Origin of the sequence: Kitasatospora phosalacinea (assembly GCF_030268885.1) — a bacterium.
In the GTDB taxonomy this organism is placed as follows: Bacteria; Actinomycetota; Actinomycetes; order Streptomycetales; family Streptomycetaceae; genus Kitasatospora; species Kitasatospora phosalacinea_C.
This window is the reverse complement of the sequence record NZ_BSSA01000014.1, coordinates 1-55,375: the sequence shown is the minus strand read 5'-3', so window position 1 is coordinate 55,375 and position 55,375 is coordinate 1. Positions and strand designations below refer to the sequence as shown.

General features: G+C 75.7%; 53 protein-coding genes and 1 pseudogene (1 of these 54 cut by a window edge). 28 read left to right on the top strand and 26 right to left on the bottom strand.

The window, feature by feature from the left end; all coding sequences use genetic code 11:
• On the bottom strand, positions 1-858 hold the 5' portion of the coding sequence (locus tag QSK52_RS20790; protein ID WP_285737610.1) for a glycoside hydrolase family 53 protein. Its footprint begins 717 nt before the window's first position; 858 of the gene's 1,575 nt are visible here — the first part of the coding sequence; its start codon is at positions 856-858; its stop codon lies beyond the left edge, outside the window.
• A gap of 202 nt (positions 859-1,060) precedes the next feature.
• Entirely contained in the window at positions 1,061-1,450 is a 390-nt protein-coding gene (locus QSK52_RS20785) for an SCO5389 family protein (protein ID WP_285737609.1), read from the bottom strand.
• A 184-nt stretch (positions 1,451-1,634) separates the two neighbouring features.
• On the opposite strand from QSK52_RS20785, the gene QSK52_RS20780 reads away from it, so the two are divergent.
• Entirely contained in the window at positions 1,635-1,913 is a 279-nt protein-coding gene (locus tag QSK52_RS20780) for a DUF2630 family protein (protein WP_285737608.1), read from the top strand.
• Between the two features lie 65 nt (positions 1,914-1,978).
• On the opposite strand, the gene QSK52_RS20775 is transcribed toward QSK52_RS20780, so the two are convergent.
• A complete protein-coding gene (locus QSK52_RS20775; protein ID WP_285737607.1) occupies positions 1,979-2,449 on the bottom strand; it encodes a MarR family winged helix-turn-helix transcriptional regulator in 471 nt (156 codons plus the stop codon).
• Between the two features lie 113 nt (positions 2,450-2,562).
• Here QSK52_RS20775 and QSK52_RS20770 point away from each other — a divergent pair, with 113 nt between their 5' ends.
• Entirely contained in the window at positions 2,563-2,973 is a 411-nt protein-coding gene (locus QSK52_RS20770) for an organic hydroperoxide resistance protein (protein WP_285737606.1), read from the top strand.
• A gap of 83 nt (positions 2,974-3,056) precedes the next feature.
• Here QSK52_RS20770 and QSK52_RS20765 read toward each other — a convergent pair whose 3' ends face one another.
• Entirely contained in the window at positions 3,057-3,839 is a 783-nt protein-coding gene (locus tag QSK52_RS20765; RefSeq protein WP_285737605.1) for an SGNH/GDSL hydrolase family protein, read from the bottom strand.
• Between the two features lie 150 nt (positions 3,840-3,989).
• Here QSK52_RS20765 and QSK52_RS20760 point away from each other — a divergent pair, with 150 nt between their 5' ends.
• Entirely contained in the window at positions 3,990-4,124 is a 135-nt protein-coding gene (locus QSK52_RS20760; protein WP_285737604.1) for a DUF6126 family protein, read from the top strand.
• A gap of 66 nt (positions 4,125-4,190) precedes the next feature.
• Here the strand turns inward: QSK52_RS20760 and QSK52_RS20755 are convergent, their stop codons facing one another.
• On the bottom strand, positions 4,191-4,514 hold the full coding sequence (locus QSK52_RS20755) for a MazG-like family protein (protein ID WP_285737603.1): 324 nt from the start codon (positions 4,512-4,514) through the stop codon (positions 4,191-4,193).
• 103 nt (positions 4,515-4,617) lie between these two features.
• Positions 4,618-4,980, bottom strand: coding sequence for a UBP-type zinc finger domain-containing protein (locus QSK52_RS20750; RefSeq protein WP_285737602.1), 363 nt, complete (start codon positions 4,978-4,980; stop codon positions 4,618-4,620).
• Positions 4,981-5,268: 288 nt separating this feature from the next.
• Here QSK52_RS20750 and QSK52_RS20745 point away from each other — a divergent pair, with 288 nt between their 5' ends.
• Positions 5,269-5,844 (top strand): TerD family protein, encoded by a 576-nt coding sequence (locus QSK52_RS20745; RefSeq protein ID WP_285737601.1) that lies wholly within the window; start codon positions 5,269-5,271, stop codon positions 5,842-5,844.
• Between the two features lie 192 nt (positions 5,845-6,036).
• On the top strand, positions 6,037-7,020 hold the full coding sequence (locus tag QSK52_RS20740) for an aldo/keto reductase (protein ID WP_285737600.1): 984 nt from the start codon (positions 6,037-6,039) through the stop codon (positions 7,018-7,020).
• 129 nt (positions 7,021-7,149) lie between these two features.
• Here the strand turns inward: QSK52_RS20740 and QSK52_RS20735 are convergent, their stop codons facing one another.
• The 6 genes from QSK52_RS20735 to QSK52_RS20710 form a co-directional block, all read right to left on the bottom strand.
• Entirely contained in the window at positions 7,150-7,380 is a 231-nt protein-coding gene (locus tag QSK52_RS20735; protein ID WP_285737599.1) for a DUF6296 family protein, read from the bottom strand.
• Between the two features lie 130 nt (positions 7,381-7,510).
• Complete coding sequence (locus QSK52_RS20730) at positions 7,511-9,892, bottom strand: hypothetical protein (protein WP_285737598.1); 2,382 nt, start codon at positions 9,890-9,892, stop codon at positions 7,511-7,513.
• 48 nt (positions 9,893-9,940) lie between these two features.
• Positions 9,941-10,840, bottom strand: a complete 900-nt coding sequence (locus QSK52_RS20725) for a hypothetical protein (RefSeq protein ID WP_285737597.1) — start codon at positions 10,838-10,840, stop codon at positions 9,941-9,943.
• A complete protein-coding gene (locus QSK52_RS20720) occupies positions 10,837-11,904 on the bottom strand; it encodes an SPFH domain-containing protein (protein WP_285737596.1) in 1,068 nt (355 codons plus the stop codon). The genes QSK52_RS20725 and QSK52_RS20720 overlap by 4 nt, the downstream gene beginning before the upstream one ends.
• A 130-nt stretch (positions 11,905-12,034) precedes the next feature.
• Positions 12,035-12,943 carry a CehA/McbA family metallohydrolase gene (locus QSK52_RS20715; protein WP_285737595.1) on the bottom strand — a complete coding sequence of 303 codons (909 nt, stop codon included), beginning with the start codon at positions 12,941-12,943 and terminating at the stop codon, positions 12,035-12,037.
• Positions 12,944-13,197: 254 nt separating this feature from the next.
• Positions 13,198-14,067 carry an NAD(P)-dependent oxidoreductase gene (locus QSK52_RS20710; RefSeq protein WP_285737594.1) on the bottom strand — a complete coding sequence of 290 codons (870 nt, stop codon included), beginning with the start codon at positions 14,065-14,067 and terminating at the stop codon, positions 13,198-13,200.
• 220 nt (positions 14,068-14,287) lie between these two features.
• On the opposite strand from QSK52_RS20710, the gene QSK52_RS20705 reads away from it, so the two are divergent.
• Entirely contained in the window at positions 14,288-14,803 is a 516-nt protein-coding gene (locus QSK52_RS20705; RefSeq protein ID WP_285737593.1) for a GNAT family N-acetyltransferase, read from the top strand.
• A 227-nt stretch (positions 14,804-15,030) separates the two neighbouring features.
• The gene (locus QSK52_RS20700) at positions 15,031-16,257 is read left to right on the top strand and encodes a hypothetical protein (RefSeq protein ID WP_285737592.1); all 1,227 of its coding nucleotides are present in this window, start codon (positions 15,031-15,033) and stop codon (positions 16,255-16,257) included.
• A gap of 152 nt (positions 16,258-16,409) precedes the next feature.
• Here QSK52_RS20700 and QSK52_RS20695 read toward each other — a convergent pair whose 3' ends face one another.
• The 3 genes from QSK52_RS20695 to QSK52_RS20685 form a co-directional block, all read right to left on the bottom strand.
• On the bottom strand, positions 16,410-17,330 hold the full coding sequence (locus QSK52_RS20695; protein WP_285737591.1) for an SGNH/GDSL hydrolase family protein: 921 nt from the start codon (positions 17,328-17,330) through the stop codon (positions 16,410-16,412).
• A gap of 87 nt (positions 17,331-17,417) precedes the next feature.
• Positions 17,418-18,653 (bottom strand): glycosyltransferase, encoded by a 1,236-nt coding sequence (locus QSK52_RS20690; RefSeq protein ID WP_285737590.1) that lies wholly within the window; start codon positions 18,651-18,653, stop codon positions 17,418-17,420.
• The gene (locus tag QSK52_RS20685) at positions 18,650-19,942 is read right to left on the bottom strand and encodes a glycosyltransferase family 4 protein (protein WP_285737589.1); all 1,293 of its coding nucleotides are present in this window, start codon (positions 19,940-19,942) and stop codon (positions 18,650-18,652) included. The genes QSK52_RS20690 and QSK52_RS20685 overlap by 4 nt, the downstream gene beginning before the upstream one ends.
• A 164-nt stretch (positions 19,943-20,106) precedes the next feature.
• On the opposite strand from QSK52_RS20685, the gene QSK52_RS20680 reads away from it, so the two are divergent.
• Together QSK52_RS20680 and QSK52_RS20675 are read left to right on the top strand one after the other, a co-directional pair.
• Positions 20,107-21,222, top strand: a complete 1,116-nt coding sequence (locus tag QSK52_RS20680; RefSeq protein WP_285737588.1) for a hypothetical protein — start codon at positions 20,107-20,109, stop codon at positions 21,220-21,222.
• Between the two features lie 135 nt (positions 21,223-21,357).
• Positions 21,358-22,122 (top strand): nucleotidyltransferase domain-containing protein, encoded by a 765-nt coding sequence (locus QSK52_RS20675; protein WP_285737587.1) that lies wholly within the window; start codon positions 21,358-21,360, stop codon positions 22,120-22,122.
• 104 nt (positions 22,123-22,226) lie between these two features.
• Here the strand turns inward: QSK52_RS20675 and QSK52_RS20670 are convergent, their stop codons facing one another.
• Complete coding sequence (locus QSK52_RS20670) at positions 22,227-23,927, bottom strand: SpoIIE family protein phosphatase (protein WP_285737586.1); 1,701 nt, start codon at positions 23,925-23,927, stop codon at positions 22,227-22,229.
• Between the two features lie 353 nt (positions 23,928-24,280).
• Between QSK52_RS20670 and QSK52_RS20665 the strand changes: the two genes are divergently transcribed.
• Both QSK52_RS20665 and QSK52_RS20660 read left to right on the top strand, forming a co-directional pair.
• On the top strand, positions 24,281-25,111 hold the full coding sequence (locus QSK52_RS20665) for a pentapeptide repeat-containing protein (protein ID WP_285737585.1): 831 nt from the start codon (positions 24,281-24,283) through the stop codon (positions 25,109-25,111).
• 134 nt (positions 25,112-25,245) lie between these two features.
• Complete coding sequence (locus tag QSK52_RS20660; RefSeq protein WP_285737584.1) at positions 25,246-25,485, top strand: hypothetical protein; 240 nt, start codon at positions 25,246-25,248, stop codon at positions 25,483-25,485.
• 128 nt (positions 25,486-25,613) lie between these two features.
• Here the strand turns inward: QSK52_RS20660 and QSK52_RS20655 are convergent, their stop codons facing one another.
• The 3 genes from QSK52_RS20655 to QSK52_RS20645 all read right to left on the bottom strand — a co-directional run bounded on the left by QSK52_RS20655 (position 25,614) and on the right by QSK52_RS20645 (position 27,827).
• Positions 25,614-26,189 carry a rhodanese-like domain-containing protein gene (locus tag QSK52_RS20655; protein WP_285737583.1) on the bottom strand — a complete coding sequence of 192 codons (576 nt, stop codon included), beginning with the start codon at positions 26,187-26,189 and terminating at the stop codon, positions 25,614-25,616.
• A gap of 211 nt (positions 26,190-26,400) precedes the next feature.
• Positions 26,401-27,456 (bottom strand): TSUP family transporter, encoded by a 1,056-nt coding sequence (locus tag QSK52_RS39695; RefSeq protein ID WP_285737582.1) that lies wholly within the window; start codon positions 27,454-27,456, stop codon positions 26,401-26,403.
• The gene (locus QSK52_RS20645; RefSeq protein ID WP_285737581.1) at positions 27,453-27,827 is read right to left on the bottom strand and encodes a rhodanese-like domain-containing protein; all 375 of its coding nucleotides are present in this window, start codon (positions 27,825-27,827) and stop codon (positions 27,453-27,455) included. Before QSK52_RS20645 ends, QSK52_RS39695 begins: the two co-directional genes overlap by 4 nt.
• A 230-nt stretch (positions 27,828-28,057) precedes the next feature.
• Here QSK52_RS20645 and QSK52_RS20640 point away from each other — a divergent pair, with 230 nt between their 5' ends.
• Both QSK52_RS20640 and QSK52_RS20635 read left to right on the top strand, forming a co-directional pair.
• Positions 28,058-29,431 carry an MBL fold metallo-hydrolase gene (locus QSK52_RS20640; RefSeq protein WP_285737580.1) on the top strand — a complete coding sequence of 458 codons (1,374 nt, stop codon included), beginning with the start codon at positions 28,058-28,060 and terminating at the stop codon, positions 29,429-29,431.
• A gap of 160 nt (positions 29,432-29,591) precedes the next feature.
• On the top strand, positions 29,592-29,858 hold the full coding sequence (locus tag QSK52_RS20635) for a metal-sensitive transcriptional regulator (RefSeq protein ID WP_033255610.1): 267 nt from the start codon (positions 29,592-29,594) through the stop codon (positions 29,856-29,858).
• A gap of 70 nt (positions 29,859-29,928) precedes the next feature.
• Here the strand turns inward: QSK52_RS20635 and QSK52_RS20630 are convergent, their stop codons facing one another.
• The 3 genes from QSK52_RS20630 to QSK52_RS20620 form a co-directional block, all read right to left on the bottom strand.
• A complete protein-coding gene (locus QSK52_RS20630) occupies positions 29,929-30,195 on the bottom strand; it encodes a metal-sensitive transcriptional regulator (RefSeq protein ID WP_285737579.1) in 267 nt (88 codons plus the stop codon).
• 69 nt (positions 30,196-30,264) lie between these two features.
• Positions 30,265-31,158 carry a lysophospholipid acyltransferase family protein gene (locus QSK52_RS20625; protein WP_285737578.1) on the bottom strand — a complete coding sequence of 298 codons (894 nt, stop codon included), beginning with the start codon at positions 31,156-31,158 and terminating at the stop codon, positions 30,265-30,267.
• The gene (locus tag QSK52_RS20620; RefSeq protein WP_285737577.1) at positions 31,155-32,093 is read right to left on the bottom strand and encodes a GNAT family N-acetyltransferase; all 939 of its coding nucleotides are present in this window, start codon (positions 32,091-32,093) and stop codon (positions 31,155-31,157) included. Before QSK52_RS20620 ends, QSK52_RS20625 begins: the two co-directional genes overlap by 4 nt.
• Before the next feature lie 332 nt (positions 32,094-32,425).
• On the opposite strand from QSK52_RS20620, the gene mptB reads away from it, so the two are divergent.
• The 9 genes from mptB (at position 32,426) to QSK52_RS20575 (ending at position 42,683) form a co-directional block, all read left to right on the top strand.
• Positions 32,426-33,877: a polyprenol phosphomannose-dependent alpha 1,6 mannosyltransferase MptB gene (gene mptB / locus QSK52_RS20615; RefSeq protein ID WP_285737576.1), complete on the top strand. Its 1,452-nt coding sequence runs from the start codon at positions 32,426-32,428 to the stop codon at positions 33,875-33,877.
• Positions 33,871-35,127 (top strand): glycosyltransferase 87 family protein, encoded by a 1,257-nt coding sequence (locus QSK52_RS20610; RefSeq protein ID WP_285737575.1) that lies wholly within the window; start codon positions 33,871-33,873, stop codon positions 35,125-35,127. The genes mptB and QSK52_RS20610 overlap by 7 nt, the downstream gene beginning before the upstream one ends.
• A gap of 56 nt (positions 35,128-35,183) precedes the next feature.
• Positions 35,184-36,428, top strand: coding sequence for a DUF4037 domain-containing protein (locus QSK52_RS20605; RefSeq protein ID WP_285737574.1), 1,245 nt, complete (start codon positions 35,184-35,186; stop codon positions 36,426-36,428).
• 136 nt (positions 36,429-36,564) lie between these two features.
• On the top strand, positions 36,565-37,617 hold the full coding sequence (locus QSK52_RS20600) for an MFS transporter (protein ID WP_435053310.1): 1,053 nt from the start codon (positions 36,565-36,567) through the stop codon (positions 37,615-37,617).
• A complete protein-coding gene (locus QSK52_RS20595) occupies positions 37,614-39,914 on the top strand; it encodes a molybdopterin oxidoreductase family protein (protein WP_285737573.1) in 2,301 nt (766 codons plus the stop codon). The genes QSK52_RS20600 and QSK52_RS20595 overlap by 4 nt, the downstream gene beginning before the upstream one ends.
• Positions 39,915-39,919: 5 nt before the next feature.
• Positions 39,920-40,537: a 4Fe-4S dicluster domain-containing protein gene (locus tag QSK52_RS20590; protein WP_285737572.1), complete on the top strand. Its 618-nt coding sequence runs from the start codon at positions 39,920-39,922 to the stop codon at positions 40,535-40,537.
• Positions 40,534-41,169: a ubiquinol-cytochrome c reductase iron-sulfur subunit gene (locus QSK52_RS20585; protein ID WP_285737571.1), complete on the top strand. Its 636-nt coding sequence runs from the start codon at positions 40,534-40,536 to the stop codon at positions 41,167-41,169. The genes QSK52_RS20590 and QSK52_RS20585 overlap by 4 nt, the downstream gene beginning before the upstream one ends.
• Before the next feature lie 57 nt (positions 41,170-41,226).
• On the top strand, positions 41,227-41,595 hold the full coding sequence (locus QSK52_RS20580) for a hypothetical protein (RefSeq protein WP_285737570.1): 369 nt from the start codon (positions 41,227-41,229) through the stop codon (positions 41,593-41,595).
• A gap of 215 nt (positions 41,596-41,810) precedes the next feature.
• Complete coding sequence (locus QSK52_RS20575) at positions 41,811-42,683, top strand: hypothetical protein (protein WP_285737569.1); 873 nt, start codon at positions 41,811-41,813, stop codon at positions 42,681-42,683.
• 60 nt (positions 42,684-42,743) lie between these two features.
• On the opposite strand, the gene QSK52_RS20570 is transcribed toward QSK52_RS20575, so the two are convergent.
• Complete coding sequence (locus tag QSK52_RS20570) at positions 42,744-44,033, bottom strand: threonine/serine ThrE exporter family protein (protein ID WP_285737568.1); 1,290 nt, start codon at positions 44,031-44,033, stop codon at positions 42,744-42,746.
• 191 nt (positions 44,034-44,224) lie between these two features.
• On the opposite strand from QSK52_RS20570, the gene QSK52_RS20565 reads away from it, so the two are divergent.
• The 3 genes from QSK52_RS20565 to QSK52_RS20555 all read left to right on the top strand — a co-directional run bounded on the left by QSK52_RS20565 (position 44,225) and on the right by QSK52_RS20555 (position 49,390).
• Positions 44,225-44,629, top strand: coding sequence for an SHOCT domain-containing protein (locus QSK52_RS20565; protein ID WP_285737567.1), 405 nt, complete (start codon positions 44,225-44,227; stop codon positions 44,627-44,629).
• A 226-nt stretch (positions 44,630-44,855) separates the two neighbouring features.
• Positions 44,856-46,913, top strand: a complete 2,058-nt coding sequence (locus QSK52_RS20560; protein ID WP_285737566.1) for a SpoIIE family protein phosphatase — start codon at positions 44,856-44,858, stop codon at positions 46,911-46,913.
• Positions 46,910-49,390 (top strand): ATP-binding SpoIIE family protein phosphatase, encoded by a 2,481-nt coding sequence (locus QSK52_RS20555; protein WP_285737565.1) that lies wholly within the window; start codon positions 46,910-46,912, stop codon positions 49,388-49,390. The genes QSK52_RS20560 and QSK52_RS20555 overlap by 4 nt, the downstream gene beginning before the upstream one ends.
• A gap of 59 nt (positions 49,391-49,449) precedes the next feature.
• Here QSK52_RS20555 and QSK52_RS20550 read toward each other — a convergent pair whose 3' ends face one another.
• The gene (locus QSK52_RS20550) at positions 49,450-50,454 is read right to left on the bottom strand and encodes an aldo/keto reductase family protein (RefSeq protein WP_285737564.1); all 1,005 of its coding nucleotides are present in this window, start codon (positions 50,452-50,454) and stop codon (positions 49,450-49,452) included.
• A gap of 181 nt (positions 50,455-50,635) precedes the next feature.
• Here QSK52_RS20550 and QSK52_RS20545 point away from each other — a divergent pair, with 181 nt between their 5' ends.
• Both QSK52_RS20545 and QSK52_RS20540 read left to right on the top strand, forming a co-directional pair.
• Positions 50,636-51,754: an Acg family FMN-binding oxidoreductase gene (locus QSK52_RS20545; protein ID WP_285737563.1), complete on the top strand. Its 1,119-nt coding sequence runs from the start codon at positions 50,636-50,638 to the stop codon at positions 51,752-51,754.
• Between the two features lie 127 nt (positions 51,755-51,881).
• On the top strand, positions 51,882-52,223 hold the full coding sequence (locus tag QSK52_RS20540) for a DUF5713 family protein (RefSeq protein ID WP_285737562.1): 342 nt from the start codon (positions 51,882-51,884) through the stop codon (positions 52,221-52,223).
• Between the two features lie 16 nt (positions 52,224-52,239).
• Here QSK52_RS20540 and QSK52_RS20535 read toward each other — a convergent pair whose 3' ends face one another.
• Entirely contained in the window at positions 52,240-53,082 is an 843-nt protein-coding gene (locus QSK52_RS20535; RefSeq protein ID WP_285737561.1) for a class I SAM-dependent methyltransferase, read from the bottom strand.
• A gap of 86 nt (positions 53,083-53,168) precedes the next feature.
• On the opposite strand from QSK52_RS20535, the gene QSK52_RS20530 reads away from it, so the two are divergent.
• Positions 53,169-55,142, top strand: a complete 1,974-nt coding sequence (locus QSK52_RS20530; protein WP_285737560.1) for a HEAT repeat domain-containing protein — start codon at positions 53,169-53,171, stop codon at positions 55,140-55,142.
• Positions 55,143-55,230: 88 nt separating this feature from the next.
• Here QSK52_RS20530 and QSK52_RS20525 read toward each other — a convergent pair.
• Positions 55,231-55,375: pseudogene (locus QSK52_RS20525) on the bottom strand (electron transfer flavoprotein subunit alpha/FixB family protein); the annotation flags it as partial.

Genomic DNA, 55,375 nt, shown 5'->3' with positions numbered 1-55,375 from the left:
GGCCAGCGAGTAGCCGGACCAGGCGGCGGGCTTGGTCTGCTTGCCGGGGTCGGCCCAGCTGTCGGAGTAGTGGAAGTCGATCAGCAGGCCCATGCCGAGCGCCTTGGCGCGCTTGGCCATCGCCAGGACCTTGTCCTTGTTGTTGTAGCCGTCGGCGGGGTTGACCCAGACCTTGAGGCGCACGTAGTTCGCGCCGCTGGAGTGCAGGATGCTCAGCGCGTCACCGGCGGTGCCGTCCGCCCAGCGGTAGACGCCGCCCCTGTCCTCGCTCTTCTTCAGCGTGGAGACGTCCACGCCGCGGGCGGCCAGGCCGGTGCCGCCGATGGTGAGGGACAGGTCGTCGACGTTGATCCAGTTCCCGGCGTTGGCATCGGAGCTGATGCTGACGGTGCACTGCCCGCCGGTCACGGCGACCGAGGTGACCAGCCGGATCCAGGCGCCGTTGGGGGTCGGCGGCAGGTCGGTGCGCTGCTCGGCGGAGCCGCAGTTGCGCAGGGCCAGGTACGCGGAGTTCTGTCCGCCGCTGGAGCGGACCCAGGCGGTCAGCGTGTAGGTGCCGTTGGCCAGGCCGGACAGGTACTGGTAGGTCTCGACCTTGTAGGCGGCGGCCGCGTAGTGGGTGAGCCGGTACGAGCCGCTGTGGCCCCCGGCCTCGGTGTAGGAGGCGCCGTTCTGCCCGGTGGCCGAGTAGGTGGACCAGCCGGTGGGGGTGGCCGTCCCGGTGCCGTTGGCCTCGAAGCCGGTGTTGGTGAGCGTGGTGGCGGCGCCGGCCGTGCCGGGCAGGCCGGCGACGGCGGTGGCGGCGAGCGGGAGCGCCGCCGCGACGGTGATGAGTGCGCGCTTGATGCCCTGGTGCATCGTCGTCCTTGACGGGGAGTGGGGGCGGGGGGGGTGGAGCGGAGAGCCCTGTGAACGTGCACAGAAGTCTGCTGCGCTGTCCCGCCATAGGAAACCCCAGGCCCTGGCGAAGCTGCAAGCAGTCGGTACCATTTTCTTGTGAACGTTCACATAACGGAAGGGCGGCCGCGGGCCCCGTCCGCGGCCGCCCTCCCGGGCGGGCTCAGCAGTCGCGCAGCTCCGGCGACTGGTTCAGCAACTGGGCCCGCGGGGAGGTGAACTCCCGGTAGGCGGCGGTCTGCTCGGCGTGCGGGTGGAAGACCGCGAGGCGGTGGCAGTTCTGGAAGGCCAGCTTCACCGAGAAGTGCCGCTCCAGCGCGCCGCGGATCGAGTCGCTGGCCAGGGCGCGCAGCAGTTGGGCCCGCTCGGCCTCGCTCGGGGCGACCGTGTTGTCGGCGAACTCGGCTTCGGTGACGGCGAGTTCGGCCGTCAGGTCGTTGACCAGGCGGTAGGCGTAGGGCAGCGAGGTGCGGACGGTGGCGAGGAAGTCGGCGTCGGCGACCTCGTCGCGCTCGGCCAGGGTCAGCAGGGAGGGGGAGACGTCCAGCGACATGGCGGATCGGCCTTCCGGAATTAGTGGTAGTGGAAGTCGTTTTCAACAAGTGATCCTGTCGTCCGCCTGACGCCCTGTCAATTACGCGCCCCCGTTCGGCGCGGCACTCCGTGTCGCCCGGCTCGCGGCCGCCCCCGGCCCTTCCTAGAGTGGGAGGGGCCAGGCGAACCGCGAGGAGGCCCCGATGGACGAGCAGCGCCGCGACGGCGGGACCGGCAGCACCGACCGCCGCATCCTGGAGCGGATCAGCGAGATGGTCGAGGCCGAGCGCGACCTGCGCGCCGCCCTCGTGGAGGGTCGCATCGACCAGTCCACCGAGCACCGCGAACTCAAGGACATCGAGGAGCAGCTCGACCAGTGCTGGGACCTGCTCCGCCAGCGCCGCGCCCGGGTCCGGGCGGGTGAGGACCCGGACGGCGCGAGCGTGCGCAGCGTCGAAGAGGTCGAGCGCTACGAGTCGTAGCCGGGCGTGCCGGGCGTGCCGGACGGGGCGGGCGCGCCGGGCGCGCCGGCGCGTCGCAAGGCGGGTCAGGCCCCGGCGGCGTCCAGGTTGGCCGTGACGCGGGTGAGCAGTTCGCGCAGCGCCCGCAGGTCGTCCAGGGGGAGCCCGGCGGCGGCCAGGATGCGGCGGGGGACGGCCAGGGCACCCTCGCGCAGCTCGCGTCCGGCCGGGGTGGTGGCGACGATCACCGAGCGCTCGTCCTCCGGGCTGCGTTCGCGGGTCACCAGCCCGGCCGCCTCCAGGCGCTTGAGCAGCGGCGAGAGGGTGCCGGAGTCCAGGCGCAGGCGTTCGCCGAGCTGCTTGACCGGCAGGGTCCCGTCCTCCCACAGCACCAGCATCACCAGGTACTGCGGGTAGGTCAGGCCGAGGTCCTTGAGGGCGGTGCGGTAGACGCCGCCGAAGGCGCGGGAGGCGGCGTTCAGCGAGAAGCAGATCTGCTGGTCGAGCAGGAGCAGGTCCGCGTCCTTGCGTGGGGTGTCCTCGCCGTGCCAGGTCATGGCTCCAGGGTAGCAAGTGACCGATTCAGTTGTGCGCAATTGAATTGTGTGCTGTAGTTTTGGGCAGGAAGCAGCGAGAAGCAGCAGAAGCAAGGACGAAGGAGACAGCCGCGATGAACCCGCTCTACACCGCAGTCGCCACCGCGAACGGCCGCGAGGGCCGTGCCGTCAGCTCCGACGGCAGGCTCGACCTCAAGCTCTCCCCGCCGCCCGCGCTCGGCGGCGACGGCGAGGGCACCAACCCCGAGCAGCTGTTCGCGGCCGGGTACGCGGCCTGCTTCGCCAGCGCGCTGGGCGTGGTCTCCCGGCAGCAGAAGGTGGACGTCTCGGACGTGTCGGTGACCGCCGAGGTCACCATCGGTAAGGATGACAGCGGCTTCGGCCTCTCCGTCGTCCTGCGGGTCGAGCTGCCGGAGTCGCTGGCGGGCGAGACCGGTGAGCTGCTGGTCAAGCAGGCCCACCAGGTCTGCCCGTACTCCCGGGCCACTGCCGGGAACGTTCCGGTGGAGCTGGTCGTCGAATAAGGCGAGGCAGGGGTCTCACCGGGGTATGCGGGCCGCGTCCACGTGGGGGTGGAGGCGGCCCGCAGTGCTGTGCCGGAAGGGGTTCAGAGCGGGAGCAGCTCCGGGCGCTTGGCCTCCACGTGGTCGCCGGAGGACTCGCCGCGCAGGCGGCGGCCGACCCAGGGCAGCAGGAAGGTGCGGGCCCACTGCAGGTTCTCCCGGCGCTGGTCGGCCGGGGTGAGGACAGGCGCGGGCGGCCAGGCGGCCTCCGGGTCCGCGTCCACCGGCAGGCCGAGCGCCCGCGCCGCCAGCAGCGCCACCCGCTGGTGGCCCTCCGGTGACAGGTGCAGCCGGTCCTCGGACCAGGCCCGCCGGTCGTGCACCGCCCGCAGCGACCACAGGTCGGCGACCGCGAGGCCGTTGCGGTCGGCGATCGCCCGCAGGTGCGCGTTGTACGTGGCGATCTTGCCGCGCAGGTGGCGCAGCACCGGGACGTTGCGGGTGTCGAAGCCGGTGCAGATCAGGATCGTCCCGGCGCTCTCGCGCAGTTCCAGGACGGCCGACTCGAAGTGCTCGGCGATCAGGTCCGGGTCGCTGCCCGGGCGCAGGATGTCGTTGCCGCCCGCGCACAACGTCACCAGGTCGGGCCGGAGTTGACGGACCTTCGGGACCTGTTCGGCGACGATCTGGTCCAGCAGGCGGCCGCGGACGGCCAGGTTGGCGTACCGGAAGTCGTGCTCCGGCCTGCGGGCGGACAGCATCCCGGCCAGGCGGTCGGCCCAGCCCGCGAACTGCCCGTCGGGGCCGGGGTCGTTGAGGCCCTCGGTGAAGCTGTCACCGAGGGCCGCGTAGGAACTGAGGTCAAGGGTCTCCTGGTAGTCGGCCATGCAGGAGATGGTTCACCTTGTGAAGTGACTTACGCCACCGTAGGTGCCCCGTGGCGCAGCGTGATCTCCGCCACGGGGGCGCGGCCGGTACCCTGCAAGGGATGCGGGCGGTGGGCGCCCCGGTGGGGCAGGCGGACGGTGAGGGCGGTCGTGACCAGTGACGGGGTGCGCGAGGAGAGCTCGCGCCGCAAGCAGATGCTGGTCCGGGCGCTGATCTACATCGCCGGTACGCACCTGTTCGCCGGCTTCGTGATCCTGCTGTTCGCGGTCGGCGGCCGCCGTTGAGTCGTTGAGCCGCGGGGCCGCGGGGCCGCGGGGCCGTTCGGTTGTGCGGGGCGTCGGGTCGCGGCGCTACGGCTGCTCCGGGAGGACGCGCTGCGCGACCTTCGCCAGGTGCGCGTCGAACGCGGCGGGCGGGTCGGGGTGGACGCGGACCAGGGCGACCAGCGCGGTGATCACCACGTCGCACAGCTCGTCCGCGACGTCGTCCCAGGTGTGCGAGAAGCCCTTGCGCGGGTTCTGGCCGAGCGCGCCGATCACCGCCTCGGCGACCTCGCCGGCCTCCTCGCTCAGCTTCAGGCACTGCAACACCCGCTGCATCTCCGGGGGTTGGGTGCTGCCCTCGGCCAGCCAGTCGGCCAGCCGCCGCACCGTCCCCCACTGCCGCTCGTCCACGCCCACCACCGATCGCCGGACCTCCGGCGGTACGGGCGGCCCGGGCCGCCCGCACGCCGCTCGACGACGATCGTAGCGACCGGCCCGGGGTGGTGACGGGGCGTCAGTGCAGGCGCTGCTGCCAGTCGACCGGGACGCGGCCGGCCGGGCCGGGGACGGGCTGGGTGACCGGGTGGGAGGTCGGGCCGGCCAGCGGTGGACCCTCGTAGAACTGCTCGGTCTCGGTGTTCCAGAACCAGTCCTCGCCGGGCTCGAAGCTGGTGAGGAACGGGTGCCCGGCCGACCGGGCGTGCGCGCTGGCGTGCTGGGACGGGGAGGAGTCGCAGCAGCCGATGTGCCCGCAGGCGGCGCACCGGCGCAGGTGGAACCACCAGCCCTGGCCCTCGCCCGCCAGGCACTCCGCGCAGCCGTCGCCGCTCGGCGGGACGGTGGGGTCGATGCCGGGGATCGTCGTGTCGTCGCTCATCGTTGCACCTCCTCGGCCAGGGTATGCCCGGCGCGGCGGGCGCGCGCCGGAAGCGGATCCGGCGCGGCGGGGTGAGGCCGCGTCCGCCGGGGAAGCACCGGGAACCGCTGGGGAACCGCCGGGGGACAGCAGGGCGGGGCGGTGGTGCGGAGGTGGATTCCGTACCGATCTACAGTGCTGTAGATTCGGTGCGGGCCCGGGCCCGACCGAGGAGGCCGGGCGACGGCCGTCGGCGCCGAACCGGCCGAACTGCCGGGCCCGGTACGGGGAAACCACAGGAGGGCACACATGGGAGTCTCGCTCGCCAAGGGCGGAAACGTCTCGCTGACGAAGGAGGCCCCGGGGCTCACCAACGTCATCGTCGGCCTGGGCTGGGACGTCCGGGCCACCACGGGCGCCGACTTCGACTTGGACGCCAGCGCGCTGCTGTGCAGCGAGGCCGGCCGGGTGCTCAGCGACCAGCACTTCGTCTTCTACAACAACCTGCGCAGCCCCGAGGGCTCGGTCGAGCACAGCGGCGACAACCTGACCGGTGGCGGCGACGGCGACGACGAGCAGATCAAGGTCGACCTGACGGCCGTCCCGCCGCAGGTCGCCAAGGTCGTCTTCCCGGTGTCGATCTACGACGCGGAGAACCGGCACCAGAGCTTCGGCCAGGTCCGCAACGCGTTCATCCGGGTCGTCAACGAGGCCGACGGCAGCGAGGTCGCCCGCTACGACCTCTCCGAGGACGCGTCCACCGAGACCGCGATGGTCTTCGGCGAGCTGTACCGCTACGGCAGCGAGTGGAAGTTCCGCGCCATCGGCCAGGGTTACGCCTCCGGCCTGCGCGGCATCGCGCTCGACTACGGCGTCAACGTCTGACCCGTCGCCCCCGCCCGCACGGGGCCGTCCCGTCGTCGCCGCAGGCCGCGACCGGGGCGGCCCCCGCGTGCTCCGGCGCCCCCGCATGCTCCGTCGTCCCCGCGTGCTCCGGCGCCCCCGCACGCTCCGTCGTCCCCCGGTTTGGGGGTGTCGGCGTTCGAGCGGTGCGCCGGGCTGTGGCAGGCTCGGCGCATGGAACAGCGTGTACTTGGCAGGACCGGACGCCCGGTCTCGGTGATCGGTCTCGGAACGTGGCAGCTCGGCGCGGACTGGGGCGTGGTGCTGGAGGACGACGCCCTCGCGGTGCTGGACGCCGCGGCGGACGCCGGGGTGACCTTCTTCGACACCGCCGACGTCTACGGCGACGGCCGCAGCGAACAGCTGATCGGACGTTTCCTCAAGGGGCGTCGTGACGACGCCCTGATGGTCGCCACCAAGCTCGGCCGGCGGCTGCCGCAGCTGCCGGAGAACTACACCCTCGCCAACTTCCGTGAGTGGACCGACCGTTCGCGCCGCAACCTGGGCGTCGAACGGCTCGACCTGGTGCAGCTGCACTGCCCGCCCACCGCCGTCTACTCCGACGACGAGGTGTTCGACGCGCTCGACACCCTGGTCGCCGAGGGCAGCATCGCCGCGTACGGCGTCAGCGTGGAGACCTGCGAGGAGGCGCTGACCGCGATCGCCCGGCCCGGCGTCGCCAGCGTGCAGATCATCCTCAACCCGTTCCGGCTCAAGCCGCTCGACCGGGTGCTGCCCGCCGCCGAGAAGGCGGGCGTCGGCATCATCGCCCGGGTGCCGCTGGCCTCCGGACTGCTCTCCGGCAAGTACACCAAGGAGACCCTGTTCGGGAGCGACGACCACCGGACCTACAACCGGGACGGCTCCGCGTTCGACCAGGGCGAGACCTTCTCCGGCATCGACTTCGAGACCGGCGTGGAGGCCGCCGACGAGTTCGCCCGGCTCGCCCCGCCCGGGGCCAGCTCCGCCCAGACCGCGCTGCGCTGGATCGTCCAGCAGCCCGGCGTCAGCACCGTCATCCCCGGTGCCCGCACGCCCGAGCAGGCCCGGGCGAACGCCGAGACGATGGCGATGTCGCCGCTGCCGGAGCAGACCCTGCAGGCCGTCCGCGACCTGTACGACCGGCGGCTGCGGGCGCAGGTGCACTCGCGCTGGTAGGGCCCGGTGCGGGCGGCGACTCGCGCCGGTTCCGCGGGGCGCCCGGTGGTGGGCGCCCCGCGGGCCGGTCGGGTCTGCCGGGCCGGCCGGGCCGGTCGGGTCTGTCGGGCAGGCGGCAGTGGCCGGGGCTCAGGGCAGCGGTTCGGCGTGCAGCGGGGTGCGGGGGGCCTGGTGGCCGCCGCTGGCCAGCATCCGGACCTCGCCCCGGTCGCTGATCTCGGCCTGCACGATGCCGGACGGGTCCGCGTACACCGGGTGGCCGCCGGGGCCCCGGGCGCCGGTCGCCTCGACCACCACCACGTCCTGCTCGGCGTGGCCGCCGGTCTCGCCGGGGAACGTGAGTGCGAATCGTTGGGTCATGGCCGGGCCTTCCTCCCGTGGGCGTCGTTCCATCGTAGGCAGGCCGGGCGCGGGTGGTCGCGAGCAGGCGGCTCGGGCGGGTGCTCGGGGCAGCCCGGGCTGCCCGGGTCTCCTGTGCCGGGCCCGGTGCTCACGCGGGCGCCAGGCGGGTGTGCAGGGCCCGGGCGGCGGCGCGGAACGCGAGGTCGTCGTGGACCATCCGGTCGTGGGAGCCCGAACGGACGGCCCGGGCGTCGGAGGTGGCGAGGTGGTGCAGCGCGGCCAGCTGCGCCGGGGTGAGCGGCTCGGCGGCCGCCAGGGCGTCCAGGGCCGCCAGGTCGGACGGGGAGCCGTGGGCGGCGAGCGCGGCCAGCACGAGGTCGGCCAACTCGGTGCGGGACACCCCCGCCGGGCGGGCGTCGGTCGGGTGGACGGCGGCCAGGGCACGGGCCGCTTCGGCGCTGTTCCCCGGGTGCGCCAGCAGGCGCAGCAGCAGGGGTGTGGCGGGTGCGGCGGCGGGCCCGAGCCGGGCGGCCAGGGGCAGGGCGCGGAAGGAGCGCCGGGGGCTGTCCGCGTCGTGGGCGAGGGCGGCGGCGAGGTGGGGCAGCAGGACGTCCAGGTGCCGGTCGCCGGACAGTGACCGTACGGCCTCGGCGGCGGCGAGCAGGTCGTGCGGGTGCGGGGCGGGGGCGGTGAGCGGGTCGTCCGGGTCGGGGGCGGGGGCGGTGAGCAGGGCCAGCAGGTGGGGGAGCAGGGGGCGGGCGTGCTCGCCGAGGTCGGGGAGGGCGTGCAGGGCCGCGGACAGCTCGTGCGGGGCGCGGGCGTCGAGGGCGGTGGCGAGCAGGGCGAGCAGCGGGGCGTCGTCGCCGGTCAGGGTGTGCAGGGCGGTGGCGGCGGCGTGGCGGTCGCGCCAGGGCGTGTCGGGGGCCGCGGCCAGCGTGCGCAGGCGCGCGGGCACGTCCGGGTCGCGGTCGGGGTCGGCGACGGCGGCCAGGGCCCCGGCCAGCACGCGGACGTTGACGCGGGCCGGGCGCTCGTCCAGCAGGTGCCGCAGTTCGGGCAGCGCGGGGCGGGCGGCCGGGCCCCAGGCGGTGAGCAGGCCGAGCAGCTCGGTGGTGCGGTTGCCGAGCAGGTCGCGGGCCCACGGGCCGCTGTCCGGCGGCAGGGGCGCGGGGGCGAGCAGCTCGGCCCGGACGGCGGCCAGCAGGCCGGCGTCGACGGGCAGGACGGTGGGCGGGTGCTCGAGGGACCGGGCGTGCACGGTGCGCAGTGACCGCCAGCGGTGGGCCAGCCGTCGGCCCAGCAGTTCGGCGAGCCGGGCCGGGGTGTGCGCCGGGTGGGTGCGGGGCAGGAGCAGCAGGGCCTGCAGCGCGTGGTCGCCGAGCTGGTCCGGCCGATCGGCCAGGCGCAGCAGCACGGGCACGGCCTGCGGGAACGGTTCGCCCCACTGGGCCAGTGCGTCGAGGACCTCGCGGGCGGGAGCGTCCGGGGCGGGGTCGTCGCCGGTGAGGAGCGGGAGCAGGACGGGCAGCAACCGGGCCGGGGCGCTGCGGGAGCGTCGGGCCAGGCAGTCCGCGGCCGCGAGGAGTTCGTGGGCGGCGGCGGGGTCGCTCGCGCGGGCGGCGGTCGTCTCCAGCAGGGTGAGGGCGGCCTCCGCGTCACCGCGCTCGTGCAGGCCGGTGGCGAGGGCGGGCAGGGTCCAGCGGTTCAGCGCGGTGTGCTCGGTGCGCGCTCCGACGGGGGCCAACTCGGCGACAGCAGCGGACAGTTCGGCGTCCCAGGGCAGGCCGTGGGTGACGGTCGCGCGCAGCGCGGCGATCCGGACGGGGCCGGGCAGGGTCGGGGAGAGCGCGAGGCCGCGCAGTTCGGCGCGGGCGGCCGGGTCGAACGCGGCGCGGACGGTCAACAGGTCGGCGCGGAGGGCGGGTTCGCCCTCCTGCTGCCAGCGGCGGCGGAGCGCGGCGCGGACGGCGGCGGTGGTGACGGCGGTGGTAGCGGTGGCGTTCGGTGCGGCGTTCGGTGCAGCGGGCGGGGTGGCAGCAGGGGCGCAGGGGAGCAGCAGGGTGAGCGCGGCCTGCCGGATCTCCGTGGAGGGGTCGCCCAACAGGGGTGTCAGAGAGATGAGTTGGTCGATCACGGCGGCGCGGGCGGCGCCCGGGGAGGGCAGATCGTGCTCGTCGGTGCTCGCCGCGATCGAGGCCAGCAGGTCCACTGCGGCGGCCCGGTTGGCGGCCCGGTCGGTGCCGGCGGCCCGGTCGGTACTGGCGGTGGTGCTGGTGGCGGTGCCGGCCGTGGCCAGTGCGGCGAGGAACGGGACCGCCGCGACCGTCGCCCCGTAGACCGTGCCCTGGTGCACCAGGCTGCTCCACGCCTCCTGCACGGCCTCCGACAGGGCGTCGGGGTCGGCGGCGATGGCGAGGTCGTGCAGCAGGGCGGGGACGTCGGTGGCGGGTCCGTAGGCGTGCCGGAGCTGCGACCAGTCGGTCAGGTGGATCCCGTCGAGGCCGGTCGTCGGGGCGGGGAGGTGGCTCATGAGGTCGGATTGTGGCAGCGGTCGGTGACACGGCGGCGGCCGTGGCGCTCAGACGAGCAGGTGCAGCCGCTGCGCGGCCGGGCCGATCCGGACGGTCTGGCCCCAGGTCAGTTGCAGGGCGTCCGACTCGATGCCGTCGCCGAACGCGACCAGGAGCTCCGACTCGACGGTCAGGGTGAGCTGCTGGTCGGCGTCCAGCAGGCCCTCGACGCGGGAGGTGCCGGTCACCGGGGACGGCCAGGCCTCGCGGACGAACCAGGACAGGTGCGGGGCGGTCGGCGCGGGCAGGTCCAGGCGGCTGGAGCGCTCCAGCCAGGCCGAGCGGCACCACCCGGTGGCGCCGGTGCCGGTGCCGACCAGCACGCCCGAGGACGCCTGCGACTCGGCCGCGCCGCCGGGGGCCGCCAGCCGGTAGCGGGCGGTCTGGTGGCCCGGCTGCCCGAGGTAGATCTCGTTCAGCGCGAGCAGCCGCTGGGTGTCGTCCGCGACCGCCTCCACCATCGTGCGCCGCTCCAAGCGCCGCTCCACGCCCGGCATCACGGCCGCCCGCAGCAGCGGCTCGGCCTGCTCGGCCCGGTGCCGGACCAGGACGCCCGCGTTGCGGCCCGGTTCGGCGTCGATGCCGATCACCGGCTGGCCCGCCAGGTACTTCGCGGCGTTCGCGACCAGGCCGTCCTGGCCGACCACCACGACCACGTCCTCCGGGCCGAACAGGAACCGGTCCAGGTCGGAGCGCTCGACCCGGGCCTGCCGCCAGTCCAGCGGCACCGCGGCCGACACCGCGGCCAGCGCGCCCCGGGCCCGGTGGTGGCGCTGCTCGGCCTCGGCCAGCGAGCGGCCGCGCCGGGAGAGGAAGAACTCGGCCTGGCCGCGGGTGCCGTGCCGGGCGATCAACTCCTCGTACTCGGTGCGCCGGTGGATCAGCACCACGCGCGGGGCCAGGCTCACCGGACCGCTTCCCCGGGAGTGGTGGCGGGAGCGGTGGCGGGGGTGGCCAGGCGGGTGAGCAGGCCGGTGAGGACGTCCGGGGTGAGGGTGATGCTGTCGATCCGCGGCAGGTGCTCGGCCAGCCGGATCAGGGCCAGCGCCTGCAGGACCTCGGGCCCGGCCTGCTGGTGGGCAGCCAGCCAGGCGGCCTCCGCGGCGGCCTTCGCCTCACCCAACGACCGTGCGGCTTCGGCCTGCTGGGCGGCCAGCGTGCCCGCGGCCTCGGCCTCGGCCACCGCCATCCTGGTCCGGCGGGCCGCGTCCGCGTCGGTGCGGACCGCGTCCGCGGCGGCCTTCTGCTCCGCCTCCCGCCGTGCGTTGGTGCCCCGTTGGGCCACCAGCTCCTCCTCGCGGCGCGCCAGTTCGATCTGGCTGGCGAGTTCGTTCTCGGCGATCGTGCGCTCCCGCTCGACCGCGACGGCGCGGCGCTCGTACGTCGCCCGGTCGGCCTCCTGCTGGACCTGTTCGCGGGCCGGGGTGCGCAGCGCCCGCTCCATCTCGGCCTCCGGCCGGACGGCGGTGACGCGCACCGCGAGCACCGACACCCCGATCTCGGTCAGCCGGGGTTCGGCGGCCAGGCCCTCGGTGATCCGCTCGCGGACGGCCGTGACGCCGTTGACCAGGGCGTCGGCGAGCGGGGTGCGGGCGATCAGCTGGAGCGCGTGCTGCTGGGCGGTCTCGGTCAGCAGGGTGCCGAGCTGGGCGAGCGGCTCGGCGCGCCAGCTGCCGGTGTCCGGGTCGATGCCGAAGTCGAGGCGGGCGGCGGCGGTGGTCGGGTCGCTGATCCGGTAGGTGACGGTGGCCTGCACCGCGAGGTCCTGGAAGTCCGCCGTGCGGGCGTGGAACATCATCGCCAACTCGCGGTCGTCCGCCGGGACTTCGGAGATGGCGGCGGTGAGCGGCCGGAACCAGAAGGCCAGTCCGGTGCCCTCGTGGGCGAGCTGCCCGCCGCGCAGGTGGCGGATGTGGCTGGTGGGGGTGGAGCGCAGGTGGCGGAAGCCGAAGCGGCGGGTGATGTCGGCCATGGGGTGCGGTCCTCTCTTTTCGTCGAGATGACGATAAGCGAGGGCGCCCATTGTCGTCAATACGACGAAAAGGGGGTTCGGGTGTGGGCGGGACGGGGCGGGGCGGCCGGGGTTCGGGTGCGGGCGGGGTTCAGCCCAGGTGGATCGGGTTGCTCCAGGCGCGGCGACCCTGCGCGTCCTCCACCGTCACCCGGCACCAGGTGTCGCGGAACGCGGCCAACGGCAGCGTGCAGTACGTGAGTTCGTCGCCGGACCGGTCGGTGGCGACCTGCTTGCCGGGGCGGCCGCCGGTGACCAGCACCTTCCGGGCCGGGGAGCAGCGCACCGTGATCCGGCCGTCGGCGAGCGAGACGTCGAACAACTCGGGCCCGGTGCTGGAGTAGTAGTGGCCCGCCTTGAGCGCCGCGAGCAGCGCCCCGGGGGCGAGCTCCGTCGCGCGCACCTGCACCCAGGCCGCGCAGCCCGGCGGGTCCTGCGGCTGGAAGTGCGCGTCGTCGGCCGCGTACGCGTGCAGGCGACGGCCGCGGTTGAGCAGCGTCTCGGTCAGGTGCCAGCTGTCGCCGCGGTCCTCGTACGCGGACAGCGCGTTGTACGCCTCCACGGCGTGCGCGGCGTCCAGGCACTGCGCGTCGGTCTCGGTGAGCAGCGAGGCCGCCGGGTGCGCCATGCCGACGAACGCGCCCGCCGCGCGGGCCCGGCGGGCCAGCTCCGGGCCGCTCTCGCCCGGGGAGGGCGGGGCGAAGTCGAGCGGCAGGCCGACCGCCAGGATGTGCCACTCGGAGGTGAACTCGGTGCGCGGGGCGTGCAGTTCGGCGCCGATCAGGGTGGTGAACCCGGGTGTGCGCAGCGGCCGGGTGTCGGTGACCGGGTAGCCGTGGGCGGGCCGGAAGTGGTCGGTGACGGCGAGGAAGTCGTATCCGGCGTCCCGGTAGTGCCGAGCCGTCTCCTCCGGCGACAGCGCCCCGTCCGAGCGGTCGGTGTGGGTGTGCAGGTTGCCGCGCCAGAACCGGCCCGGCAGGCCGAAGGGCAGTGCGATCACGGTCGACCTCCTCGGTGCGGACGGTGCTCGGCGCGGATGCACGTGGTGCGGACGGCAGGTGGGGCGGCGCGGCGCGGCGCGCGCCGTGCGGTGCGGGGTTCGGAGGGTGCGGGGCGCGGCGGTGCGGTGCGGGGCGGTGCGGGGCGGTGCGGGGTTTCACCCTAGCGAGGCCCGCGGGCGGGGGCGACGGGAACCGGGCGCCGGGCGGGGCGTTTCGGCTGTCGCCCGGCGGCGCGTGCGGAGATGACCTGTCGTCAGATTCCGGCGCGGGCGCGGGAGGTGGTGGAGATCGCGGCGAGGTCCTGTTCGCCGTGGCCGTGGGCGACCGCCTGGAGGAGCGAGTCGCGCAGCAACGAAGCGAGCGGGAGCGGGACTTCGGCGGCGGCCCCGGCCTCCAGGGCGAGGTTCACGTCCTTCAGGCCCAACGCCAGCCGGAATCCCGCCGGTTCGAAGGACCGCTCGGTGATCATCCTGCCGTAGCCCGCGTACACCGGGCCGGGGAACAGTGAGTCGGTGAGCACCGCCAGCAGCGCCGCCGGGTCGAGCCCGCCGGCCTCGGCGAGCGCGGCCGCCTCGGAGAACGCCTCGATCGCCGACACCAGCAGGAAGTTGGCGCTGATCTTCGCCACGTTCGCGGCCGCCGGGTCCTCCCCGAGCGGCCAGGTGCGGCGGCCCATCGCCTCGAACAGCGGTGCCACTCGGTCGAGTTCGGCCGCCGGACCGGCCGCGAGGATGTTCAGGTTCCCGGCCGCCGCGACGTCCGTCCGGCCCAGCACCGGCGCCGCGACGTACCCGAGGCCGTGCCGGGCGTGCAGCTCGACGGCCCGGCGGGCCAGCGCGGGCGAGACGGTGGCCATGTTGACGTGCGTCACGCCCCGTGCGCCGGACAGCAACTCCTCGTCCAGCAACAGGCTTTCGACCACCCGGTCGTCCGCGAGCATGGACACCACCACCTGCGCCTCGAACGCCCCGGCGAGCGTCCCCGCCGCCGAGGCCCCGTCGGCGACCAGCTCGGCCACCGGCTCCGGCGAGCGGTTCCACACCCGTACCGCGTGCCCGGCCGCCAGCAGCCGCCGGGCCATCGCCCGACCCATTCCTCCCAGACCGACGAAACCGACGTCCATGCGCTGTCCTTCCCGCTACCGGTGGATCTTGGCCGTGCTCCGAGGCCGATGCTACGACTCGGGCCTGCTAACGGTCCGGATTGCCCGGGGCGCGGTGCTGCCACCGGCGGCGCCGGGTCTGCGAGGATGCGGGCACGGTGACGTCACCGGCTCGGTGACGGCGCCGGCCTGGCGACGGTACGGGGAGGGCGGCGGTGCGGGCGTGGTGACGGTGCGGACGGTGCACACGGCGGACCTCGATCCGGCAACCCGGCGGGCGGTCCGGGCGCTGCTGTTCGCGGTGTTCGGCTCGGAGATGACCGAGGAGGACTGGACGCACTGCCTCGGCGGGCTGCACGTACTCGCCTGGGAGGACGGCGAGTTGGTCGGACACGCCGCCGTGGTGCAGCGCCGCCTGATGAACGGCGACCGCATCCTGCGGACCGGCTACCTGGAGGGCGTGGTCGTCCGGCAGGACCGCCAACGGCGCGGCATCGGCGGGAAGTTGATGGACGAGGCGGAGCGCGTCGTCCGGGCCGCCCACCAGCTCGGCGCGCTCGGCGCCAGCGAGGAGGGCGTCCCGTTCTACCTCGCCCGGGGCTGGCGCCCCTGGCCCGGCCCCACCTGGGCCCTCGGCCCGCACGGGCGGCAGCGCACCGCCGAGGAGGACGGCTGGATCTACCTCCTGGGCGGCGAAGGGGAGTTGGACCCGACGGCCGACCTGGTCTGCGACTGGCGCGAGGGCGATCTCTGGTGACGTCGGCCCGGTGACACCGGCTCGGTGACGCCGACCTGGTGACACCGGCCCTGGCCCGGACCGCGAGTGCCCACGCGGTCGCCCCCGAGCGTAGGGTCGCGCAGCTTCGGCTCCCCGCCGGGCGGGAGCCCGGCCGGGTTCGGCACCCCCGTCGTGGAACGGCCGACACACCAATTGGTGACTCAAGGTAATCAGTCTTGGACCGAACGCAACAATATCGTGTACGCATGAAAAGACCGCGCTTCACCGTGCGCGCAGCCTGCGCCGTTGCCCTCAGTTCCGGCCTCGTCCTGGCCGTCCCCGCCGCCTGTGCGGCCCAGACCTTTCCGTCGACGGTGAGAGCCGCCGACGAGACGCTGAACCTCGCGTTCACCGGTAGCCCCCGATCCGTCGCGGTGCCCGACGCCGTGTGCCAGGTGGACGTGACCGCCTTCGGTGGCGCCGGTGGACAGGCGGTCTACGGGTCGCCCGGCGGCCTGGGCGGCGAAGTCCGCGCGACGCTGGACGTCCACAGCGGCCAGGTGCTGACCGTGAACGTGGCCGGTGCCGGAAGCGGTGGCAGCCTCACCGACGGCAGTGCGCCGCACGGGGGATACGGCGGTGGCGGCCAGGGCGGCGCGTACAACAACGACCCGAGGCCCGGCAACGGCGCCACCGCGGCCGGCGGGGGCGGGGCGACGACCGTCGCCCTCGACGGCACCACGGTCATCGTCGCGGGCGGAGGCGGCGGCGGAGCCGGGAGCTTCGCCGACAACGGCGCCGGCCGCGGCGGCGACGGCGGTCGCAACGGCGAGCCCGGCCGGACGCCCACCAGTCCGGGCGCCGGCCACGGCGGCGCGGCGGGCGGCGACGGCGGCAGCGGCGGAGCCGGTGGAACCCCGACGTCGCCCGACGACCAGCCGGGCGTGGCCGGTGGCGCCGCGAACGGCATGACCGGCGGGAACGGCGCGCTCAACGTCGGTGATCCTCACATGGGCACCGGCGGAGGCGGGGGTGGCGGCGCCCACGGCGGCGGCGCGGGCGGATCGTCCACCGGCAACGCGGTCGAGGGCGGTGGCGGCGGGGGCGGCTCCAGCCTCGGCCCCGCCGGAGCCCAGTTCACCGCGGGGGCGCGCAGCGGCGACGGCGAGGTCCGGCTCCAGTGGCTGCCCTGCGCTCCCAGCGCCACCCCGACTCCCAGTGCCACCCCGACTCCCAGTGCCACCCCGACCACCGGCTCCACCCCGACCACCGGCTCCAGCCCGACTCCCAGCACCGCATCGAGTCCCACCGCTCCTCGGTCGAGCCCCGCGGGCGAAGGTCCTGCCGCCCCGGCGCCGACGAGCACCCCGACAGGTCCCGCCCTCGCGGACACCGGAACCCCGGCGACCGGCCCACTGGTCGCCGTCGCCGTGGTGACCACCGCCACCGGCGCCGCGCTGTTCCACCTCGGCCGAGCCCGCCGCAGGCACTGAGGCTTCCGGGAACCGCCCTTGCCGCGGACGGGGTCCACCGGTGCGATCTGCGGTGGCAGGCCGCTCGCGGGGGCGGGCTCCGTGCCGCCGCGTCCGACTCGTCGCCGTCGGCCCACTTCCGTCGCCGACCGGTGCGCTCGGCCCGACCGGGATCACGGTGCACGGTCGGCGCACCGACCGCTGCTGAGCCCGCCCGTCGGTACGGGTGTGGGCGCGGGCGCGGGCGCGGGCGCGGGTGGCCGGGGGGACGGTTCGGCGGTCAGACGGGTGACGATCGCGTCGGTGGCCACGGCCTCGGCCCGGTCGAGGTGGCGGGCCGAGCCGCGCAGCAGGTGGCGGGCCTCCAGGGCGGCCAGGGCGAGCAGTCCGGGCAGGAGGTCGGTCGAACGGGCCGCCACCCAGCGGGTGCCCCGGGTGGCCATCCACCACAGGTCCGCCCCGCGGCCGGGCGGCTTCGTGGTCAGCCGGGCGGGTGGTGCCCCGACCCGGTGCCCGGTTCCGGCGAGCAGGGCGTGGAACTCCCGGGCGATCAGCTGGTGGCCCGCGGCGCTCGGATGCAGGCGGTCCACGCTCAGCAGTTCCCGGTGCTCCGTCCAGGGCAGTTCCGCCAGGTGCAGGTGCACCGCCCCGTGGTGCGCCGACAGTGCGTGCACCACCGCGTTGACGCCCCTCATCCGCCGGGCCAGCGGCCGGGCCAGCGGCGCGGGCAGCCCCAGCAGCAGCCCCGGGTCGGGTAGGCAGGCGGTCAGCGGGACGGTTCCGACCGAGGTCAACGAGGAGAGCGCGGAGGCGAGTTGGCGTGCCGTCGACTCCAGGTCGAAGGAGGCCCGCAGGGTGTCGTTGCCGCCGACCAGCACCGCCGCGAACTGCGGGCGCAGGGCGAGCGCGGTGGGCAGTTGGGAGACCAGCAGGTCGCGGCTGAGCGCGCCGCTGCGGGCGAGGTTGCGGAACTCCACGGGCCCCGGCGAGAGCGCGGGGGCGAGCAGCGCCGCCCAGCCCCGCCACCCCCCTGGCGCCGGATCGCCGACGCCCTCGGTGAGGGAGTCGCCGAGCGCAGCGAATCGAACCGTCATCGCGTCCCTCCGGTGGGGCTGGAAAGGTGGCCGAACGGGATTGCGGGAGAGAGAGGTTGGGAGGTGCCGGCGGGGACGGGGGAGGGGTCATCCGGCCGGGGGTGCGGTCGGCGAGGGACGGCCGGTGGTGGCGGGTGCGGGTGCGGGTGCCGGTACGGGTGCGGTCGCGGGTGTGGGCGGTGCCCGGTGGGCGGCGAGGAAAGCGGCCGTCGCGGCGTCCCAGCCGAACTCCTCCGCCCTGGCCCGGGCGGCGGCCCGCCGCTCCGCCTCCGGCCTTTCCAGCAACTCCCGTACCGCGAGCGCGAATCCGGCACCGCTGTCGGCCGCCGCGATCCCGGCCCCGCCGACCACCTGCGGTAGCGCGGAGGACCGGCTGACCGCGACGGGGGTGCCGCAGGCCAGCGTCTCCAGCGCGGCCAGGCCGAAGGTCTCCACCGGGCCCGGGGCGATCACCGCGTCCGCCGTGGCCAGCAGGGCCGCCACCTCGGAACGACCCGCCAGGTGTCCCAGGAACCGCACCGGTAGCCGGAGTTGGGCGGCGAGCCGTTCGAGCCGACCGCGCAGCGGTCCGGCCCCCGCGACCGCCAGCACGGCCGGAACCCGGTGACGGCGGCGCAGCTCGGCCAGTGCCTCCAGCGCCCGTTCGGGCCGCTTCTCCCCGGACAGTCGGGAGCACATCGCCAGCAGCACCTGCTGCGGATCGGCCAACTGCGCCCGCAGTGCAGGGTCGTGGCACTCCGGACGCATCGTCTCCAGGTCCACCCCCAGCGGCGCCCGCTCGACGTTGCGGGCACCGATCCGCTCGAACTCCTCGGCCGCCCAGGCCGTCGTGCACAGCACCGTGTCGTAGTCCTGCGCAGTACGGGAGTTGAGCCGGTCCGCGAGCCGCTGCGCAGTTCCGGAGGGCACGCCCCAGGTGCCCAGCACCCCGGTCGCGCTCTCGTGCGAGACCATCATCGACCGCACCCCGTGCGCCTTCGCCCACGCGCCCGTCCAGCGCAGTGTGGTGCGGTCCGACACCTCGAGCCGGTCCGGTGCCAACGCGTCGAGCAGCGAGGCGAGTCGACGCCTGTCGCGGAGCACCCGGTAGCCCCCGCTGCCCGGGACGCGCGGACCGGGCAGGGTGATCACCCGCCCCTGCTCGGTCCACTCGTCGCTGCCCGCCGACCCCGGTACCACCAGCACCGGCCGGTGGCCCGCCGCCAGGTACCCCGCGCCGAGGTGCCGCAGCGCCGTCCGCAGGCCGCCCGAGACCGGGGTGACGAAGTTCGCCACCCGGACGATGCACAACCCGCCCTCCGCGCGGGCCGTTTCGCGGTTCACGCAGGCTGCTCCTCGACCGGGGCCGGGGCCGGGGCGGCGACGGGCGCTTCGGCCCGGCGGGGTGCCGGGACGCCGCTGAGGGGGACGCTGCCGAGAGGGGCGGCGTCGGTGGGGGCGGGGGACGGTTCTCCCGCTCGGGAGCGGTGGCGCTGCCGGTGCTCGGTGAGCACCTCCTCGTAGTGCCGGATCAGCTGGTCGCCCACCGCCTCCCAGCTCCGGTCGGTGACGTCGGCCCGGCCCGCCGCGCCGTACCGGGCCCGCAGTTCGGGCGCGCGGGCGAGGTCGGCGACGGCCCGGGCGACGGCGCCCGCGTCCCGCGGGGCGACCAGCAGCCCGGTGCGGTGGTGGCCGACCAGGTCGAGCGGCCCGCCGACCGCCGGGGCGACCACCGGCACGCCGCTGGCCATCGCCTCCTGGATCGTCTGGCAGAAGGTCTCCAGCGGACCGGTGTGCACGAACAGGTCCAACGAGGCGAAGCAGCGGGCGAGTTCGGCCCCCGTACGGCGCCCGAGGAACACCGCGCCTGGCATCGCGGCCTTCAGCGCGGGCGCGCTCGGACCGTCCCCGATCACCACCACCCGTACGCCCGGCAGCCGGGACGCCTCCGCGAGCAGGTCCACCCGCTTCTCCGGGGCGAGCCGTCCGACGTACCCCACCAGCACCTCGCCGCCCGGGGCCAGCGCGCGGTGCAGTGCCTCGTCGCGGTGGTCGGGGTGGAAGCGCACCGAGTCGACGCCGCGCGCCCAGATCCGGACCTGTCGCACCCCGTGCGCCGTCAGGTCCTGTGCGGCCGGGGTCGACGGGGCGAGCGTGCGGGCGGCGGCACGGTGCACGGAGCGGATCCGCGCCCAGGCGACCGCCGAACCGACCCCCCGTCCCATCCGGTACGCCTGCGCGTAGCCCGCCAGGTCGGTCTGGTAGACCGCCACGGTCGGCAGGTCCAGGCGCTCGGTGAGCCGGGCGGCCCGCGCGCCGAGGACGAACGGACTGGCCAGGTGCACCACGTCCGGCCGGTGGGCCGTCAGCGCGGCGGCCAGCTTGCGACTGGGCAGGGCGATGCGCACCTGCGGGTAGCGGGGCAACGCGACGGAGGGGACGCGCACCACCGGCAGCGGTTCCCGGTCCGGGCCGAAGGACTGCGGCGGGCAGTGCGCGCCCCGCGCCGGGGCGGGGGTGATCACCAGGGGCTGGTGACCCCGCCGGACGAGGTGCTCGGCAGCCCTCAGCACGCTGTGGGCCACGCCGTTGACCTCGGGCGGGAAGGACTCGGTGACGATGGCGACTCGCATGCCAACGTTGTGGCCAAGCCAGGCATGCGGTCAGACAAAGGGATCTTTCGCGCAGACGAACGTCTGCCGCCATTTCCGCACTGGTGTGTGAATGCGGGGGTCGGGTGCTCCCGGGCGGACCCCGGTAGGTGTTTTCCACCGTTTTGTCCGAGTAGTCTGGCGGGATGGAGCACGCGGGAGGGGAAGCGGCGCAGCCCGCCGACGGGCCGGTGGCGAACGGGCCCGCGGGCGGGCCACCGGCGAACGGGCCCGCAGCCGCCAACGGTCCGGACGCGGGGGGTGACGGGGCCGTCGGCGGCGGGGCGGCCGGCGAACTGTGGCGGGCCGTCCGGCACGACGCCGTGCGGCTGCCCGAGCACCTGGCCGAACTGGCCGTGCACCAGGAGTCGAAGCCCGCCGAGAAGGCGGTGGCCGGACTGGCCGGGACGGGCACGCTCGCCGAGCAGCGCGCCGCCGTCATCACCCACGGCATCCGGCTGACCCTGGTCGAGGGCTGCGTGGTCGGCGGACCGCTGATCCTCCTCGTTCCGGTGGCGTTCTGCGCGGGCATGCTCGCCCAGGCCCGGATGGTCCTCGAACTCGCCCTCCTCGCCGGGGCGGAGGGCGACCGGGCCGAACGCAGCGCCGAACTCCTCGTCCTGCAGGGCGTGTACGCCACCGTCCCGGAGGCCCGCGCCGCGCTGGCCGCCACCGCCGCGGAGGACGCCGTCCCCAAGGCCGGCCCGCCGCCCCGCCCGTCCTGGGCCTCCCGGCTGGACATGGTCCGGCGGATGGCCTACCTGCTCGGCCTCGTCGCCATCGGCGAGGCGCCCCGCGGTCGGGTCCGCCGGATCGCGGGGTGGGTCGGCACGGCCCTCCTGGTGCTCTTCGGGCTCGCCTTCCCCGTGGTGTGGATCCCCGTCATGGGGCGCGCCAACGTCCGCGCCACCACCGCCCTCGCCCGGCGCGCCACCGCCTTCTACTGGCCCGACGAGGCGGACGGCCCCGGCGCCGCCCCGCACGGCGAGGAGAGGTACGCGCGCACCGCCACCATCGCGGTCCTCGGCCAGACCCTGCTCGCCCTGCTGCTCCCGGTCGCGGCCTTCCTGTTCGTGCTCTTCCTCGGAGTGGACCTGGCCGGTGGACGCCTCGCCACGGCCCTCCTGGTCGCCCTCGCCGCCGGAGCGGCCTACGCCGCCGACCGCGCCCGCCGCGCCCGCGGCTCCCGCGGCCCGAACAGCGCCCGCCGCGGCAGCGGATCGGACGGGCGCGGCGGTGGGACCGGCGGAACGTCGGACTGACGATTCGTCAGGTCGGCTCCCGAATTCCCGCGGGCGTCCGTGCAGGTTCCCGCGGACGTCCGTGCGGATTCGTGCGCACCCGTGCAGGGCCGCGCACGCCCGTGGCGCCGCCCGCTCCTGTGGGAGGCTGTGCGCATGCGAGAGGTGTTGATCGACCAGGCCGGGCGGTTCGCCGCCGAGCGCTACCCCGACGCGTCGGCCGTGGTGCTGGCCGGTTCGGTGGCGGCGGGACGGGCCCGGGCGGGCAGCGACCTCGACCTGGCCGTCCTGCTCCCCGACGGCCGGGAGACCCACCGCGAGACGCTGCGCCACGAGGGGCGGGTGGTCGAGGTGTTCGCGCACACCAGGGCCGGGCTCGCCGAACTGCGCGTCTTCGACGCCGCTTCCCGCCGCGGGGTGGTGCAGCAGCTGTACGCCACCGGGCTGGTCCTGCTGGACCGCGACGGCCACGCCGCCCGGATCGTCGCGGACTGCCGGGACGAACTGCTGACCGGCCCGCCCCCGCTCGGGGCCGAGCAGCGCGAGAACCTGCGGTACGCACTGACCGACCTGCTGGACGACCTCGGCGACGCCCCGGACCGTCTGGAGGCGCTCGCCATCGGTGCCGAGGTCCTCCGCACCGCCGCCGACCTGCTCAGCGACCACCACCGGGCCTGGACCGGGACCGGCAAGTGGTTCCCGCGCCGCCTGCTCGCCGCCGACCCCGACCTCGGCGGACGCCTCCTGGAGGCCCACCGCGCACTGTGCGAGTCCGGCGACCCGACCGCCCTCGGGGCGGCGGCCACCGCCGTGCTCGACCTGGCCGGCGGCCCGCTCTCGGCGGGCTACCACCGCGGCTGGCCCCCGGCAGCCCGGGGCGCGACGCCCGGCAGCAGGCAGGAGCTCTCCTCGGCGCCCTGAACACGCCCGCCCTGAACACGCCCGCCCTGTGCCCTGAGCGCCCTGTGCCCTGAACGCGCGCCCGCCCGCGTGCCGCGCCCGCCCGAGCGCCGCGCGCGGTCGGCTCAGGACGGCCGGTGGCGGACCCGGGCGGCGAGCAGGGCGATGTCGTCCTCGGCGTCCTCCGGCGCGAGCGCGGCGAGGGTGGCGTCCAGCAGGGAGTCGAGCGGCCCGTCCGAGGGGAGCCGGAGCGCGGACAGCCGGGCCAGCGAGGCGTCGATGTCCTCGCCGCGCCGCTCCACCAGGCCGTCGGTGTACAGCAGCAGGGCGTGGTCGGCGCGCAGCTCCGTGGTGGTCTGCTCGTAGCCGCCGACGCCGGTGCCCAGGGGCGGCCCGGTCGGCACGTCGACCAGCTCGGTGGTGCGCGAGGTGAGCAGCGCGGGCGGCAGGTGGCCCGCGCTCGCGAGGGTCCAGCGGGCCCGGGCGGGGTCGGCGAGGGCCAGTACGCAGGTCGCGGGGCGGGCGTTCTCCTGCTCGGCGATCAGGGCGTCGAGCTGGCGCAGGATGCGGTGCGGCGGCAGGTCCATGGCGGCGACGTAGCGCAGCGTGGAGCGGTAGTTGCTCATGTCGACGGCGGCCTCGACGCCGTGCCCCATCACGTCGCCCATCGCGAGCAGGGTCCGGCCGAACGGCAGCCGCACCGTCTCGTACCAGTCGCCGCCGACCACGGAGGTGATGCCGGACGGCAGGTAGCGGGAGGCGAGTTCGAGGTTGGGGTGCGGGCTGCCGGGTTCGGCGAGCAGGGCCCGCTGGAGTTCCAGGGCGGTGTTCTGCGAGCGGGCGTAGCGCCGGGCGTGGTCGAGGGTGAGCGCGGCGCGCCCGGCGATCGCGGCGAGCAGTTCGGTGTCCTCGTCGGTGAAGCCGAGCGAACTGCCGTGCGCCCGCGCCAGGGTGAGCACCCCGATGGGCCGTCCGCGGGCGGCCAGCGGCACGGCGAGCAGGCAGTCGACGCCCGCGGCCCGGCACGCGGCCAGGGCGGTCGGGTCGGGCACCAGCGCCGCCAGCTCCTCGGCGGAGAGCAGGTTGGCGGCCACCGGACGGCCCTCGACGAGCGCCCGGGCGGCCACCGAGCCGGGGTGGTGCCGCACGGCCGGTCCGCCGCCGCTCGGCGCGGGCGGCAGCAGCTCGGGCAGGTCCTTCCCGCAGGCCGTGGCGGCGCGCCGCAGCCGGGGGAGCGGACGGTCGCCGCCTGCCGCGGCAGCAGCGGCGGCGGTGACGCCGGTGTCGGGCGTGTCGAGCGGCAGGACGTCGACGAGGGCGAGGTCGGCGGAGCGGGGGACGACGAACGCGGCGAGTTCCGCGCAGGTGGTGTCCGGGTCGAGGGTGGTGCCGATCCGCTCCGAACCGGCCTCCAGCAGGGCGAACCGGGCCCGGACGCGTTCGAGTTCGGCCCGGTGCGCGTCGGCACCGCCCGGCAGCACGGCCAGCAGGCCGACCGGCGCGCCCTGCACCTCCAGCCTGCGGAAGTCGGCGGGCCGCCCGGCGAACGTCCCGGAACGCGGTCGCCCGTCGGCCAGCACGCGCGGGAGGGCGCGGTCCGCGTCCGCGACGGGGCGCCCCAGTACGGCCGTCGGCGACACGCCCGTGACCTGCTGGAACGGCGGGTTCAGGTAGCGCCAGCGCAACTCGCCGTCGAGCACCGCCACCGCGACGGGCAACTGGCCGAGCAGGGCGCCGACCAGTGCCGCACGCTCCACCCGCAGGGCCGCGGCGGCCGCGCTGAGCAGCGGATCCGTCGAGTCGTCGCCCGCCGATTCGGGCCGCACCCGTGACTCCTCCCTCGCCACGTCCCCCCGTGGAGCCCCGGGCGGGCGCGGCGCGTCGCCGCACCGTACCGCCCGGTGTTTCGCCTCCCAGATGATCCGCATCCGGGGACCGAACCATACTCGTCGGATGCGCCGAAGCCGAACCGGACACGGTGCGCACACGGTGCGCAGTGCGGCGCACGCGGATTCCCCGCCGACCCGTGCCTTTCTGCCCCGGAAGGTCCGCTTCCGGGCGCGACGCGACGCGGGCGCACCGGCCGACCGCCGCCGCCGGGCCGGGTGCGGGTTCGAGTACGGTCGGTCCGCCGGGGAGAATGGGACCACCACCACCCCGCCACCGGAGGCTCCGCACCGTGACCGACCAGCAGCACCCCGCCCCGACCGGCCGTCGACTCGACCTGCTCGCCGACTGCTCCGCCTGCTTCGGGCTGTGCTGCGTCGCCCTGCCCTTCGCCAAGTCCAGCGACTTCGCGGCGAACAAGAACGCGGGCACGCCCTGCCGCAACCTGCAGGCCGACCACCGCTGCGGGATCCACCCCGTCCTGCGCGAGCGCGGCTACCAGGGCTGCACGGTCTTCGACTGCTTCGGGGCCGGGCAGAAGGTCTCCCGGCACACCTTCGGCGGACGCAGTTGGCGGGAGGACCGGGAGACCGCCGGGCAGATGTTCGAGGTGTTCCCGGTGATGCGCCAACTCCACGATTTGCTGCGGTACTTGGCCGAGGCGATGGAGCTGCCGAAGGCCCGGCCGGTGCACGCCGAACTCCGTCGGGCGTTCGACGGGATCGAGGAGCTCACCCTCCGGGACGCCGCCGCGCTGATCGCCGCGGACGTCCCCGCGATCCGGGCCGGTGCCAACGAACTCCTGCTCCGGGCCAGCGAACTGACCCGGAACGCGCTGCCGGGCAAGAAGCGCAACCACCGGGGCGCCGACCTGATCGGGGCCCGCCTGCGCGGCGCGGACCTGCGCGGTGCCAACCTGCGGGGCGCCTACCTGATCGCGGCCGACCTGTCCGGCGCGGACCTGCGGGAGGCCGATGTGATCGGTGCGGACCTGCGCGACGCCGATCTGCGGGGCGCCGACCTGACCGGTGCGCTGTTCCTCACGCAGTCCCAACTCAACGCCGCCAAGGGCGATTCCGCCACCCGTCTCGGCGCCGACCTGGCCCGCCCCGCGCACTGGTGAGACCCGCCGCGGGGCGCGGGAGGGGGCGCGCGGGGGCGCACGCAGACCCGTGAATCGGGATTAATTGCCTGCGGTCAGGGCGGAACCGGGCGTATGGTCATGAACTCCCCGACGCGAGAGGAGGATCATCCGCGATGGGAATGTTCAAGGACGCACCACCCAGCGAACACCCGGACTTCACCCAACTGCGGTTCATGGCCGCGGGCACGCCCTCGTGGTGGAAGCGCAACCGCCACAAGGCGCTCGGCGTGGCGGGCCTGCTGGCCGGCTTCTGGCTGGCCAACCACTACGGCACCGCGGCCCCCGCCGCTTCCTGCACCCCGACCGCCACCACGACCACGCCCGCCCCGCAGGGGGCAGCCGTCGCCCGCTGAACCGCCCCGCTGAACCGCCCCACGGCGGCGCCGAGTCGGCCCCCTCCCCGACCGGCGCGCGAAGGCCCCCGGTTCCCCACCCCGACGAGGGGAGGGGAGCCGGGGGCCGAACTGCCTTTCCGCTCGCGTCACTTGCCGCCGTCGCGCAGCGCGGTGAGCGTCGCCTCGAACGCGGCGCCGGAGTTGCGCGGACGGTTGTACGGGAGCTTGCCCAGCAGCGAGCCCATCGTGCAGGTGTTGCTGACCGCCGAGAACAGCAGGCCGCCGCCCACCGCGGCCGACACCCAGCGCAGACCGGGAACGGCCACGTCGGCGACCACGCCCGCGAGCACCAGCGAACCCGCCACCAGCCGGACCTGTCGGTCCATCGCCCAGCGGACCTTCTGGCCCGGCACCCGGTTCAGCGCCCCGCCGTTGGCGGCCCAGGCGGAGGTGCCGCCGTCGACGAGCAGCGCCTGCACGCCGGCCGAGGACAACTGCTCGCAGGCGTTCAGGGCACGGGCGCCGGAGGCGCAGACGACGGCCAGCTCGCCGCGCTCGGCAGCGGCCCGCAGTACGGGCAGGGCCTGCGCCAGCTGGTCGAGCGGCACGTTGTGGGCGCCCGGTATGTGACCCCCGGCGAACTCGCCGGGGGAGCGGACGTCGATGACGGTCAGCTCGTGCAGGCGGGGCTGGAGCTGCTCGACGGTCAGGGGCGTGGTCATGGAGCGGGTCGAACCTTTCGGGAGGGGGAGGCCCCGGCGCGTGCGGGCGGGCCGGGCGGGAAAGCGGAGGAAACGGGACAAATGCGGGGGAATCTCCAAGGATGCCCGAGCGACACCGGTGACCGGAAGGCCGGTGAGCGGTGCTCGGGCGGCCCGGGACGGGTGCGGCGGCAGGTGCGCCGCGGCCGGGGCGGCGAGGACGTCGGGGGCGTCAGAGCACGGCGTCCACCAGCATCAGGGCGGCGACCGCCAGCAGGGCCCCGGCGAACAGCCGTTGCAGCGTGCGGCCGGACAGCTTGGCCGCGAGTCGCTTGCCGTCCCAGGCGCCGAGGACTGCCGCGGCGGCGAACGGGCCGACCGTCGACCACGGGATCTCGGCGGCCGCACCCAGCCGGGGCAGCAGCGCGGCCAGCGAGTTCAAGGTGATCACCAGCAGGCTGGTGCCGATCGCCTCGGCCATCGGGAACGCCAGGAAGGACACCAGGGCGGGCACCGCGAGGAACCCGCCGCCGACGCCCAGCAACCCGGTCGCCGCACCCAGCCCGGCCCCCGCCAGCGCGGCCCGCCGCGCCGGAGCGGACGCCCGGGGTGCGGGCCCGGCGGTGGTCGGGCGCGACTCCGGAACGGGGTTCGTCCCTGCAGGGATCATCTCGGTCGCGAGGGCGACCGCGGCCCCCGCGCCGCCGGACGTCCGAGCGGCCCCGAACACGGGCGCGGCTCCGAACACGGGCGCGGCTCCACGCACGGGTGCGGCCCCGGGCGCGGAGGCGGCCCCGGCCGCGGGCGCCGGGCCCGTGGCCGCTGCCGAACCGGGGGCGGCGGACGGCACCGGGCGCGCCGCGCCACCGCTGCCGCCGGCGGCGTCGCCACCGGCAACGCCGCCGCCGGTGCCCTCGTCCGCCGTGCGCCGTCCGCCCGCGAGCATCCGCCAGGCGGCCAGTCCGGCCAGCAGGGCGAACGCGGCGGTCAGGGCGGGGCCGGGCAGGTGGCGGGAGAGCGCGCCGCCGAGCGCGGCGAGCGGCAGCCCGGCCGCGCCGAACAGCAGCCCCTCGCGCCAGCGGACGCGTCCGGCCCGCGCGTGGGCGACCAGGCCGGTGAGCGAGGTCAGGGCGACGATCAGCAGGCTGGCGGTGGTCGCGGTGCCGGGTGTCAGCCCGATCAGGTAGATCAGCGCGGGGACGGCCAGCATGCTGCCGCCGCCGCCGAGCCCGCCCAGGGCCAGGCCGACCACCGCGCCGGCGGCCAGCGCCAGCAGGACGGTGCTCATATCGCGCCGCCGCAGCGACACGCGTCCCGGTGCACGGGTAGTCCGGCCCGCAGCCAGGCGCGCATCCCGCCCACCACGTTCACCGTCGGCACCCCGTGCGCGTTCAGCAGTTCGGTGGCGGTCTGCGAGCGGTTGCCGGAGCGGCACACCGCCAGCACCAGCCGCCCGCCGCCCGCGGCCCGCGCGGCGTCGAGGCCCGCGGCGCCGCCGAGGTCGCCGAGCGGGACGAGGACCGCGCCGGGTGCGTGCAGTTCGGCGTGCTCCTCGGGTTCGCGGACGTCGAGCAGCAGCGCCTCCCCGGCGGCGGCCAGGCGGTGCGCCTCGGCGGGGTCGATCTGCGCGGGCGCGGGCGGCTGGGGGGTCCAGGCCACGGTGTCCTCCTGGGGGGTGGGCGGGCGGTACGGGGGTTCCGGCGGGCCCCGGGGCGGCGGACCGTCCTCGGGAAGATACCGGCGGGGGTATATCGTTGGGTCCGAGCATATACCCCCACCGGTATCGGAACGGCAGGCCCTTGGCCGAGAACTGCCTGCAAGAATACCTACCGGGGTATCCGGGCCCGTGTGGGGTCGCACCTCCAGCCGATGCAGAGAAGGGGACTCCCGTGTTCTTCGCCCAGTACTACCTCGACTGCCTCTCCCAGGCCTCGTACCTGATCGCGGACGAGACCACCGGCCGCGCCGTGGTGGTCGACCCGCGCCGGGACGTGGACGAGTACCTCGCGGAGGCCGGGGCCCGCGGCTTCACGGTCGTGGGCGTCATCAACACCCACTTCCACGCCGACTTCCTCTCCGGCCACCTCGAACTCGCCGACCGCACCGGAGCCTGGATCGGCTACGGCCACCGCGCCGAGACCGAGTACCCGATCCGCAAGCTCACCGACGGCGAGCGGATCAGCCTCGGCGAGGTCGTCCTGGAGGTCGTGGAGACGCCCGGCCACACCCCCGAGTCGATCAGCGTCCTGGTCCGCGAGCACGCCGAGGACACCGTCCCGTACGGGGTGCTCACCGGCGACGCGCTGTTCGTCGGCGACGTCGGCCGCCCCGACCTGCTGGCCTCCGCGGGCGTCACCGCCGACCAGCTCGGCCGGATGCTGTACGACAGCGTCCAGCGCAAGCTGATGGCGCTGCCGGACGAGGTCCGGGTCTTCCCCGCGCACGGTGCGGGCTCCGCCTGCGGCAAGAACCTGTCCACCGAGCGGCAGTCCACCATCGGGCAGCAGCGCGCCACCAACTACGCCTGCGCGCCGATGTCCGAGGACGAGTTCGTGGCCATCGTCACCGCCGGACAGCCCACCGCCCCCGGCTACTTCGGCTACGACGCCGACCTCAACCGCCGCGACCGCGACCTGTTCGACGCCGCCGCGCTCGCCGTCCCGCTGGACGCCGCGTCCTTCCTCGCCCGCCGCGCCGAGGACGGCGTGGTGGTGGTCGACGCCCGCGACCCGCTGGAGTTCGCCGCCGGACACCTCGCCGGGGCCGTCAACGTCCCCGCCGACGGCCGCTTCGCCGAGCAGTCCGGCACCGTCCTCGACCCGGCCTGGCCGCTGCTGGTGATCGCCCCCGAGGGCCGCGAGCAGGAGACCGTCACCCGGCTCGCCCGGATCGGCTTCGACCGCGTCGCCGGATACCTCGCCGACCCCGAGGCGGCCTTCCGCGCCGTCCCCGGGCAGATGCGCCAGGCCCCCCGCCGCACCGTCGCCGACCTGCGCACCGAACTCGCCGGAGCCGAACCGCCGTTGGTGATCGACGTCCGCGGCGAGGGCGAGCGCGCGGGCGGGCACATCCCCGGCTCCGTCCACCTCCCGCTCGCCGAACTCCCGCACCGCCTCGCCGAGGTGCCGCGCGACCGCCAGGTCGTCGTGCACTGCGCGGGCGGCCACCGCTCCTCCATCGCGGCCAGCCTGCTGCGCCACCACGGCCACCCGCACACCTCCGACCTGCTCGGCGGCTACGGTGCCTGGGAGGCCGCGGCCTGAGCCGCCCGGGGGAACGCACGGACGTCCGGTGGGCGGGGGAATGCGCCGCCCACCGGACGGGTTGATACGGGCGGGGGTATGAGGGCCGGGTCACGGGACGCGGCACGGCCCCTGCGAGCGGGCTGCGACCGGCGCCCGCCGAGGACGAGGAGGAGACCCGATGCAGGTGGGCGACGAGGCCGTCGGCGCGGTGCTGAACCGGCTGCGCCGGGCACAGGGCCAGCTGGCCGGGGTGATCGCGATGATCGAGGCCGGGCGCGACTGCAAGGACGTGGTGACCCAGCTCGCGGCCGTCTCCAGGGCCCTCGACCGGGCCGGCTTCAAGATCGTGGCCAGCGGCATGCGCCAGTGCCTGGCCGAGTCGGAGGAGGGCGCGGCCCCGATGAGCGAGGCCGAGTTGGAGAAGCTCTTCCTGGCCCTTGCCTGAGCGAGCCGGGTGAACGGAAGGCTGCTCGGGTGCACCGCGTTCCGGCGCGGTGCCCGGAGGGCGGCAGCGGTCAGGCCAGGGTGAGGAACATCTTCTCGAGCTCCGCCTCGGTCATCGGGGCGGCACCCTCCTCGGCCTCCGCCAGGCACTGGCGCATGCCACTGGCGAGGATCTTGAACCCGGCCCGGTCCAGCGCACGCGAGACGGCGGCGAGCTGGGTCACCACGTCCTTGCAGTCGCGCCCGGCCTCGATCATCGCGATCACCCCGGCCAGCTGGCCCTGTGCCCGGCGCAGCCGGTTCAGCACCGCGCCGACGGCCTCCTCGTCCACCTGCACCGAGCACCTCCTCGCCCTCTTCTGACTCTGGACCCGCCCGATCATACGGGAGGCGCCCGACCCGCCCGCCTACCCGCCGACCCCCACCGGCCTCGGGGGTTCCGGCCACCGGACCGGGCGCTCGACGGCGGGCCCGCAGGCCGCGCAACCGGGGCCGTCGTACGGGTCGCGCAGCTGGTCGACCACCCGCTGGGCGGCCGCCGCGAGCCGACGGCGGTCCGGGAACAGCGCGGGCGGCAACTGCGGCAGGAACTCGACCTCCGCGCACAGGCCCCGCACCGACACCACCCGCCACACCGACGCCAGCAGCCCGTCCTCGCCGACGAACGCGGGCGCGGTGCTGGGACGGCCGTCCGCGGTGCGGTAGCGCAGCACCAGCGGCTGCACGGGGACGTCCGCCCGCACCGCCGCCTCGAACAGCGCCGGGCGGAACCGCCCGCCACCGCGCCCGCACCAGGTGCTGCCCTCGGGGAAGACCACCACCCGCCCGCCGCGGCGCAGCACCGCCGCGATCTCCGCGACCGTGCCGGGCAGCGACCGCAGCCGCTCCCGGTCGATGAAGAGGGTGCCGCCCCAGGAGGTCAGCGGCCCCAGCACCGGCCAGCGGCCGACCTCGGTCTTGGCCAGCATCCGGCCCGGGCGGACGGCACCGACCAGCAGGACGTCGAGCCACGAGATGTGGTTGGACACCAGCAGCGAACCACCGGACCGCCGGCCCGGCACGGCGACCGCCCGCACCCGCACGCCCAGCACGGCCAGCAGCAGCCGCGACCACCAGCGCACCAGCCGTTCCGCGGGCAGCCACGCCAGCGCCCGCACCACCGGCACCGCCGCCAGCCCGACGGCCAGCACCAGCAGGCAGCCCGCCAGCCGCAGCACCCGCAGCGGCAGGCCCGTCCGCGGCCCGGCGACCGTCACGCACCCGCCGGGCGTGCACGGCGCGGTCGGCAGCCAGGCGCTCATGCCGCCGTCGCCGTTCCGCGCGGGGACGGCACGACCGGCGGCGCGGCCGACGGCACGACCGGCGGCGCGGCAGCCGTGACGGCCGCGTCCCGCCCCTCGGTGCTGCCGATGACCGCCGAGACCGGCAGGTCCGCCGCGGCCGCCAGGAAGTGCCGCAGGTAGCGCGGGTCGGTGCGCTCCAGCGACAGCAGCACGTACAGGTCCGCCACGTTGAAGTCCGGGTCGTACGCGGGCTCGCCGCACACCCACGCCCCCAGCCGCAGGTAGCCGCGCAGCAGCGCCGGGACGGGCGTGCGGCCCGCGCGGGACACGCCCTGCGCCGACCACGGGCGCAGCGGGGTGACCCGGTACTGCGGCGGGGCCAGGTGCTTGGCGGAGACGGCGTCCCACACCCCGGCGGCGGTCGCGCCGCCGTCGGCCAGCGGCACCGAGCAGCAGCCGGCCAGCCAGGCGTTGCCGGTGGCGGTCATGTAGCGGGCGATGCCGCCCCACATCAGGTTGATCACGGCGCCGTTGCCGCGGTGCTCGGCCGCGATGCAGGACCGCCCGACCTCCACCATGCCGTCCCGCAGCCCGCCCAGCCGGGCCAGGTCGAACTCGGTGTCGGAGTACAACCGGCCCGCCCGGCGCGCCTGTTCGGGCCGCAGTAGCCGGTACGTGCCCACCACCTCGCCGGAGGGCTGCTCGCGCACCAGCAGGTGGTCGCAGAACTCGTCGAACGGGTCGGTGTCCAGGCCGGGCACCGACGAGTCCAGCACCGCGCCCATCTCCTGCGCGAACACCTGGTGGCGCAGCCGCTGGGCGGCCCGCACCTCCTCCGCGGTCCGGGCGAACGCCAGCTGGTACGTGGGCTGTCGGGGCTCGGTCCGCCGGTTCGACGACGGTCGGGAGGGCTGGGCGGGGAGCTGTCCGGGACGGGCGGGGGCGGTGGTCATGGCGGGACTCTCCGGGATCTCGGGGCGCGGTAGGGTGGCGACGGACGGCACGGGACGACACGCAACGACACGGGCGCTCGCACCCGGACCGCCGGTCGGGCGGCGCCGGGCACGGGCGGCACCCGTATGTCTCCCCGACCCGACTGGCCCTGAGGTGGCCGTCCGTGGGAGACCAGATGTGCACCTGCTGAATGCCGGGTTCGGCCCCGCGGGACGGGTCGCCCCCGGCACCCGCCGCGGCCTGCGCACGGCGTGCTCCGGACGTCCCCCGGCCACCCGGCGGACGCCGACTCTTCCCCCGGGGGCCACCCCCCTCTGCCAGCGTTCCCGACATGCCGAACACGGGCGCGAACGCCCACCCGGGCCGCTACCGGTGGCTCGGGCTGCTGGGCTCGCTCGCCCTCGCCGCGGGCGGACTCACCTCCGGCGCCCTGCCCGCCGCCGCCACCGGCCCCGCGCTGCGCGCCTCCGGCGGCGCGGGCACCGTCCTGGTCTTCGCGGGCCTGACCGTCCTCACCGCCGCCTGGCTGCTCCTGGGCACCACCGGCCGCCGCGCCGGAGGACAACTCCGGCCCACCACCCGCTGGTTGACCGCCACCCTGGCCTGGTGGGCCGCCCCGCTGCTGCTCCTGCCCCCGCTGTTCAGCCGCGACGCCTACAGCTACCTCGCCCAAGGAGCCATGCAGGCAAGCGGGTTCGACGTCTACGCGGACGGGCCCGCCGTGCTCGGCGGTCCGGTCGCCCAGCAGGTGCCCCAGGTCTGGCAGCACGCCCCCGCCCCGTACGGACCCGCCTTCCTGCTGCTGGCCCGGGCCGCCGCGCCGCTCGCCGACCACCCCTACGCCGGGACGCTGCTGCTGCGGCTGACCGCCGTCGCCGCCGTCGCCGCGCTCGCCGCCCTGCTCCCCGCCCTCGCCCGCCGCTTCGGCACCGACCCGGCCGCCGCCCTGCACCTGGGCGCGCTCAACCCGCTGGTCCTGCTGCACCTGGTCGCGGGGGCGCACAACGACGCCGTCCCGCTGGCCCTGATGCTCGCCGGTCTGCTCGCCGCCACCCACCGCCGCCCGCTCGCCGCCGCCACCCTGATCACCCTCGCCGCCCTGGCCAAGGCCCCCGCCGCACTGGCCCTGCCCGCCGCCTGGTGGCTCGCCGCCACCGCGCCGGAGGCGGACGGACCGGGCCGTCGGCGCGGACGGTTCGGCGGCCGGTGGCGTCCGCTGCGGTCGGCCGCGGCCACGGTGCTCGCTGCCGCCGTGACCACGGTCGCCGTCACCGCCGCGTCCGGTACCGGATACGGCTGGGTCTCCGCGCTCACCAGCCCGGCCACCAAAGGCAGTTGGTCGCCGACCAGCAGTCTCGGCCGCCTGCTCGCCGACCTGGCCGGCGTCGCGCCGGAGGGGCCGGTGGCGGTGGCCCGGCTGCTGGGGCTGGCCGCCGCGGCGGTCACGGTCTGCCTGCTCGCGGCCCGGGTCGTCCGCGGGACGGGCGAACCGGCGACGGCCCTGGCGCTCGCCTTCGCCGCACTGGTCGCCCTCGGCCCGGCCCTCCGTCCCTGGTACGCGCTGTGGTGCGCTGTCCCGGCGGCGTTCGCCGTACGCACCGCGAACGCCCGAAGGACAGTCGAACTCGCCTGCGCAGCGCTCGCGTTCACCGTCATGCCGGACGGATTCGCCCCCGATTCCGCCGAGTTGGTGCTCGCCGCCGAAGGACTGGCCGCCGGAGCCGCCATCACGCTCCTGACGGAGCGTCAGGTCACCTTCCAGGAAAGGCAACCGGCATGCTGACCCGCGGCACCACCACCGCCAGGATCACGGTCCTCGCCGTTTGCGTCCTCGCCACCACCCTGGTCCTGGCCGTCATCCCCGGCCACCGCGGCTGGTTCGACGCCGGCGTGTACTACGGCGCCGTCCACCACTGGGCGGACACCGGGCAGCTCTACGACTACGTCCGCCCCGGCACCGGCTACGGGTTCACCTACCCGCCGTTCGCCGCCGTCTGCATGCTGCCGATGCGCCTGCTCGGCTGGCACCCGGCGATCGCCGTCGGCGTGGCGCTGTCCGCCGCCGCCACCGCCCTGCTGCTGCACTGGACCGTCGACCCGATCGCCCGCCGCCGCGGCTGGTGCCGCTGGTACGCGTTCGGCCTGGCGGCCTGCCTGTGCGGCCTGACCAACCCCGTCCGCGACACCTTCAGCTTCGGCCAGGTCAACCTGCTGCTGGTCGCCCTGGTCTTCGCCGACCGGCAACTGGCCGACCGGCTGCCCGCCTCCAGTCGCCGGCGGTGGCTCGCCGGGGTCGGCACCGGGCTGGCGGCCGCGATCAAACTGACCCCGGCCCTGTTCGTCGTCCACCTGCTGCTCACCCGCCGGTGGCGGGCCGCGGCCACCGCCGTCGCCACCGCGCTGGGCGCCACCGGCGCGGGCTTCCTGATCGCCCCCGAGGTCTCCCGCCAGTTCTGGACCGCCACCCTGTGGGACACCGACCGGGTCGGCGGCTTCGCCAACATGTCCAACCAGTCCCTGCAGGGGCTGATCGCCCGGCTCGGCCCCCAACTTCCCGGCCGCGCCCTGTGGGTGGCCGCCGCGCTGGCCGTCCTCGCGCTCTGGGCCCACCGCCTGCGCCGGGCCGCCGCCGCCCGCGACAGCCTCGCCGCGTACAGCCTCACCGGCCTCGCCTGCTGCCTGGTCAGCCCGATCACCTGGGTGCACCACCTGGTCTGGATGCTGCCCGCCCTGGTCGTCCTCGCCGACGCCGCCCTGAGCAGGCCCCGCCACCGCCGCGGGTGGCTCACCCTCTGCTGGGTGCTCCAACTCGTCGTCTCCAGCGGCATGGTGTGGCTCTGGCACCCCGACGGCCGCGACCCCGGCACCCTCCTCGGCGGCAGCGCGTACGCCCTGCTCACCCTCGGTCTGCTGATCGCCGTGCCGATCCGGCCGCACCCCGACGGACCGGAGCAGCCGGGGCCGCCCGTCGAGAGCACCGTAACCACCCGACCGCCGCAGCCGCTCGACCGGCACCCGGCCCCCGTCGGCTGACCCGCCGCGGGGTAAACGGTGGCCCCTTCCGGTTCCGCTCCGCCACAGTGGGCCGCATGACCGCACCCACCCCCGCCGACCCGCCCTTCGTCCCCGGCCTCGACCTCGCCCGGGCGCTGTACGAGGAAGCCGTCCGCCCGCTCCTGGAGCGCACCCACCCGGGCCTGCGCCACGCGGCCGCCCGGATCGGCCCCGGCTCGGAGGTGCTCGGCTTCGACAGCGCCCGCTCCGCCGACCACGACTGGGGGCCGCGCCTGCAGCTCTTCCTGGATCCGGCGGACGCCCGCCGCCACGGCCCCGCGATCCGCGAACTGCTCGCCGCCCGCCTGCCCGGGCACGTCCGCGGCTGGTCCACCCACTACCGCGCCACCGGCGACCCGGACAACCCGGTCAGCCACCTCGCCCCGCCGCCCGCCGGCGGCCCGGTCGACCACCGCGTCACCGTCCACGACCTGCCCGGCTGGCTCGCCGAACGCCTCGGCCCGCCCGCCGCCGCCTGGGCCGACACCGACCCCGGCCCCGTCGACTGGCTGGCCCTCCCGCAGCAGCGGCTCGCCGAGTTCACCGGCGGTGCGCTCTTCCACGACGGCCTCGGCACCCTCACCGCCGCCCGCGGGCGCCTGCGCTGGTACCCCGACCAGGTGTGGCGCCACCTGCTGGCCTGCCAGTGGCAGCGGATCGCCCAGGAGGAGGCGTTCGTCGGCCGCTGCGCCGAAGCCGGGGACGGACTCGGCGCGGCCCTGCTCACCGCCCGCCTGGTCCGCGACCTGATGCGGCTGGCCTTCCTGATGGGCCGCCGCTACGCCCCGTACGGCAAGTGGTTCGGCAGCGCCTTCGCCCGCCTCGACACCGCCCCCGCACTGGCCCCCGCCCTCCGTGCGGCCCTCGCCGCCACCGACCCGGCCGCCCGCGAACGGCACCTGTGCGAGGCGTACGAGGCCGCGGCCCGCGCCCACAACGCGCTCGGCCTGACCGAGCCGCTCGACCCGGCCCGCCGCCGCTACCACGACCGCCCCTACCTCGTCCTGCACGCCGACCGCTTCGCCCGGGCCCTGCAACGGACGGTCACCGCACCGGAGTTGCGCGACCGGCCGCTGACCGGCGCCGTCGACCAGTGGGCCGACAGCACCGACCTGCTCGGCCACCCGCAGGCCGTCCGCGCCGCCGTCGGCGTCCTCGGCCGAGCGCCGACCGGCCCGACCGCCCCTCCCGGCCCCGGGCCCGGGTGCACCGGTCACTCACCCGTCCGGCCCAGCGACGCGCCGCCCGCGGCGCAGCGGGCGGGCACCGGGAGGGAGTGATCGCTAGCGTCCGGCGGAGAGAACGTCAGGTCGAGTGGCTCGTCGAGCGCTTAGGAGAGTGCGCGTGACCGGGACAGCGCCGCCCCCGCAGGGCAGACCGATCGGTGACAGGCCGGCCGAGGACGACGCGGCGCAGGTGGTGGCCTCGGCCACCCGGGCGACGGCGGTGCGGGCCTCGCTGGTCGCCGCGGCGGCGAGCGTGCTGCTGGTGGTGGCGATCGTGCTGGGCAGCCGCCTGCTGCGGGACTTCGACTCGGCGCTGGTGCCGTACGCGGTGGCCACGGTGTTCCTCACCTTCGGCGTGGTGTACCGCTACGTGGTGTGGGTCTCCGCACCCGCCGCCCGCCGGATGTTCGTGCAGGGCTGGAAGGCGGCGCTGTCCTGGGAGAACCTCAAGCGCTCACCCGCCGCCCTGCCCAGGATGGCCGCCACCTACCTGGGCTTCCAGAAGTTCCTCGGCGCCCGCTCGCACGCCCGCTGGGCGGCGCACCAACTGATCTTCTGGGGCTGCCTGCTGGCCGCCGCGATCACCTTCCCGCTGACCTGGGGGTGGTTCACCTTCACCTCCGCCGACGCGGCCGGACCCGGCTACGAGATGCGCCTGTGGGGCCTGCGGCTGTTCGGCTTCGACTCCGGCAGCTTCCTCGGCTGGGCGCTCTACCACGGCCTGGACCTGGCCGCGGTGATGGTGATCGGCGGCGCCGGGTACTTCCTGTGGCGGCGGATGCGCGACCGCGCCGCCACCACCGGCCAGCGCTTCGGCTACGACTTCCTGCCGCTGCTGGCGCTGCTCACCATCTCGGTCACCGGCCTGCTGCTGACCTTCTCGGAGATGTTCCTGCACGGCGGCGGCTACGAGTTCCTGGCGATCCTGCACATGGCCTCGGTCGTCCTCACCCTGGTCTACCTGCCGTTCGGGAAGTTCTTCCACATCGTGCAGCGCCCGGCCGCGGTCGGCATGCAACTGTTCAAGTACACGGCGCGGCGCAGGGGTTCGGACGCCGAGGAGCTGCAGGCGTGCAGGCGCTGCGGCCAGCCGATCGACACCGTCGCGGCGGTGGACAACCTGCGCGCCACCATGCGCGACCTGCACCTGGGCTTCGACGGGTGGGCCGAGTACTGCCCCCGTTGCAAGCGGGTGCTGCGCGGCAACGCCTACCTGTCGAACGTCAAGCGGGGGTTCAAGTGAGCCACGAGCACGTCCCGTTGGACCCGAGCGTCGCCCCGCTCGGGACCCGCAACTTCCGCGACGCGGGCGGCCTGCCCGCCGCGGCCTGGCGGGCCGACCAGACCGAGCAGACCCTCGTCCCCACGCACTGCTGCTTCTGCGGCGTGCAGTGCGGCATGTACCTGCGGGTGGACGGCCACGGCAAGGTGTTCGGGGTCGAGCCGCGCAACCACGACATCAACCGGATGCGGCTGTGCCCCAAGGGGGTCAACGCGTACCAGCAGGTCAACCACCCGGACCGGCTGACCGCGCCGCTGCTGCGCCGCAGCCGCGACGAGCCGTTCCGGGAGGTGGGCTGGGAGGAGGCGCTGGACTTCACCGTCGCCGAGATCAACCGGATCCAGGCCGAGAGCGGCCGGGACGCGTTCGGGGTGCTCGGCGGGGCCAGCCTGTTCTCCGAGAAGACCTACCTGGTCGGCAAGTTCGCCCGGGTCGCGCTGAAGACCCGGCACGTGGACTACAACGGCCGCCTGTGCATGGTCAGCGCGGCGGGCGCCAACAAGCTGGCCTTCGGCATCGACCGGGCGGGCAACCCGTTCTCCGACATGCTGCAGACCGACTGCCTGCTGATCGCCGGTGCGAACGTCGGCGAGTGCTTCCCGGTGCTGACCCAGTACGTGTGGGGCGCCCGCGACCGGGGCGCCACCCTGATCGTGGTGGACCCGCGGGAGACCGCGGTCGCCCGCACCGCCGACGTCCACGTCGCGCTCAGGTCCGGTACGGACTCGGCGTTCTTCAACGCGGTGCTGCACGTGATCGTCGAGGAGGGGCTGACCGACGAGGCGTTCCTGGCCGAGCACGCCACCGGCTGGGAGGAGGTCAAGGCCACCGTCAAGGCGTACCCGCCCAGCCGGGCCGCCGAGATCTGCGGCGTCCCCGAGGAGCAGATCGTCCAGGTGGCCCGGATGTTCGGGCGCGCGGAGCGGGCGATGGCCTGCCACGCGCGCGGCATCGAGCACCACACCCAGGGCGTGGAGAACTGCCTGACCGTCATCAACCTGTGCACCGCCACCGGCAACCTGGGGCGCCCCGGCGCCGGTTACGGCACCCTCACCGGCCAGGGCAACGGCCAGGGCGGCCGCGAGCACGGCCAGAAGTCCGACCTGCTGCCCGGCGGCCGCTCCATCAACGACCCGGTGCACCGCCGCCAGGTCGCCGCGATCTGGGGCATCGAGGAGTCCGAACTCCCGCAGGCCGGAACCTCGATGATGGAGATGGTCTGGCAGATGCAGCGCGGCGAGATCCGCGGGCTGATCGGCGTCTGCAACAACCCCTTCGTCTCGCTGCCCAACTACGCGGTGGTGAAGGACGGTTACGACAAGCTGGAGTTCCACGCCCAGTTCGACTTCTTCCTCTCCGAGACCGCCGCCAACGCGCACGTGGTCCTCCCGGTCACCACCTGGGCCGAGGACGAGGGCGTGATGGCCAACGCCGAGGCCCGGGTGATCAAGCACAACAAGGCCCAGGAGCCGCCCGCGGGCGTGCGCACCGACACCTGGGTGATGTGCGAGATCGCCCGCCGCCTCGGCCAGGGCAGCAAGTTCGCCTTCGAGGGCTCGAAGGACGTCTTCGACGAACTGCGCCGCGCCTCGGCCGGCACCGTCATCGACTACTACGGCATCACCTACGAGCGCCTGGAGGCCACCGGCGGGATCGCCTGGCCCTGCCCCGGCCTCGACCACCCGGGCACGCCGAGGCTGTTCGAGGACGGCAGGACCTACCACCCGGACGGCAAGGTGCACATGCAGGTGGTGGAGTGGCACCCGCCCGCCGACCCGTACAGCGACGAGTTCCCGATGCGGCTGACCACCGGGCGCACCGTCGCGCACTTCCTGTCCGGCAACCAGACCCGGCGCCTGGGCGGCCTGGTCGAGCAGACGCCCCGCCCGTGGGTGGAGGTGCACCCTTCGCACGGGTTCCGCAACGGGGAGCCGGTGCGGGTGGTGACGCGGCGCGGCAGCGAGGTGCTGCCCGCGCTGGTGACCGAGGCGATCCGCCCGGACCACGTGTTCGTGCCCTACCACTGGCCGTACCCGACGGCGGCCAACGCGCTGACCATCGACGCGCTGGACCCGCGCTCGAAGATCCCCGAGTACAAGGTGTGCGCGGTGCGGATCGAACGGGCCGAGGCGATCGACCCGGTGCCCGCACCGCCGGTGCCGCCGGGCCGCGAGGCGTACCCGGCGGCCCAGGTCTCGCGCACCGACCCGCTGCCGCCGACCGCGCCGCAGGGCCGCGGCACCGCCGAGAGGGGCTGACCGAGATGCTGGGACGCACCATCTTCATCGACCCGGGCCGCTGCATCGGCTGCCAGGCCTGCGTGTCGGCCTGCCGCGAGTGCGACTCGCACCGCGGCAAGTCGATGATCCACCTGGACTACCCGGACGAGGGCCGCACCGTCGCCTCGCTGCCGACCGTGTGCATGCACTGCGAGGACCCGGTCGCGCCGTGTGCCGAGGTCTGCCCGGCCGAGGCGATCCTGATCACCGCCGACGGCGTGGTGCAGGAGGCCGACCCGACCCGCTGCATCGGCTGCGCGAACTGCGTCAACGCCTGCCCGTTCGGCGTGCCCAAGATCGACCTGGAGGCCAAGCTCCAGATGAAGTGCAACCTCTGCTACGACCGCACCTCCTACGGGCTGGCCCCGATGTGCGCCACGGTCTGCCCCACCGGCGCCCTGTTCTACGGCACCGTCGAGGAACTGCAGGCCGAACGGCCCGGCGTCGACGTCTCCACGATGTTCGCGTTCGGCGACACCGTGGTCTCCACCGGCGTCGCCATGGTGGTCCCGGGCGAGCGCCGGACCCCCGTCCCCGGCGGGACGCTGAACCTGATCGAGGTCAACGGGCGCCCCACGCCCGGGAACGGAGCCAGGGCGTGACCAGCCCCGTCAACTCCCCCCAGCCGTACGGCCCGGACGGCGGAGCCGACGGCCACCGGGCCGAACAGTCCGCGCTGAAGGAGCGGATCAGCGCCGACTCGCTGACCACCCGGCGCGACTACCTGCGGATCGTCGCCACCGTCTCCGGCGGACTGGTGGTCGGCTCCACCGTGGTCTCGGCCGGCGTGCTGCACCGCCACGGCGACGGCGCCGCACCGCCGTTGAAGGTCGCCGACCGGTTGGAGCGCGGTGAGGCGGTCACCTTCGACTACCCCGGCGAGGACGACCGGGCGATGGCGATCCGGCTGCCCGACGGCACCCTGGTCGGCTACTCCACGGTCTGCACCCACCTCGCCTGCGGGGTGCTGTGGCGGCGCGACCACGGCCCCGACGGCGACCTCTACTGCCCCTGCCACGAAGGGCGGTTCGACTCCCGCACCGGCGAGGTCACCGGCGGCCCGCCGCCCCGCCCGCTGCCCCGGGTGGTGATGCTGGAGCAGACCGACGGCTCGGTGTGGGCGGTCGGCACCGTCCGCTCCGGCGAGGAGGAACTGACCGGCCTGTGTCGGACCCTGCGCAACCCGGAGCTCGCCGCCGCCGCCCACTGCGCCGGCCGCAAGAGCGGCAGGTGAGATGACCGGCGAGCGACGTGCACCGACGATTCGTCAACTCACCTGTGGAGGTGCGCGATGAGCGTTCCCGAAGGCCACTACCCGGAGGGCTACCACCCCGGCAGCGACGAACCCAGGCTCAACCGGCCCGTCCACGAACGCTACCCGCAGATCCGGGCCACCTCCGGCTACGCCGATCCGCGGGTCTCCGCGACCGGCCCCGGCCCCGGCGCGGGCACCGACCAGCAGCCCGAGCGGTCGGCCGTCCTGTCCGCCCGGGTCGCGCTGGCCGTCACTGTCGTGATCGGCCAGCTGTGGGCCCTGAACACCGCCACCAACGCCTGGATGAGCGGTCACACCGCCACCGCCTGGTGGTGCACCGGATTCAGCGCCGCCTCCTTCCTGGTCGTCCTGCTCGCCTGGCGGATCTCGCCCAACGACCGCTGACCGCAGGGGCGTTGCGGAAACCATGCGGTGCGCCGGGTGCGAAGGGTCACGATTCGCCGCCGTCCGCGCCACCGCGTTCCCGAACCGGCCGGCGCCCCGTACGCTGTCCCCCTGGCCGCGCGAACGGCCGACGGGACAGACCGCGGGGCGGCCGGCCGGACGCGTCGGCGCCCGCCGGGGGTGCGCGCCGCGCGGGCGCGGGAAGGGCACGACGCATGACGGAACAACTCACCACCGAAGCGGTCCAGCCCAGGCCGTTCCCCGACCGGCAGGCCGTGCTCCGCGCGGCCGTCCTCGTCCCGGTCACCGTCGCCCACATGCACGACACCCGCCCGCACCAGCCGCTCACCCTGGCCGCCACCGAACCCGTCGACGCCCGCGCCGGCGGCCTCGACTGGGACGCCGACGCCCGCCGCCTGGTCGCCCGCCCCGAACCCGCCCGGGTGGTCGGCGCCCGGATCGAGATCCTCACCGTCGGGGACCACCCGCTCGGGTACGCGGTCAAACAGCCCGGGGGAGAGGTGAGCTGGCCGGAGTGGGCGCAGCTCGGCGACACCCCCGTGGCCTGGCACGGACAGCCCGAACTGCTCACCGAGGGCGCCGCCCACCCCTGCCGGCTGCACCTCACCGGCGAGCAGCGCGCCCTGCTGGTGCAGGCCGAGGGCGAACACGGACTGGACTTCAACGAGGCGCTGCTGCGCGTCACCCGGCCGATCGCCGACGCCCTCGAAGCGATCCCGCCCGGCCTGGAGCGCACCGCGGCGCTCGGCCGCCTGGTCGCGGCACTGATCGACGCCGGCGCCCGCTACCTCGTCCCCGCCGACCCGCACCACCTGCCCGGCTGGCAGCCGCACCTGCAGCGCGCCCTGCAGGCCCTCGACGCCCAGGCCCGCCGCCACCGCGACGAACGGCCCACGCCCGCGACCGCCGCCCACCGGCCCGTCCGCTACGACGCCCTGGTGCAGGCCGGGTACGACGGGGAGCCGGAGATCGTGCTGACGCCCGTGCTGCGCCGGGGCGGGCAGTGGCTGGCCGCGATGGACCCGGCCGCGCTCGACCTGCCCTGCTACCGGGGCTCCGGCTGGTAGGGCCCGCGCGGCGAGGGGGAGGGCCGGCGGCTGCGGGAGAGGACTCCGCGGGGCGGGCCGTCAGGGCAGCGGCTGCGGGCGCTGGGCCAGGACCGAGCCCAGCAGCAGGCCGACGGAGATCGCCACCACGGTGGTCACCATCGACAGCAGGTCGTGGAAGCCCCGCACCGGGTGGCCGCCGGCCAGGCTGGTCAGGCCGCGCATGCCCAGCGAGCCCACCGTCAGGGTGAAGAACCCGGGCAGCGCCAGCAGCATCCGCGGCGGCCGGTCGGGGCGGCGGGCCACCACCGTGGCCAGCGCGCCCAGCAGCGCGGCGGCCACGAACGTCCCGCCGACCTCGCCCAGCAGCTTGGTCGCGCCCGACTGCACCGCCACCGTCAGGTACACCAGCCCCAGCAGCGGCGGCAGCAGCCGCCACGGCACCGCGAACGCCAGCACCGTGCCGACCGTGAACACCACCCAGGACAGGAACGTCGCCCAGCGCGGCAGGTCGGCGTGCGCCGCCAGGTCGAACAGTGCCGAGGTGTCGCCGCCGGTCACGTACACGCCCAGCATCACGCCCAGGTACAGCTGCAGCAGCAGGAACACCGCGTACACCAGGCGCACCGCGCCCGTGGTCAGGAACCCGGCCGCCAGCTCGGCCGCGGCCGCGGAGAGCAGGTCGCCGGGGACGAAGTAGAACAGCGCCGGGAGCATCAGCAGCACCGCCCCGCCGTGCACCGGGCTGCGCGCGAACACCTCCAGCACCAGCACCGACACCGCCGTCGACGCCACCAGCGGCAGCACCCGCGCCAGCCGCGGCCGGCGCCCCGCCGCCACCGCCAGCACCGCCGTGACCAGACCGAGCAGCGCGGTGCTGCCGACCTCGTACCAGGTCGGCTGCATCAGCGGGGCGAAGCCGACCGAGAACAGCACGATGCCCAGGCCCTTGAGCCACCACGGGTACGGGGCGGGCGAGTCGTCGACCGCCGCCAGCTGCCGCTCGGCCTCGGCGAGGGTCGTGCCGCCCAGCGAGACCCGGTGGGCCCAGGGCTTGAGCGCGGCCACCTTGTCCAGCCGGGCGACGTCCGGGAAGGCCCGGACCGCGACCGTCGAGGCGCGGCCGTCCAGGACGACGGTCAGCGTCGCGCCGTCCGGGACCAGCACCATCGAGGTGCGGGCGCCGAGGCCCGCGGCGGCCCGCGCCACCGTCTGCTCGACCTCCGAAGCGCCCTCGCCGCTGGCCGCCAGCAGCATCCGGGTCAGCCGCGCCAGCAGCGCCGTCACCCGCTCCGCCTGCTCCGACCGCCCGCTCTCCTCGGTGCCGCCGTCGTCGTCCGGGCCCGCCGCCCGCCCGCCCTCCGCGCCCATCCGCGCCTCCCGCGCCGCCGTCCGTGCCGCTGCTCGTGCCGCCGTCCGTGCCCTCGGCGAACCTGACACCCGCTCACATCCTCACCCGGCGTGCGGCGGCGCGCACGGGGGCGCACGGCGGGCGGCCGCCGAGGTGCGGTGTCCGGAATGTGGTGATACCACTCGAAGGACCTGTGGAAGGGAGCCAGTCGATGGACGACTACCCGGCGCTCAACCTGTTCTGGACCATGCTGTGGCTGTTCCTGTGGATCCTGTGGTTCTTCCTGATGTTCAAGGTGCTGACGGACATCTTCCGCAGCCACGACATGGGCGGGTGGGGCAAGGCCGGCTGGACGGTCTTCGTGATCGTGCTGCCGTACATCGGCGTCCTGGTCTACCTGATCGCCCGCGGCAAGGAGATGGGCCAACGCGACCGGGCCCTGGCCGCCAAGGCCGAGAGCGACTTCCAGGACTACATCCGGAAGGCCGCCGGAACGGAGGACCGGAACGCCGGACCACGGCACGTCGACGAGCTCGCCCGCCTCGCCGACCTGAAGAGCAGCGGCGCGATCTCGGCCGAGGAGTTCGAGAGGGCGAAGCAGAAACTGCTCGCCTGACCCCGGACGCGGACGAGACCGGACGAATCCCGGACGGACGACTGGACGGATGACCGGACGACGGACCGGCGCAGCCCGGGCCGGAGCGGGGACCCCACCCGCACCGGCCCGGGCCGACGCGCACACCGACCGCGCAGGACCCGCGGGGCGCCCGGGGCGCACGGGGCCCGCAGGTCCCACGGAGCCGCTGCACGGCGGACGGGACGGACGGGAGGAGGACACCGGGGTGCCGCAACCGCAACTGACGCCCGAGGTGTTCGACCGCGCCGTCGTGGCCATCGCCCTGACCGCCGGGCCCGACCACCGGATGGTCTACTACAACGACGCCTTCCGCGACCTGTTCGGCGACCGCCCGCTCGGCGCGCCCGCCCGCGAGGCGTTCACCGAACCCGGCACCGAACGCTTCGTCGCCACCCTCGACGCCGTCCTCGCCGACGGCACCGCCCGGCAGGTCACCGCCCACCGCACCCTCGGCTGCCCCTCCGGCGCCCCCTCCCACCGGCACTTCGTCTACTCCTGCTCACCGGCCGCCACCCGGTACGGCCCCGGCATCCTCGCCGCCGCCATCGACACCACCGCCGAACTGCACTCCGCCCTCGAAGCCGAACGCCAGTCCGCCGAACGCCTGGAAGCCCTGCAGCGCTACGAGGCGCTGATGGCCGCCGCCGCCCAGATGGTCTGGGTCGTCCAGCCCGACGGGACCGCCCACGAACTCATGCCCGGCTGGGAGGAACTCACCGGCCAGCCCTTCGCCGAAGCCGTCGGCCGCGGCTGGCTGGACGTCGTCCACCCCCACGAGCGCGCCGCCGTCGCCGCCCGCTGGGCCGCCGCCGCCCGCGACCTGCCCCCCGTCTTCGAACAGACCTTCCGCGTCCGCAGCGTCACCGGCGGCTACCGGCACGTCCGCTCCCGCGCCGTCCCCGTCCTGCGCGAGGACCGCGCCGCCGAGTGGATCGGCACCACCGGCGACATCGAGGACCAGTGGCGCGCCCGCCTGCGCGAACGCCTGCTCGCCCGGGCAGGGGCCGTCACCGAGGCCGAACGCGCCGAGGAGGCCTTCGCCGCCCTCGCCGCCACCCTCGTCCCCGACCTCACCGACGTCTGCGCCGTCTACCTCCTGCCCGGGCCCGACGCCGCCGACGACGAAGTCGTCGCCACCCGGATCGCCTCCGTCGCCCGCCCCGGACTGCCCCCGCTGCCCCCGCTCGACCGGCAGACCTTCACCCTCGGCGCCCGCGCCCGGCAGGCCGTCACCGACCGCACCCCCACCCTGCTGGTCTTCCCCGACAGCGCCGTCCCCGAGGGCGCCGTCCCCGAGATCTCCGCCCGCTGGCTGCACGACACCCGCGCCACCAGCCTCACCCTGCTGCCCATCGTCGTCGACGGCGCCGTCGTCGCCCTCGCCGCCACCGCCTGCTGCGAAGGCGCCCCACCACCGGGACCCGCCGACGTCGACCTCCAGCACGAAGTCCTGCAACGCGCCCAGGCCCCGCTGCGCCAGGCCCTCGCCCTGCAACGCGCCCGGCACGCCGCCGTCGTCCTGCAACGCGCCCTGCTCACCACCCCGCCCGCCCTCGGCGGCGCCGCCGTCGCCGCCCGCTACCAGCCCGGCAGCCGCAACGCCGAGGTCGGCGGCGACTGGTACGACGCCTTCGCGCTGCCCGACGGCTCGCTCGCCATGACCATCGGCGACGTCGCCGGACACGACCTCGCCGCCGCCACCACCATGGGCCAGCTGCGCGCCATGCTGCGCTCCATCGCGTACACCCGCGGCCAGGCCCACACCCCCGCCGACACGCTGCGCGAACTCGACACCGCCGCCGAGGGGTTGGGCGTCGGCAGCTTCGCCACCGCCGTGCACGCCCGGCTGGTGCGGCACGGTGCCGACGGCGGCTGGGAGATGGAGTGGGCCAACGCCGGACACCCGCCGCCCGTCCTGGTGCCCGTCCACGGGCCGCCCCGGCTGCTGTCCGCCGAGGACGCCGACGTCCCGCTGTGCGTCGACCCGCGCCGCCCCCGGGTCACCCACCGCCACCCGGTCGGGCCCGGCGAGACGCTGCTGTTCTACACCGACGGCCTGGTCGAAGTGCCCGGCGAACACCTCGGCGACGGCATCGCCCGCCTCTGCGACGCCGCCGCGGCGGTCCGCCACCGGCCGCTCGCCGACCTCTGCGAGCACCTCGTCACCCAGATCGCCGACGTCCGCGACGACATCGCCGTGATCGCGTTCCGACCCGACCCGCCGGACGGCGGGAGCGGAGCGAAGGGAGGGGGACGGCCGTGAGCGGACCCCGGGACGAGGAGGCGCGCGGGAGCGAGGGCGCCGGTGAAGGCGCGGGCCAGGACGAGGGCGGGAAGCGGAGGAGCGGCGTGGACGGCTACCGGGACGACCGGCACGACGGCAACGGCGGGAACGGCAGCGGCGGCAGCGGCGGCGCCGGTGGCGCGGACGGGGAAGCGGAGGACGCGGTGGAGGAGACGGCACCGGAGGGCGGCGGGCCCGCGGACAGCGGCGAGGACGACCTGCTCGACTCCGCCCTGCTCGACGCGCTGTTCGCCCAGGCCCCGCTCGGCCTCTACCTGCTCGACCAGGACCTGCGGGTGATCCGCTACAACACCGCCGCCCGCGGCGTGCGCGGCATGCCCAGCACCGACATCGTCGGCCACCGCCCCGCCGAGTTCGCCCCCGGCTTCGACCGCGCCGAACTGGAGGCGGTCGCCCGGCAGACCCTCCAGGACGGCAGCTACGTCCGCGAGCACCTGGTGCGCGGCCGGATGCCCACCGACCCCGGGCACGAGATGGTCGTCGCGGCCTCCTTCTTCCGGATCGTCTCCGGCACCGGCCGCCCCTACCTGGTCGCCGCCGTCGAGGACGTCACCGAACGGCAGGGCGCCCTCGAGCGGCTCGACATCCTGCACAGCGCCCACCGCCGCCTCGGCGCCTCCCACGACGCCGTCGGCTCCGCCCAGGAACTCGCCGACGTCGCCGTCCCCCGCTTCGCCGACTCCGCCACCGTCGACCTGCTCGACGAACCGCTGCGCGGACTGCCGCTGCGCACCGGCCCGATCGACCCCGGCGCACCGCTGCGCCGCGTCGCCTACCGCTCCGTGCACGGCACCGGCCCCACCGGCCCCTCGCCCGGGCCGGTCCCGCAGGGCGCGCTGTCCACGTACGGGGCGCCGACGCCGTACAGCCAGGCGCTGGTGGACGGGCGGGCCCGGCTGATCCGCGGGCTGACCGAGGAGGAGTGGCTGGGCGCCGACCCGGAGCGCGCACGCCGACTGACCGGGCTCGGCGTGCACTCGATGATCGTCGCGCCGCTGGTGGTGCACGACGCGGTGCTGGGCGTGCTGGCGCTGTACCGGCACCGGCGCCCCGAACCCTTCGACCAGGACGACCTGGAGCTGGCCGTCGAACTGGCCGCGCGCGGCGCGATGTCCATCGACAAGGCGCGCAGCTACGCGCGGGAGCGCTCGATCGCCACCACGCTGCAGCGCCAACTGCTGCCCCGGGAACCGGCGGAGCTCAGCGCCGTGCAGAGCTCGCACGTCTACCTGCCGGGCACGGTCGGGCCGGGCGGCGACTGGTACGACGTGGTGCCGCTGTCCGCCGCCCGGGTCGGCCTGGCGATCGGCTCGGTCACCGGCACCGGCATCGAGGCCGCCGCCGTGATGGGCCAGGTCCGCACCGCCCTGCGGACCCTGGCCGTCCAGGACCTGCAGCCCGACGAGCTGCTGGTGCGGCTGGACGACGCGGCCCGGGTGCTGACCGACGAGCAGCAGGACAGCCTGCCCGCGGGCGCGGAGAGCCTGCCGGACGGGCTCGCCTCCTGCCTCTACCTGGTCTACGACCCGATCGGCCGGACCTGCACGGCGGCCTCGGCCGGGCACCCCGGGCCCGTCGTGGTCGGCCCCGACGGCGTGCCGATGCCGTTCCCGGTGGAACCCGGACTGCCGCTGGGCTGCGGCGACGGCTGCTACGAGACCCGGGTCGTGGAGCTGCCCGTCGGCAGCGTCCTGGCGCTCTACACCAACGGCCTGATGTCCGGCCCGCCGCGCCGCCCCACCGGGGGGCGGGCCGACGGCGGTGCCGGGGGTGGCGGTTCCGAGCGCGGCGGCCCGGAGCGCGGCGGCCCGGAGCGCGGTGGCCTGGACGAGGTGCTGCCGGTCGGACCCGGGGAGGGGCGGCGGGCGGTACTGCAGCGGGTGCTGGCCCGGGCCGGGGAGGAGGAGCTGCCGCAGCTGTGCGACCAGGCGGTGTACGCGCTGCTGCCCGAACGGCAGCGCGAGGACGCGGTGCTGCTGCTGGTGCGCACCCTCGGGCTGCCGGACGACAAGGTCGCCGTGTGGACCCTCCCGGAGGACCCGGCGGTGGTGCGCACCGCCCGGCGGCTGGCCGAACACCAGCTCGCCGCCTGGGGGTTGCAGGAGCTGGAGTTCTCGACCGACCTGATCGTCAGCGAGTTGGTGACGAACGCGATCCGGTACGGGAAGTCGCCGATCCGGCTGCGGCTGATCAACGACCGGGGCCTGATCTGCGAGGTGTCGGACAGCTCGGACAGCACCCCGCACCTGCGGCGGGCCAAGTCCACCGACGAGGGCGGCCGCGGGCTGTTCATCATCGGGCAGTTGGCGCAGCGCTGGGGCACCCGCTTCGCCCAGCACGGCAAGACGATCTGGGCGCAGCAGGAGGTGCCGGGAGCGGGGGAGGAGGGCCCGACGGAGGTGGAGCCCGGCGGTGGGGGCGAGTTGCCCGGATAGGGTGCGGGCGGCCGCCGACGGGTTCGGTCCGGCGGCCGCCCGCGGGCGCTCCCGGGGGATCAGGGACGGGTCTTGGGGGCGTTCTCCGCCGTCCGGGCCGGGTCGAACTCGGCGACGGGGGACAGGATCTCGTCCATCCTGGCGAGCAGCGCGGGCTCCAGCTTCACGCCCGCGGCCTTCACGTTCTCGGTGACCTGCTCGGGGCGGGAGGCACCGATGATCGCGGCGGACACGTTCGGGTTCTGCAGCACCCAGGCGACGGCCAGTTGGGCCGGCGACAGCCCGGCCTCCGCGGCGAGCGGCTGCAACAGCTGGACGCGCTCCAGGACTTCGGGCCGCAGCCAGCGCGCCACGAAGTTCGCGCCGCCCTTCTCGTCGGTGGCCCGGGACCCGGCCGGCGGCTCGGCGCCCGGCTTGTACTTGCCGGTCAGCACGCCCTGCGCGATCGGCGACCAGACCACCTGGCCGATGCCCAACTCCTCGCAGGTCGGCACCACTTCGCCCTCGATGACCCGCCACAGCGCGCTGTACTGCGGCTGGCTGGAGACGAACGGGACGCGCAGTTCGCGGGCCAGCGCGTGCCCGGCCCGGATCTGGTCGGCGGTCCACTCGGAGACGCCGATGTACAGGGCCTTGCCGGAGCGGACCACGTCGGCGAACGCCTCCATGGTCTCCTCCAGCGGAGTGGAGGGGTCGTAGCGGTGCGCCTGGTAGACGTCCACGTAGTCGGTCTGCAGGCGGCGCAGCGAGCCGTCGATCGACTCCATGACGTGCTTGCGCCCCAGCCCGCGGTCGTTGCGGCCGGGCCCGGTCGGCCAGAACACCTTGGTGAGGATCTCCAGCCCCTCGCGGCGCTCGCCCTTGAGCGCCCGCCCGAGGACCGACTCGGCACGCGTCTCGGCGTACACGTCGGCGGTGTCGAAGGTGGTGATCCCCGCGTCGAGGGCGGCGCGGATGCACGCGGCCGCGGTGTCCTCCTCGACCTGCGAACCGTGGGTGAGCCAGTTCCCGTACGCGATCTCGCTGATGATCAGGCCGCTGCGGCCCAGGTGGCGGAATTCCATGGTCGGTACGGTACGCCAGGGGCGGCGGGCGGTGCGGGCACCGACGCGGGGGCGGGGAGGAAGGGGGCGGAGGTCGTCCGGCCCGGGCCCTTGGGCTCTACCGGGCGGGATGGGGGCGGCGCAGGATCGAGGCACGGAAGGCGTGGGAACGCGACGAGGATGCGGCGAGGAGTGATCCGCGATGACCGAGTCGACGACCGGGTCGACGGCGGGGCCGACGACCGGGACCGGGGTGCCGGGCGGGCCGGTGGACGGCCCGTTGGACGGGGCGCCGGGCGGGCCGAGCGCGGCGGAGCTGCGGGCGCTGGTGGCGGCGGCCGGGGCCGCGCCCTCGCTGCACAACGCCCAGCCGTGGCGGTTCCGGCCGACCGGGGACGGGCCCGGGGTGCTGGTGTTCGCCGACCCGGCGCGGGCGGTGCCGCTGGCCGATCCGGACGGGCGCGGCATGCTGCTGTCGGTCGGGGCGGCACTGTTCAACCTGCGCGTCGCGGCCGCGCAACTCGGGCTGCCGGTGGAGGAGTTGGATCTGATGCCCGGGCCGTCCGGGGTGGCCGGGCCGGACGGGCCGGACGGGCCGGTCGCGGTGGTGCGCTTCGGGCCGCGCGGAGTCCCGTACGAACCGGCCGAGTTGGCCGGGGAGATCGGCCGACGGCACTCCAGCCGCGAGCCGTTCGGGAACCGGGACGTGCCCGAGGCGGTGATCGGCGAACTGGTCGAGGCCGCCGCCGACGAGGACGCCGTGCTGGAGGTGCTGGAGGAGGCCGAGGCGCGCCGGGTGCTGGCGCTCACCGCGGAGGCCGAGGCGCGGATCGCCGCGGACGCCGCCCGCCGTGCGGAGACCGCGAGGTGGCTGCGCGCGGAACCGGTCGGTACGGCGGGGGCGGCGGGGCCCGTGCACGCGGTGCGGGACGGCATCCCGGAGCGGGCGCTCGGCCCGCAGGACCACGAAGCCCGGGTCCCCGTACGGGACTTCGCCGGGCACGGACCGGTGCGCACCCGGCGCTTCGAGGCGCTGCCGCAGGTCGCGACCGTCGCCACCCGCGGCGACACGGCCGCCGACTGGCTGCGGGCCGGGCAGGCGATGGAACGGGTGTGGCTGGTGGCCACCGCCCGCGGGCTGCGGGTCTCGGTGCTCCACCAGGCCGTCGAACTCCCGGACACCCGCTGGCGGTTGCGCGACCCGGAGAGCGGCATCGGCACCGTGCAGGTGGTGCTGCGGGTCGGCTACGGCCCGCCCGGCGCAGCCACCCCGCGCCGGGACGTCGACGACCTGCTCCGCGACCCGGCCGGGGAACGCTGAGCGGGCCGGGAGCGCCGAGCGGGCCGGGAGCGCCGAGCGGGCCCGGCGGTGCCGTCCGGGCCCGCTGTCGGTGCTCCGGGGCATGATCGGGCTGCGGGGGATCCTTCGACCTGGGTGGAGCAGCGGCATGGCGATCACGAACGAGCAGTTGGCGGAGTACGAGTTCCTGCGGTCGATGCGCGGGGACGACTACTACCCGGCGCACCTGGTCGCCAAGGGCGGCGACATCCTGCACGCGCTGTGCGAGCGGATCGAGGCCGAACCCCCGCGCGGGCTCGACGAGTTGTACGAGCTGACACAGGTCGCGACGGAGCAGTTCAACCTGCTGGCGGAGGAGTTCGACGCCGCGGACAGCGAGATCGAGACCGTGGCGCGCGAGGCGATCGCCGAGGACTTCGCTCACATCGCGCAGGCGTACGGCTTCGCGGACGCCGACGTGGAGGAGCTGGTCGCCGACCGCGACTGGTGAGGCCGGGCGGGAGGGCTCAGCGGACGGCGGTGGCCAGGAGCGCGCGGTGCGGGAGCAGCAGGGCGTCCGGGGTGGCCGGGTCGCCGGTGCGGTACTCGGCGGCGAGCCGCTCGTAGTGCCCGCGGGCCGCGGCGCGGACCTCGGGCGACTGGGCGAGCAGGGTCAGCCCGATCGTGGCGACGCCGGACGCCGGGCCGCTCCACCACTCGTCCACCGTGGTCGCGTGGTCGAAGTCGAGGGTGCGGCAGTCGGCGTCGCGCAGTCCGGCGGCGGTGAGCAGCCCGGCCAGGCCGTCGGTGGTGCGCGGGAAGTCGTCGGCCGGGTCGAGCGGGCCCAGGTGCGGCGGGCGGACCGCACCGGCGGCCTGCAGGGCGCGCGGGACCAGCGTCTGGCCCGGGGCGGGGCTGCCCGACCAGATGGTCAGTGCCAGGCGGCCGCCCGGGCGCAGCACCCGGCGCAGTTCGGCCAGGGCCAGCAGCGGACGGCCCACGTGGTTGAGCACGAAGTTGGCCACCACCGCATCGAACTCGCCCTCGGGGAGCGGGAGCACGGGCAGCGTGGCGAGGAGGGTGCGGGCCTGCGGGGCGCCCAGGCGGGCGAGTTCGAGCATGCTCGGCTCGGCGTCCACGGCCGTGACCCGGGCCCCGCGCGCACCCGCCGCGGCGGCGACGGTGCCCGGACCCGTCCCGACGTCCAGCACCCGGCTGCCCGCCGCCACGCCCGCCGCGTCCAGCAGCTCGTCCACCGGGCGGGCGCACAGCCGACCGAACGAGGCCGCGTAGGCGTTGCCGCGCCCGGCCCAGGCGGTGCGCTCGTTGGCGTCGAAAGCGGTGCTCGAAGACGGTGCGGCCTGCGACACGGGTCCCCCTCGTTCCGATGGTCGGTGGACGATCATAGGGCAGGGGCGCGGACGGGCCGGCGCACGGGTGTGAGAGGGTCCGTGGCATGTGGGAGGGACTGGACGCCGTCGAGTGGGCCGCGCTGGAGCACAACTACGGCAGTGCGGAGGACGTGCCGGAGTTGCTGCGGGCCTGCGCGGGGGACGACCCCGAGGCGGCCGAGGACGCAGCCTCGGAACTCTCCAACAGCTTCTTCCACCAAGGCGGTTGGATCTGCTCGGCGGCCCCCGCCGCGCTGCCGTTCCTGCTGCGGACGGCGGCCGACGCGGGCGTCGCGCCGGGCGTCCGGGAGTGGCTGCTTGAGCTGGTCGGCGACCTGGCGGCGGAGGCCCCCGGGGTCGGACCGGGCGTCGACCTCGCCTGGTGGCCCGCCTGGGAGCGTGCGCTGCCGCAACTCCTCGCGCTGCTCGACGATCCGCTGCCCGTGATCCGCCGCCGGGCCTCCCGCGCGCTGCGCCACTGCGACACGCCGGGCGAGCAGCTGCTGCCCGGACTGCTCGCCGCCCTGGCGGCGGAGGACGACCCGGCGCTCCGGCTCGACCTGCTGCTGACCCTGGGCCGCGCCGCCCGGCGCGAGCCCGCCGGGCCGCACGGCCCCGAGGCGATCGGCCTGCTGCGGAGCCTGCTCGCGGACGGCGACAGCCTTCAGGAACGCCACGGCGCCCTGCTCGCCCTCGCCCCCGAGGAGCCCGAACTCCCGCTTTGGCACACCGAGCTGCTGGCCGCAGCGCTGCGCGACCCCGACGCCTCGCGGTGGGCGGAGCAGGGGGCCCTGACCCGCGTCTACCACCGCACGACGGCGCTGTTCGCCGAGCCCGGACCGGCCGCGGCCTTCGTCCGCGTGCTGCTCCGCGACCACCCCGACGCCGCGCACCGGGCCGCCGCCCTGGCGCAGGCCGGCGGGCTGCTCGCCGAGTGGCACTCACCCACGGCGGACCTGCTGCCCGTGCTCGCCGCCCGCCTCGACGACCCCGCGCCCGAGGTGCGCCGCCTCGCGCTCGACCTGCTCGCCTGCCTCGGACCGGCCGCCGTCGCCCCGCAGGCCGACCGGATCGCGGCCCTGCTGGAGGACGGTCCGGTTGCCGACACCGCGCTCTGGGCCCTCGCCCGCGCCGGCGACCCGCGCTGCGTGCCCGCCCTGCGGGGCGCCCCGGCGGGTTTCGGCAGCTCCGGGCAGTACTTCGGACTGGGCGCCCGCGGGCACTGGCCCGTCCTGCCCGCGCTGCACGAGGTGCTGGCCCTGCTGCCCGGCCACGCGCAGGACCTGATGCCCGTGGTCGAGCAGGAACTCGCCCGGGAGGGGGACCGGACGGCGGCCCACCGGTTCGGCACGGTGCTGACCGAGTGGGGAACCGCCAGTCCGACGGCCGTCGGACGGCTGCTCGAGCTGCTGGCCGAGGAGCTCACCTGGGCCCCCGCAGCCGAGGCGCTCGCCCGTCTCGGCCCCGGAGTGCTCGGCGCCGACGCCGTCGCGCGGGCCCGGGAGATGCTCCACGCACGGATGAACCGCCCCGACGGAGGGCCGGACACCGGCGCCGACGCCGGCGCCGGGACCGCGGCCTGGGCGTGCTGGCGGCTCGGCGGCGACCCGGAGGCCGCCGTCGCCGCCCTCACCGCCCACCTGGACCGGCCCGCCGCGCTGCGGATGCTCGCCGACCTCGGCCCCGACGCGGCACGCTGCGCCGGGCAGTTGCGCGTCCGGACCGCCGACCGGGACGCCTGGGTCGGGGTGGAGGCCGCGGGCGCCCTGTGGGCGGCGACCGGGGAGGCCGAGGCGGTCCTCCCGGCGCTGCTGTCCGCCCTGCGCGGCCTCGACGAGGGGCACCACCTGCCCGTCATGCCCACCGCCGTCCGGCAGTTGGCCCGGATCGGCCCCGCCGCCCGGCCCGCCGCCCCGCTGCTGCGGGCCGCCCTCGCCGGGGACCGCCGACTGCGCAGCAACGCGGCCTGGCGCGGCTTCGTCGAGGACGAGGAGCTGCGGACGGCGGCGGCCGAAGCGCTGGTGGCCGTCCGGGGGTGAGCGGGGGTGAGCGGGGAGACGGCAGCAGGGCGCGACCGTGGCGGTCGCGCCCTGCGTGCGGGTGCGGGTGGGGCGGGTCGGTGCGGCGTCAGCCCGCCTTGACCTGGTCGGTGAGCTGGGGCAGGACGGTGAAGAGGTCGCCGACGACGCCGTAGTCGACGAGTTCGAAGATCGGGGCTTCGGGGTCCTTGTTGACGGCGACGATGGTCTTGCTGGTCTGCATGCCGGCGCGG

Bases quoted from the DNA above. Each gene is read 5' to 3' on its own strand.
- QSK52_RS20745 (WP_285737601.1), top strand. From the start codon at position 5,269: ATGGGAGTCTCGCTCGCCAAGGGCGGAAACGTCTCGCTGACGAAGGAG.
- QSK52_RS20655 (WP_285737583.1), bottom strand. From the start codon at position 26,189: ATGACCACGCCCCTGACCGTCGAGCAGCTCCAGCCCCGCCTGCACGAG.
- QSK52_RS20610 (WP_285737575.1), top strand. From the start codon at position 33,871: ATGCTGACCCGCGGCACCACCACCGCCAGGATCACGGTCCTCGCCGTT.
- QSK52_RS20550 (WP_285737564.1), bottom strand. From the start codon at position 50,454: ATGGAATTCCGCCACCTGGGCCGCAGCGGCCTGATCATCAGCGAGATC.
- QSK52_RS20635 (WP_033255610.1), top strand. From the start codon at position 29,592: ATGCAGGTGGGCGACGAGGCCGTCGGCGCGGTGCTGAACCGGCTGCGC.
- QSK52_RS20565 (WP_285737567.1), top strand. From the start codon at position 44,225: ATGGACGACTACCCGGCGCTCAACCTGTTCTGGACCATGCTGTGGCTG.
- QSK52_RS20540 (WP_285737562.1), top strand. From the start codon at position 51,882: ATGGCGATCACGAACGAGCAGTTGGCGGAGTACGAGTTCCTGCGGTCG.
- QSK52_RS20675 (WP_285737587.1), top strand. From the start codon at position 21,358: ATGCGAGAGGTGTTGATCGACCAGGCCGGGCGGTTCGCCGCCGAGCGC.
- QSK52_RS20545 (WP_285737563.1), top strand. From the start codon at position 50,636: ATGACCGAGTCGACGACCGGGTCGACGGCGGGGCCGACGACCGGGACC.
- QSK52_RS20590 (WP_285737572.1), top strand. From the start codon at position 39,920: ATGCTGGGACGCACCATCTTCATCGACCCGGGCCGCTGCATCGGCTGC.
- QSK52_RS39695 (WP_285737582.1), bottom strand. From the start codon at position 27,456: ATGAGCACCGTCCTGCTGGCGCTGGCCGCCGGCGCGGTGGTCGGCCTG.
- QSK52_RS20770 (WP_285737606.1), top strand. From the start codon at position 2,563: ATGAACCCGCTCTACACCGCAGTCGCCACCGCGAACGGCCGCGAGGGC.
- QSK52_RS20680 (WP_285737588.1), top strand. From the start codon at position 20,107: ATGGAGCACGCGGGAGGGGAAGCGGCGCAGCCCGCCGACGGGCCGGTG.
- QSK52_RS20570 (WP_285737568.1), bottom strand. From the start codon at position 44,033: ATGGGCGCGGAGGGCGGGCGGGCGGCGGGCCCGGACGACGACGGCGGC.
- QSK52_RS20575 (WP_285737569.1), top strand. From the start codon at position 41,811: ATGACGGAACAACTCACCACCGAAGCGGTCCAGCCCAGGCCGTTCCCC.
- QSK52_RS20735 (WP_285737599.1), bottom strand. From the start codon at position 7,380: ATGACCCAACGATTCGCACTCACGTTCCCCGGCGAGACCGGCGGCCAC.
- QSK52_RS20750 (WP_285737602.1), bottom strand. From the start codon at position 4,980: ATGAGCGACGACACGACGATCCCCGGCATCGACCCCACCGTCCCGCCG.
- QSK52_RS20625 (WP_285737578.1), bottom strand. From the start codon at position 31,158: ATGAGCGCCTGGCTGCCGACCGCGCCGTGCACGCCCGGCGGGTGCGTG.
- QSK52_RS20730 (WP_285737598.1), bottom strand. From the start codon at position 9,892: ATGAGCCACCTCCCCGCCCCGACGACCGGCCTCGACGGGATCCACCTG.
- QSK52_RS20720 (WP_285737596.1), bottom strand. From the start codon at position 11,904: ATGGCCGACATCACCCGCCGCTTCGGCTTCCGCCACCTGCGCTCCACC.
- QSK52_RS20695 (WP_285737591.1), bottom strand. From the start codon at position 17,330: ATGACGGTTCGATTCGCTGCGCTCGGCGACTCCCTCACCGAGGGCGTC.
- QSK52_RS20710 (WP_285737594.1), bottom strand. From the start codon at position 14,067: ATGGACGTCGGTTTCGTCGGTCTGGGAGGAATGGGTCGGGCGATGGCC.
- QSK52_RS20605 (WP_285737574.1), top strand. From the start codon at position 35,184: ATGACCGCACCCACCCCCGCCGACCCGCCCTTCGTCCCCGGCCTCGAC.
- mptB (WP_285737576.1), top strand. From the start codon at position 32,426: ATGCCGAACACGGGCGCGAACGCCCACCCGGGCCGCTACCGGTGGCTC.
- QSK52_RS20785 (WP_285737609.1), bottom strand. From the start codon at position 1,450: ATGTCGCTGGACGTCTCCCCCTCCCTGCTGACCCTGGCCGAGCGCGAC.
- QSK52_RS20580 (WP_285737570.1), top strand. From the start codon at position 41,227: ATGAGCGTTCCCGAAGGCCACTACCCGGAGGGCTACCACCCCGGCAGC.
- QSK52_RS20685 (WP_285737589.1), bottom strand. From the start codon at position 19,942: ATGCGAGTCGCCATCGTCACCGAGTCCTTCCCGCCCGAGGTCAACGGC.
- QSK52_RS20620 (WP_285737577.1), bottom strand. From the start codon at position 32,093: ATGACCACCGCCCCCGCCCGTCCCGGACAGCTCCCCGCCCAGCCCTCC.
- QSK52_RS20740 (WP_285737600.1), top strand. From the start codon at position 6,037: ATGGAACAGCGTGTACTTGGCAGGACCGGACGCCCGGTCTCGGTGATC.
- QSK52_RS20780 (WP_285737608.1), top strand. From the start codon at position 1,635: ATGGACGAGCAGCGCCGCGACGGCGGGACCGGCAGCACCGACCGCCGC.
- QSK52_RS20660 (WP_285737584.1), top strand. From the start codon at position 25,246: ATGGGAATGTTCAAGGACGCACCACCCAGCGAACACCCGGACTTCACC.
- QSK52_RS20530 (WP_285737560.1), top strand. From the start codon at position 53,169: ATGTGGGAGGGACTGGACGCCGTCGAGTGGGCCGCGCTGGAGCACAAC.
- QSK52_RS20765 (WP_285737605.1), bottom strand. From the start codon at position 3,839: ATGGCCGACTACCAGGAGACCCTTGACCTCAGTTCCTACGCGGCCCTC.
- QSK52_RS20775 (WP_285737607.1), bottom strand. From the start codon at position 2,449: ATGACCTGGCACGGCGAGGACACCCCACGCAAGGACGCGGACCTGCTC.
- QSK52_RS20700 (WP_285737592.1), top strand. From the start codon at position 15,031: ATGAAAAGACCGCGCTTCACCGTGCGCGCAGCCTGCGCCGTTGCCCTC.